Here is a 57,671-nt window from a genome sequence, read left to right as displayed (position 1 = left end):
AAAAGCGGCAGAAAACGGCGGCACCTCACCGGCGATCATTCTTCCGGCAATAAAAGTGCCACCCCACAATACCGCCGTCATGGTGAGTTTGATGTAGATCGTACCCATGGGTTGTTAGGATTCTAGCCCCATGAGCCCGCGCACGTATTCTCTGTCTTCTTCGGAGATGTTGTCAAAATGCACGCCCACCAGATACGATGCTCCATCCCCGTTCATGGCGCGCACACGAGACCACACAACCCGGCCCCTGAGGCGCCTTGGTTCTTCATGTTCCGGTTTCACGTTCACAGAAACCACTGCTTCAGGATTGACCGGCACATTGGAGTCAATGAGCGCCCCTTCCTCGCTCAGGTTCAGAGTCTTGGCCAAAAAGGAGGCATCCGCCAGTTCCACCGTCACAGAATGCTGCACGTTTCTTCTAACACAACGACGCTGATCCTTTTTGTGCACCACCCTCTGCAGGGTTTCCGCAAGCTTTCGAATGGTGAAAGGTTTCGTGATAACGGCCGCAAAGCCGAATTCCGCGTGGCGATTGACGATTTCATCTTGAACATACCCGCTGGAGACGATGGCCTTGACCTCCGGGTCCAGGGTTTGAAGCTTTTCCAGAGTCTCCCGGGCTCCCATGCCGCCACGAACGGTGAGGTCCAAAATGACCGCGTGATAGGGCCTTTCCTGTTTCAAGGCCGCTTCATATTTCTTGATGGCTTCAAGACCTTCCTGAGCCACGTCCGGCTCGTAACCCAGGTGCGTCAGCATTTCGCGCACGATGTTTCGCACCGATTCCTCATCGTCCATGACCAAGATGCGGCCCTGAGCTGTCTGAAGGGGCGTGGAGTCGTGTTTGGCCGATGGCGGCACGGCATCCGATGCGGGAAGGTACAGGTGAAACACCGTTCCCTTGCCTTCCTGCGATTCTACCGTCACACATCCGCCGTGGCGCTTCATGACCGAATAGACAATGGCCAAGCCAAGCCCTGTGCCTTTCTCACTGTTGCGGTCTTTGGTGGTAAAGTACGGGTCGAAAATTCGGTCCAGGTATTCGGCCTTGATGCCTGTCCCTTCGTCGCGAAATGCCACGTGCACATAGGTTCCCTTGGACAAAGGCAAGCCCGTATCCTCGGTGACTTCCACGTTTTCTGCCGAAATCCACACCGTCCCTCCCTCGGGCATGGCCTGCATGGCGTTGATCAGCAGGTTGCTGATCACCTGATGCATCTGAGCCACATCCACCTCGACGGGGCACAAGTCCTCGGGAAGGCTGAAATGCACCTTGACGTTGGATCCTGAGAGCACAAAATTGGCCCCCTCTCGAAGAAGAGAGGCCATAGCCGCCGTTTTCTTGGTAGGAACACCCCCTTTGGCCAGGCTTAGCAACTGCTGTGTCAACTCCTTGGCGCGGTGCACTCCTTTTTCGGCTTCGGTCAGTCGAGATTCCAGCTTCTCAGGCTCGTTGACAAACATGCGCGCGAGATTCAGATTGCCCAAAATGCCCATCAAGATGTTGTTGAAGTCATGGGCGATGCCTCCGGCAAGAATCCGAAGGGAGTCCAATTTTCGAGCGCGCAGGACCTCCGTTTCCATCTTCTTTTGATACGTCAGGTCGCGAACGGCGAAGATGACCCCCACACTTCGGCCTTCTTCATCGATGATGGGTGCGCCGCACAGAGCAACAGGTCGCCGGGAGCCATCTCGAGTGATCACAGCCAGTTCGTTCGCATATTCCACCGGGCCGCCTTTTTCCAGAACCGCCGCCACCGGGTTCGAGAAAGGTTCTTCGGCCGCCGTGCGGAGCTGCAACAACTCTTCGGCCGGCTTTCCCACAGCGTTCTGGGCATCCCATCCGGTGAGTTTGGAAGCCGCCTCGTTGAAAAGAACCACCCGGCCTTCCGTATCCGTGGCGATCACGGCTTCGGCGATGCTTTGAAGCGTGACGGCAAGGCGTTCTTTTTCGTCACGGTAGCGCGCCTGCGCTTCTCGAAGTTCTTTCATGGTGCGGCCTGCTTGCGCCAGAGCGGCGGAAAGCTTATCATTCAGGTCCCGGGATTGTTCCACCAGTCGTATCTGGCGCACGGCGGATGAGAGCACACGGCCCACTTTTTCATAAACGGCAAGGGGACGCGCCGCGTGCACTTCCTCGTCATGCAGGCCTTGATCATGCAAAATGGCTTCCCCCACGACCCGATCGTCCACAACCATGGGCAGGGCGATATAGGGCGGATGATATTGCACGCGACGGTCCATGACCGCTCCACCCGCCGTAAAGCTGTAGCGTTTGCGAAACCCGCTGAGAAGCTGGCGCATTGCCAGGGGCATGCTGTTGAGCACTTCCCGGCCGTTGCCTCCCTCCTTGGACAAGGCAAAGGGGCGCGGAACCTGGTCGGTTTTCCACCAGGATCCGTAAAGTGTGGGGCCTGCATCGTCCCACACATAGACGACGCCGTGATCCACGCCCAAGATTTTCGCCACACGCTGTGCCGCTTCTTCCAACATGGTGGGCATGTCCGCTAAAGCAGGCAGCACCGCCTCCAAAGCATCCAAGGCTTCCCTCTCCCGCTCTGAACGGCGCGCGCTTTCCAGTTGCACCCCCCGGGATGCCATTCGACTCAGATGCTGATTGGCCCGCTGAAGGGCGCTGAAATAGAAAGACAACTCATCCTGCTCAAAGTCCAACAGTGCGGTTCTGGCGCTATAACGTTTGGCGATGCGGCTTTTGATCTGATCACAGTCGGAGAGGGAGAGCCCGAAATGATCTAGGAGAGCCGGGTCGGGACTGCGGAACTGTTCCACGGCCACCGCGTCCGCCATGAGTTCATGGACCACATGGTCGGAAAGGTTCACCAGAAGGCTCAAGTCTCGAATCTCTGAGTCCGCAACGTCCATCAAGCTTAGGACATCCGGACTGTGGTGATGCCACCACAATGGAAAAGTGAGGATGGGCGGGAGGCCCCACTTTTCCGCAAGCCAGCGGGCTACCGTGGCATGATCCACACCCAAAAGGTCCTGTTCCGCCTCGGCCATGGCCACACCCCGGTCCCGGGCAGCCTGTTCCACCTCCCGATAAGTCTCCGCAGCACATTCCATAAAAAGCAGTTTTCCCACATCGTGCAGAAGCCCCAAAACAAAAGCTTCCGAGGACCGCTTGGGCAGCACCTTTTCCGCAAACAATTCACAACACACTGCGCACGCCAGGGAATGCTCCCACAGAGCCTGCTGATCCTTTCGTGCCCTGCGCCGCAATTCCTTGATGAGGGATTCGGAAACGGTGACGCTGAGCAGCATGCATCGAAGCTGCTCCACACCGAGCAACGCCACCGCCCTGTGGAGGGTGGTCACTTTCTTGGAAAGTCCGTAATAGCTGGAATTGACCAGGCGCAAAAGCTTCAGGGCCAGGCCCTGGTCCGTCTCCAGCAGCTTGACCACTCGCTCCATGTCCGGCCGTGCTTGGGTCAAAGCGTTGAGAATGTTAGAAGCGACAGCGGGCGCCGAGGGTAAGGTTTCCAGCGTCCGAATCACTCGGCGCACTTCGTCACGAAAAGAGCCGTTGGCGGGCCCGGAGCTCTTTCCCATCTCGCTCATTTGAGGCTACCTTGTGCGAGAGTGCTGAACCTATTGATCGTTCATTCCATGCTTCACCCCTTTATTCGGCATTCACCGCCATCGACACAAGAAAAAAATCGCGATCAGCTCGCCGGGGGGTGACCCGCACAGGTTTTTGATCCTTGGATGGGTAACATTAACCCACCGCGCTACCCCCTGGATCAAAAGGACCCACCTCAAAGAGAGCCTGATGAGCCATGACGCACGAGAGTTCAAGGCACTGGGGGGTGAGCCCAAGACGAAGCTTTGAATATTTGAATAATGGGTGAGTGATGCAGGAGACCCGAGCCTCTCGCAAGACGGCACGGGCTTTTTCTTGGCCTAATTTTTGATATGATACTCAAACCCATGGACAAGACGTGAAATCCCCGTCAACGGAAAAGCTTGTGCTCATGGATGCACAATGACTCACCAGGGAAGGGTTCTTGATGAAACCGGCGAAGCGTTCTGTGGTGACCATGGATTCCCCGTGGCTTTCCCCGTGGCTGATCTTGGGCGCCGCGGGGGTCTTGGCTGTCATTTTGGCGGTGGTGGCTTTGCGAAACGCCGATCGCGAACGGCGGTTCATGGAAACCATACTGTCCGCTCAGGCGCACACATTTCAGGTATCTCTGGAAGCTGGAACCCGAACGGGTATGATGGGCCGCATGGGATGGGGACGCAACCAATTGCAGATGCTTATGGAACAAACGGCGCAAGAGCCTTCCGTGCTCTACCTACGGCTCGTGGATCGCTCGGGTCGTGTCATCGCCTCCAGCAATTCCCAAGAGATGGGCCAAACGCTTCCCCCGAGCCTTGAAGCGGATCGTGCAGGACATGCCTATACCGACTTTCAAGGGAAAAAGGCTTTTGAAGTGGTGCGGCCCTATGAGCCATGGGCGCGGTGTGGTACCAAGCCGCGAACCCCGTGTGTGGAAAATGGGCAAGACCGCGGTCAAGGCTTAGCGCCACCTCGAAGAACGCGATGGCCGAATCCTTTTTTTGATGCCGGGCCGTTGCGGTTTGTGGTGGGGTTGAACGCGACGCCCGTTCAGGACGCCATGCGCCAGGACATGGTCCAGAACGCCCTTCTCTTGGCCATCCTGTTCGTTCTCGGTGCCACGGGGTTCGTTGCCCTTTTTTGGGCCCAGGGATATCGACTGGCTCGAAAATCGCTGCGAACCATGGAAGTCATGACGGAAGCCATTTTTTCCCGCATGCCCGTCGGCCTCGTGGCCACAGACCGCCAAGGTGTCATTCGCCGAACCAATCCGGCAGCCGCGTCGCTTTTAGGTCCTCACGTGGAAGCCGGGCGCTCCCTCAGGGATATTCCCGCCTTGGAAAGCCTACGACAACGTCTGGAAAAAGGGGAAGATCCCATTGAAGACAATCTTCGATATGAAATGGGCCAGAATACACCGAAGCCTTTACTCATTAACGCCACGGTGATTCAGGACGCCGAAAACAACCCTGCGGGTTTTGCCTTTCTCCTTTCGGACATGACCGCCGTGCGCACTCTTGAAGAAAAACTTCGCCGCCACGAACGCCTGGCCGCCTTGGGAAAACTGGCCTCGGGAGTTGCCCACGAGATTCGAAATCCTTTAAGCTCCATCAAGGGTTTTGCGGCGATACTCGCCCGCAAGGCCGCAGGCGATCCTTCAGCCCAAGAAGTAGCGCAAACCATGACCCACGAAGTGGACCGCCTTAACCGTGTCATCTCGGAGTTGCTCGAATTTGCCCGTCCCGCCGAACTAGAGATAAGGCCCGTTCAGCTTCGAGATATCATCGAACACAGCATGAAACTGGTGGAAAGAGATGCCCTTCAAGCGGGCGTGGAGCTGTCCGTAGAACTGTCTCCGCCCGATCTTCGAGCCGAAGTGGATGCGGACCGTTTTTCTCAGGTTTTACTCAACCTCTACCTCAATGCTATTCAAGCTATGCACCGCGGGGGACGACTCAGCGTGCGGGCCTCCATGGACCAAAACACACTGCGCGTGGATGTGGAAGACACAGGGCCGGGCATTGCACCTGAAGCGCTGGGACACGTCTTCGATCCCTACTTCACCACCAAACCCAACGGTGTGGGTTTGGGGCTGGCCATTGTCCACAAAATCGTGGAAGCGCACGGTGGAGATATTGTGGTGGACAAATCCGATGCGAAGGGAACCCGCTTCGTCATTCGCATACCTCAAAACGCCTCGAGCCTTTCGCATGCAAGGCAAAAAGAGATGAGTTTAAACAGGCCGGTGAACCACGAAGGCCAAGGGGGGGCGGCCTTCATTTCAGAAAGAGGGGATGATCATTCCTAAGGACGGTTACCGAAAGGGACACGTTCAAGGACGTTTTGGCCTTCACAACCCAGAAAATGTGGGACACAGAAACACAGCTATCGCCTCAAGGGAGATGAGACTTGGCCATGAAAAAAGACTTACCTCCGCATATTCTCATCGTGGATGACGATCCCGCCCATCGCCTCATGCTCACTACCCTTCTTGGCGATTGGGGGTATCGTGTGGACGAGGCTGACGGGGGCCTTGCGGCCGTGCACAGGGTTCAGGAGCAGCCTTTGGATGCGGTGATCATGGACGTGCGCATGCCTGACCTTGACGGCATTGAAGCCACGCGCCGCATCCACCAATACAATCCGGCGCTGCCGGTGATTGTGCTCACGGCTTTTTCCTCCGTTCCTTCGGCCGTGGAAGCCCTCAAGGCCGGAGCCTACGATTATCTGACCAAACCCCTGGATTTTGATGCCCTACGCCTGACCTTGAATCGGGCGCTAGAGTACACTCAGCTGCGCGCCGAAAATCAGGAATTGAGGGAACAACTGGCCCGCCTGCGCCTGCCGGAAATCATCGGAAAGAGTCCCGCCATGGAGCGGCTTGTGGAACTGCTGGCGCTGGTGGCGCCCAGCGAAGCCACGGTGCTGATCACGGGGGAAAGCGGCACGGGCAAGAGTCTGGTGGCTCGAGCCATCCATGCCAATAGCCGGCGCAGCCAAGGGCCGCTGGTGGAAGTCAACTGCGCTGCCATTCCCGAGAACCTCATGGAAACCGAACTGTTCGGCCACGACAAAGGGGCCTTTACGGGCGCGGACAAGGCTCGCCGTGGCCGTTTCGCTCAAGCCGACGGGGGCACCATTTTCCTCGATGAGGTGGGGGAGCTGTCCCTGCCCATGCAAGCCAAACTTCTGCGTGTGCTTCAAGACGGTCAGATTCAAAGGGTGGGAAGCGATCAGCCCCATGTCGTGGATGTCAGGATTCTGGCGGCCACCAACAGGGACTTGCAAGGCATGATCCAATACGGCGCTTTTCGAGAAGACCTGTATTACCGGCTCAATGTGGTCACCGTGGAAGTGCCGCCTTTGCGGCAACGCAAGGACGACATTCCTCTTCTTGTGGACCATTTCCTCAAGACCTTTGCAGCAAAGAACAAAAGGACGGTTCGGGGTATCACGCCCCGCGCCATGGACCTTCTGGTCAAATACGATTGGCCTGGAAACGTTCGGGAATTGGAAAACGTCATGGAACGAGCCGTCATTCTGTTGCGGAGCGATTACCTCACCGAGGCCGAACTTCCCCTGCACCTGCAGCGAGCCACCCCTTCCGATCCTTCATCGCTCGAAAGCAAAGCCACCCCGGAAGAACTTGAGCCTGTCTCGTCCATGACGCTGGCGGAAATGGAAAAGCATCTCATTGAAAGGGTTTTGGAAGAAACCGGGGGCAACAAGAGCGAAGCGGCGCGGCGGCTGGGAATCACCCGGCGAACCTTGAGGCTCAAACTGAAAAAATACGCCGATGATGCCCCATCCTGATTCCGCCTTTTGAAACAGCTCTCGGTATGCGTGACTCTTATAAAGGATAGTCCGCGGTGGCTTCCGTTGTATTCAAGGTGGCGGTCTTCGGGAAATCCCGAAAAGAAAGGAGAACGCTCATGGTCAGCCTATCGACTCGCAGCCGTTATGGGACCCGCCTTATGATGTCTCTCGCGAGGCACTCCACAGAAACTCCCGTGCAAATCGCCGATGTGGCCCTGGACCAAGGAATTTCCGTGAAGTACCTGGAACAAATCGCGCTTGTTTTGAGAAAGGCGGGGCTCATCAAGACCGTGCGAGGACGAAAAGGCGGCCACATGTTGGCGAAGGACCCCGAGAATATCACGTTGGAGGACATCGTTGCGGCCCTCGAAGGGGGCCGACACCTTGCGGCTTGTGTGTCCAACCCTCATCTATGTCCTCGAGCTTCACGCTGCGGCCCTCGACGGGTCTGGCAGGAATTGTCGGAAACACTCTTTGAAAAACTCCGCTTGTGGACCTTGAGGGATGTTGTTCGTCTGGAGGAAACCCTTATGAACCGAGAAGATTCTTCAAGCCATCGGGACGCGGCGATTTTCTGTCTTGATTCTTCTCGTGGTCTTCTTTCTGACCGAACCCGCACCGCATGCGGCCGAAAGGACCGCGACGCTTTAAGGCAATAATTCCTGGTGAAAACTCGGCGGCCGTCGGCGGAAACTTGGGCTTCCGCCGGCGGTCTCTTTCCGGAACACGTTGGTCGGCGAAGAGTGACGAACCCGTCCCATTTCCCACACGCGCCGTGAACGCCTTAGTACGCGCTCAGGAATTCTTCCAAGATGTCCACGGACTTCTTTTCCACCACCTTGTCAAAGATCTGGTCCTTGACTTGCCGTGGCAAGAGCTCGATGCTCTTGGTGGTTGCCGAATCGAACTTGGCGGTGGGAAACACTTTGAGGATTTTGTCCCGTTGTGCCGCGTTGGCATAAACACGGATGACCTTCATGCCGGCGAGCATTTCCTCGCACATGTGGGCCAATCCCGCGTCTTTGAGCTTTTCATAGCGCTCTTCATTGACCCAGATGTTGATGGGGTATTTTTCCTCGGTCATGACCTCACCTCCTATAAGCCCGCCAAGGGTGGAATGGTGAAAACGGGCGTCCTTTTTGCCAGGTACTCGTCGGTGACAAACGGAGAGCCGAATCCGTACTTTTCGGCGCATTCCATGACCAGATCAAACACTTCGGGGCGGAATATAAGTCGAGGCGGTTTGACGCCATCTTGCACGATGCTGCGAATGACGGTTCCGCTGAACTTTTGCCACTCGCTCTTGTGATTGCACAGCCCTTCGCTGGTAATTTCTCCGCAATGCGGGCAATAAAGCCAGTTCATGGAATAGACAGGAGTGATGTTCAGCTCGTCTTTCACGCTCGCCAACAGGTGGTGCGCATCGTAGGGGCCGTAATAGGTTCCGACGCCCGCATGGTCACGACCGTACATGTGATGGGTCAGCCCGAGGTTGGTCCGCAAGGCCGCATGAAAAACAGCTTCTTTTGGCCCGGCATAGCGCATGTCCCAAAAAGTTAAAGACGTCATGTGGTTGTGGTCTCCAAAATAGCCGGACTTGCGCAGTTCGTCTTGCGTCAAAATGATGGCCTCGTCAATGTAGTCGCCCTTGCGTTTTTCGCCGATGATGGCGTTGACCAACACGCCCACCAGAGGTTTTTCGATGGGCAGTTCACCATACGCTTGCAACCAGGCTCCTTTCATGAGCCACTCATGCCCCGTGTGCGGCACGTTGCGGGTCTGATGCGCCACGATACGCTGCCAGCCCTTCTCGCGAAAACGCTTGCGCATCTCCAAGGGCGGAATGAAATAAGGATCAAAGGGCGGATTGATCTTGGGAGTGGTGACCAGGGTGATGTTGCCGCCCAAGAATTTGTCTTTGTACGCATAGGTGCGAGCGCACCCCGGATGTTTGCTATCGGCCGTGCCGAAAATGGACTGGCAGATGGCTTGTTTGTCATAAGAATAAATTTCGAAAATTTCAAAAATGGCCATGGGGTTGCCGTGATACGTGAGGCAGATCGTATCCCCTGCCTTGATGCCATAATCCGACAGTTCCTGGTCGGACATGTCAAACAGAATGGGAATGCTCCAGATAGTGCCATCTTTAAGACGCATTTTCTTCACGACAGAATCCAGGTCTTCCAGCCCCATGAAACCCGTAAGAGGGCAGAAAAACCCGTAGGCAATGCCGATCACTTCATTGGCGATCTGACTCCGGACCGGCACCTGTTTCAAGCCCCGCACCTTCGCGGGCGCCTCTTTGGGGTCCAGAATCCGTTCCACTATTTCTTTACCGCCATGCCCGATTTCTGCCATACTGCACCTCTCCAATCTCGACGTCCATCCTTTGTGCCTTCCGTAGAACAGGCAGGCCCTTTAGCCCAAACCAAAACCCTGTCCACCACCCCCTTTCCTCGTAACAGTGCGCGTCGTCGATGAAGCGACTTCGGTGCCATAAGCCTATGCCTAGGCTTCTTTCGATCAACCCTTCCGCGCCTCCCTGGCCCTTATCTCGGCCTTGAAAGGCTTCATAGCCTCTCAAAAAGGTCTTCCGTAGGAGCGGCGATGGCCGCAAGACCTCATGGGACCCTCAGGCGTTGCCACAAAAGGAGGTTCTAACGGCACTCCTTTCTCTTACAGCCCTTCAGGGGTGACGCGTCAGGTGGTCACGCTGTATGATGAATGAGGGCACCATGGCCACAGCACAAAAGTCACTCGACAAAGAGCGTGAACATGGGCATAGGTAACATGAGGGAGAGCGTTCGGGAGGTGCCCTCACACCTCCTCTTTCCCACTTATTTTCATTCTAGTTCTTTTTTTCTCAAATCGTCAACGGCCAATAATGGATTTTCAAGCACGCGGCGCGTAGGAAATGGGACCTCATTGTGAAAAAACTAAAGGAGGAAGATGATGTTTCTGAGGAAGGCGGAAATCTTCGTGGGGGTCAGCGCTGAGGTTTTGGACCGGATTCAGGCCATGGCGGAGGAAGAGCAGGTTCCGGAGGGGCACGTTTTCTTTCGAGCTGGGGAACCCGCGGCGTTTCTTTATGTGTTGAAGGATGGGCAAGTGGCCTTGACCACAGTGGGTGCCGCGCCCATCACGTTTCCCATTGGTGAAGCCGGGGCCGTTTTCGGCTGGTCGGCTCTTGTGGAACCGCGCACCTATACGGCGACCTGTGAAACTACCATGCCCACGACGGTCATTCGGCTAGACGGCACCCAGCTTCTTCAAATGTTCGAGGATAATCCTCAAGACGGCTTGTTGGTCCTTCGTCGCCTCGCCGGCGTCATGGCGTCTCGCTTGAGGGCCAGTTACGAAAGGTTTGCCCGCTGATTTAGTCGCAGGCGTTCACCGTGCAACTTCCACCGGATTCCAGCGGAAGGAAGAGTTCCTGGGTATCGAGACCTGTCAAAGGATTTTCGAGGACGCTCAGCAGATACCCGGGAACCTCGGCGCCGGTCACGATGCGACCCTGATGAACGACGAAGGGAGCGGACAGAACTCCGCGTTCCCAACAAAAGGCGTTGTTGGCTCGCACCACCGCCAGTGTGGACACAAGGCACTTGAGGCGCTGCGGCCATTGCGTGCACGTCTCGCAATGGTCTTGTACCAATTGCCACACCGACGTCAGGCTCCACGCCTCAGGGCACAACCGCACACGGTCTTTTACGGCCATTTTCTCGAGCATCTCCAAGACATCGTGGCAGTGCGTGCACGTGGGTTCAAAAAAAAGATACACCACCTGCTCGTCCGCGTTCACGGTGGCAAAGGGTGACTCAAAACAGGCGCACATGGTGCGAGTCAGGGGAGCGACGAGCACAACGACGCCCAGGGTCACGGCCGCCCCACCCCACACGGCTTTTCTGGCCAAAGGAAAGATATCGCGACCGGCGAGGAAAACCCAGAGCACGAACAGGGCCGTGTAGCCCAAGCAGGCGGGACAATAAAGGTTCAAGAGCACCTGGGTGAGGACCAAGGCGCATTCCACCACCATGCCCACGACCACAAGGCCGCTCAGAACCTTTCTGGCAAGGCGATGAGCCCAAAGGAGCCCTCCGGCATAAAAGGCTCCGGCCCACCACAAAGCCGGCTTTTGCATCACCCGGCAGCTGAAAGAATCGCACAGCATCTTTCCGCCGCCAATGGCGTTGGCAAAGGCATAGGCTATAAGCAGAACGCCAAGAACGGTTAGGGCGCCTTGTCTTTTTCCCATCATTGCCTTCACTCCGGCTAACGCCACGAACCGATTCATTACGCAAGGATCTTGTCATCCCTGTGAGTTTGTGTCAATCATGGCCCGAAAGACCTTGAGGATTCAGGAAATATATCGGATGAGACACCTGATAGCATGAATCGTTTGAAGAGCGTACATAAAGGAGGGTCCCATGAGTGTCACTGTGACGTGGTACAGCCATGCCTGTATCTTGATCGAATCGGAAGGAACCCATCTTCTGGTGGACCCGTTCTTTACGGGAAATCCTTTGGCCCCGGTGGATGCGGACAAGGTTTCGGCGGACGTGATCTTCGTGTCCCATGGGCACGGAGACCATTTGGGAGATACGGTCGCCATTGCCAAGCGCACGGGAGCCACGGTGATTTCCAATTTTGAAATCTGCAACTGGCTTGCGGCTCAGGGTCTGACAAAGTTGCATCCGCACCACATCGGTGGCGGATCGAACCATCCGTGGGGACGGGTCAAGTTGACCATTGCCCACCATGGATCGGCTTTACCCGACGGATCCTACGGCGGCAATCCCTGCGGATTTCTTTTTAGCATAGGTGGTTCCAAAATCTATCACGCCTGCGATACGGGGCTTTTTTACGACATGGTGCTCATCGGCGAAGAAGGCATCGACCTGGCCATTTTGCCCATTGGAGATAATTTTACCATGGGACCCGACGATGCGCTGCGCGCCGTAAAGCTCCTTAAGCCGTCCAAGGTCCTGCCCATTCACTACGACACCTTTGACATCATTCAGCAGGACCCGGCGGCATGGAAGGAACGGGTGGAAAAGGAAACCTCAACCCATGTGGTGCTGCTGAAACCCGGCGAGACGCTGATCCTCTAGGAGCAAGCCCTAGAAGGAGCTTTCCGTTTGATTCCTTAGGCGCCGCACGGCGTGATCAGGTTTCGCGTGGGGCTTCGATCAAGGAAAAAGGCATTCTCGAACAAGTGCCGAGAACCGTGGTCGAGAGCCGCTGATTTGGCCCTTGGAGCATAAAACAAGATGTGACCCCATACTCAGGTGAATGTGTTTGACAGTCCTGGGATTCTGTGCGAAGGTCGAGCACCATCCTGGCATGCCGAGGTCGCCAGGGAACCGTCATGAACATGTGCGCTCAGTTAATAAGTCCCGCACGGTTCTTTTTGTTCCACGGTTCGCCGCCAGTTTTTCCGGGATGCCCCGAAGCGTCACCGAAAGTTCGGTGACGGGTCGGTTGTTCGTTCTCGTGGTTGAAAACGACCGACCCCCATGCCATGAAACCACGCGCAAAGGACAATTCATGAATCTTTACGTCGGAAATCTCGCCTACAGTGTCACGGAAGACGATCTGCGCGCCGCTTTTGCCAAGTACGGCGAAGTGAGCAGTGTCAACATCATCATTGATCGTCAAACCGGACAATCCAAAGGGTTTGGCTTCGTGGAAATGCCACTGAACGCCGACGCGGACAAGGCCATCAAGGCGCTCAACGGCGCAGACTTGCAAGGCCGCACCCTCAAGGTCAACCAGGCCAAACCGCGACCCAGTCGTCTTTCCCGCGGCCCTCGTTACGACTAAGCCGCCATATGCCCGCCCGCTTTGCAACGCCTTGGTGCTTCGGTGCCGAGGCGTTTTCGCGTTCTCATGCCGTATTCTTTTCAAACCAACGCGCGAGCCTTTCCATGGCTTCGTCCAGTTCGGCTTCCGTGCTGCCAAAAGAAAGCCGTACATGGCCTTCGCCGCCCGGTCCAAAGGCGCTGCCGGGAATGGTGATGACGCGGGCTTCGTGAAGCAGCCGAAGAGCCACGGTCATGGAATCGCCGGCCTGGGGCGGAAATTTTACCATGACATAATAGGCCCCTTGAGGCTTGACGTAAGATAGGTGGGGTGCCATGCGGTCCAGAAAGGAACAGACCCTGTCGCGCCTGGCCTGAAAGGTTTTTCGAAAGTGCGCCACGCATTCCTGAGGCCCTTCCAGAGCGGCCAGGGCGGCCACTTGGGACGGCGTCGGGGCACAGATGGCGGCGGCATCGTGCACCTTCATCACATGATCCAAAATATCCGCCGGGGCCACCACGGCGCCGACTCTCCAGCCGGTCATGGCGTATTTTTTGGAAAAACTGAAAACCCCGATCACTTGACGCCGCAGCTCCGGCATCGACAGCAGGCTCCAATAAGGTTTGCCGTCATAGGTAAGGAAATCGTAGGTTTCATCACAAATGATGTAAAAACCGTGTTCCAATGCCCACTGGGCCACGACCAGCAGATCCTCTTTGGAAAAAACGGCCCCGGTCGGGTTGTGGGGATGGCAGATAATGATCGCCTTGGTCCTGGGAGATATGGCATGGCCAAGGGCGTCGAGGTCCAACTGCCATGTAGCGGGTTTGAGCGGAAAGAAGACCGGGATACCTTCGGCCAAAAGCACTTGTTCGATATGGGAAGCGTAATTGGGAGACGGCAGAAGCACTTCGTCGCCGGGCTCGATCAAGGTGAGTACGGTGGCACACAGCCCTTCCATGGCGCCTACCGTAATGCAGATTTCTGTATCCGGATCCACCCACAGGCCCCGCTCCCGAACAAGCATGTCCGCAAACGCTCTGCGAAGTGCCGGAAGCCCAGGACCCAGGGTATATTTTCCCGTCCAAACGCTCTCCCTCAGATGCCGGCATACCGCATCCACGATGTGCTCGGGCGTGGGAAAGGAAGAAATTCCCTGTCCCAAGGAAACGCAGCCGGGAACCTTCTGGGCCAGCAATGGTATTTCCTTGATGGCGGACACAGCAATGCCTCGAACCCTTCGGCTGATCCCCTCGTCCCGATACCGCTTTCCTGCCGCTTCCAAAGCCGAACGCTCCAAAGCCACCCCTAGACCCTCCGCAGCTCATGGTGCCAAGGAAAAATCTTTCCCGGATTCAAAACGAGGTTTGGATCAAAGACCTTTTTGATCGCCATCTGCAACCCGATCATTTCGGGGTCTTGTTCCAACGCAAGATAAGGTTGCTTGGCCACACCAATCCCATGCTCCCCGGAAATGGTCCCCCCACGCTTGAGCACTTCCAGAAGCAAGGTCTGAACGCCCTCTTCCACCCGCTTTTGGCGGCATTCCCGACACGCCGTGATGTTCAAGTGAATGTTTCCATCCCCTGCATGGCCGAAACAATAAATCTTCAGGTCAAAGCGCTGTTCTATTTCCGGAATGCACCGCGTGAAGCCCGCGATTTCTTCCAGAGGCACCACGACGTCTTCCGGAATGTAGACGGCGGCGTTGTGTTCAATGCGCAGCGACACTTCGCGGCGTACCGCCCACATTCTTTCCCTCTTGGCGGCGTCAGGAGCCATCAGCACCTCGCGGGCTCTGTGTTCCAGGCACACTTCGCCCATGCGCTGGATTTCCTGAGCAATCGTTTGCGGATGTCCGTCGGCTTCCACCAAAAGAAAAGATCCGGCTCCGTGAACCTGTTCAAACGGCAGGAGGTCTCCCACCAGTTCCAGACAGCGTCGATCTAAAAATTCCACGGCCGAGGGGACCAGGCCGGAGGTGAGAAGTCCCGAAACGGCGTTCATGGCCTGGCTTATGTCGTCAAAGAGCGCCACCAAAGTGGTCACGGCGGGCGGATGAGGAATGAGGCGCAAGATCAGTCGGGTGATGATGCCCAGCGTGCCTTCGCTACCCACGATGAGTCGCGTGAGATCGTAGCCGACAACGCCCTTTCGCGTCCTAACCCCCGTGGGAACGAGGGTTCCGGTAGGAAGCACCACGTTCAGTCCAAGCACGTAATCCCGAGTGACCCGTATTTGACACAAGAAGGCCCACCCGCATTGGTGGCGGCGTTGCCGCCGATGCTGCAGGTGTCGATGCTGGCGGGATCCGGAGGATAATAAAGACCTTGGGCTTTGACCGCACGCTTGAGGTCGGCCGTCACCACATCCGGTTCCACCTCGGCCACCAAATTCCTGGGATCGACGGTCAAAATGCGATTCATGGCGGAAAGGTTCAAGACCACACCGCCACAAATGGGACTGGCGCCGCCGGCCAAGCCCGTGCCCATGCCTCGGGGTGTGACGGGAAAACGATACCGGTTGGCCAGTTCCATGAGCTGCACCACGTCCTGCTCGGTGCGGGCTGTCACCACCGCCTCGGGATACCCCCGTGTGTGGGAGGCATCCTCGGCGTATTCTGCAAGTTTTTCTGCATGCACGGAAATGGCTTGGTCTCCCAAGGCATGGCGAAGCGCCGAAAGAATCTCAGGGGTCAAGCGCTGATAAGGGCTGAGTTGTGGGGAATTCACGGAGTCTTTCTTTGACCTGATTGTGGGTGGCATTTATCCGACGGGGTTCAGATCATGGCCTTCGCGGTGTGGGCCACGGCCGCGAGAAAGCCTTTCATGCATGCCGCAACCGTCCTTTTTGAGAAACGGCCGTTCCTTGAGCCTTTCACGGCCCGCGTCGATGGAATCCCCGTCGAAGCTTGAGTTGGTGCGGCGCCAGCCATGACGCCAGGATCGCGCGTTGCGGCGCTCCTTCAAAATGACCCCATGGACTTTTCATCGGAGCGGCGTGAGCCGCGACACTGCATCGCGCCTCGCGTCGCTCCTCAAGGAACCGTTGAAGTCTCATGAGACACCGTGAGACATCGTATTAGAGTTGGTATTTTTCTTTCAGTTCTTGGAACTTTGGAGATTTCATGAATTTTTCGAGTCCCTCGTTGAGCACCTTGAGCAACTCCGTATCTTCCTTGCGCACCCCGTACGCAAAGGTTTCTTCGGGCATGCCAAAGGTTCCCAGAATCTTCAAGGGTTTTTCGCGCACCACTTCATGGGCGGGCGCATCATCCATGGCCGCCGCAATGATTCTTCCGTTCAGCACGTCTTCAGCGGCCAGAGGGCCGGAATCGTAATAGACCAACTCAAATTTCTTACCTTTATCGATAAGGTTTTCCTTCATCCACTTGGCTTCGGAAGTGCCGCGCTGCAGGCCGACCTTTTGGTCGCTGTTTAAGACCTGGTCCACCGTGAGGTTGGCATCCTTCTTGACGACGAGCACCTGTTTGATTTCCCAGTAAGGGTTCGTAAAGGCGATCTGCTTCTTGCGTTCTTCCGTCACGCTCAATCCTGAGGCGATGACGTCGATTTTGCGAGCTGTCAGGCTAGGAATGATGGCGTCCCAGTCGATGGCTTTATGCTCAACCTTGAATCCCATTTCTTTGGCGATCCACTCCAGGGCTTCCACATCGAACCCGGCGGGCTTGCCGTCTTTGTCGATGTAGGAAAACGGCGGAAAGTTGGCGTCGATACCGTTCACATAAACCTTGTCGGCTGCCTGAACATCCTGGCCCACAATCCCGGCCATCAGAATCATGGCTACCAAAAGACCACAGTAGAGCCCTCGTCGCATGTTCCCTTCTCCTTTTGTTATGGTTGATCACGAAAGCTTGAAGAACCGCGGAGGCTATACCTCGAAAACCGGCTTTTTCGCAAGGCCGGCGAATCATTCATCATCCTGAGCGCTTTTGCTCTTCTGCTCACCATCTTCTAATGCCCTCACCTCATCCATGAGCGTTGGCAAAAACTGCCTCACTCGCTTATTCCGCACCATTGCCGCTGTCCTGTTTCAGCGTCAGAAGGCTCCTGGCCGTGGACAGCGCATCTTCTACAGCATCCACAATGTCCGGATCGTCGCTGTTGCGCAGATCTCCCAGAACCTCAGGGGCTCTTTCCGGCATAACGGTGGCCACGGCGTCGATGGTGGCGAAAAGAAGATCCTCGTCGATTTCCTCCGATTGAAGAATCTCTTCCAACACCGAGGCCGCCTCCGAAATGCCCCAGGCACCCGCAGCACACACGGCTTGATAAAGGATGTCGGGGTCTTTGGCATTTAAAGATTCCATGATTTCCCTTTCATAGCCGTCCACCCAGCGCATGGCAAACACGGCCGTCAGTTTCCAGTCATCGTCTTTGGAGGCATAGGCCCCGGCGATGGCTTCCCTGTGCCATTCCAGCGGGGCCCTAACCGACCCTTCAAACACATGGCGACGCACATCTTCAGGAGTGCGCGGATCGTGAAAGAGCTTGTAAAAGGTCTGCTGAATGTGCTTAAAAGCCTCTTGCGAAAGCGGATTTTCTTCTGGATCGTCAAAGCCTTCCACGTCGACGTATTCCAGGGCCGCGCCCAGCGCGACGGCCGCTGTGCCTCGAAGAGAGGGATTTTCATTGGGGTTGGCTGCGATGTTCAACAGAATGTGCGCCACATGGTCATCCATGACGGAAATATCCGATAGAAGTTCGGCAGCTATTTCCCGATCTTCTGTTGGCGCTTTGGTGCTGTGCACCAACGTCACGAGTTTTTCCTTGGTCCCCTGCGGCCATTCCCACGACGGCCGATCGTATAAAGCTTCCATATCCATGATCTTTTCTCCTTTGATGATGATCCCTAGCAGGCTTCGCTTTTCTGCGTTCCTTTCCGCGGCGTTCGTCATACTCGGAATTCTTGCCGACCACAAGCGCCATGCACGGTGTCCATTGATGCCCCCGCGGCGCGTCTTTTTTTTGTCAAGTTTTCCTAAAAGTCTGCCGAATTGCCAGATGGTCTTTTGTGCCAAGGTCATGGGAAAGGGCTTTGCCTGTCCTTTCAGGAAGCCCGACTCACCGTTTTTGTGGACGAACCGATTAACGAAGGAGGCGTCACCGTGGTGCATCTCAACTTGAAAACGAAGCTGATCGTTTTTGCCGTAATTCTTGTGGCCGTGCCTCTTGTGACCAATACGGTTGTCAACACGGCCCTGTCCCTAAAGCAGGCCAAGGAATTATCCCACTACATAACGACGGTGTTGGAGAAAGACGGAGCTCAATATCTCACGGCGCTCCTCGAAGGGGATCGTGTGGTGGTTCGTGGAATCGTTTCCAAGGTCGAAGATGATGCTCGTCGATTGGCTGCCTCTCCTAAACTGCTTGATTTCTTAGCCATCAGCAAAGGCACCCAGGCGGAAGCGCGCTCGGCCGTGGAAGCTCAGGTCATGGGACAAATCGGGCAGATTCGAGCGCTCTTTGATGCAGAACGTGAAATGGTATCACGGCAGCTCAAAAACGACATCAAACTGGCCGAAGCGCTGGTGCAGCGCTACGGCATGCCGGATCTCTCCGACGTCCCCCACCGATGGGAAGCCTTAAACCAGTTTACACAAGAGACCCAGAGCGTGGAACTTCCGCTGTTGCGCTTGGGGTCCCAAATTCTCTACCCCATGGCAGACTTCGACACTCGAGCTCCGGTGGTGGATGAACTGACGGAACTGACGGGAAGCACCTGCACGATTTTCCAGAAAATGAACGACGAGGGTGACATGCTTCGCGTGGCCACTTCCGTCAAGAATAAACAGGGAAAACGCGCCGTCGGAACCTTTATTCCCGCCGTCAACCCCGACGGGACGCCCAATGTCGTCGTGAATACGGTGTCATCAGGCACACCGTATACGGGCCGGGCCTTTGTGGTGAATGACTGGTACCAGACCATTTACAAACCGCTTAAGAACCCCTTGGAGGAAGTCATCGGCATGCTTTATGTGGGCGTGCCGGAAAAGAGCCTTGGCGCCATTCGGGATCGAGTGGCGAAAGCCCGGCTGGGAAAAACCGGCTTTGTTTTTATTACCGACGAAGAAGGGCGTGTGGTGATCCACGCCGATGGCAGCCTGGCCGGCCAGGATGCCGGCCGAGCCTTTGGCATTGCATCTTGGCAGGATCGGATCAAAGAAGCTCTTCAGCAAAAGGAGGTTTTTGCCAGCGTGCGATTCCAAGACGGTCGGGATGGCTTTGTGGCGCTTTTAAGCTATCCCGAGTGGAATTGGGTGCTGGTGGGCATCGGTTTTTGGACCGAATTTACGGGCGAGATGGCAGAGAGAGCCTTTAACGAATTCGCCAAAGAACTCCAAGCGCTCTGGCACGTGGGGAAGATTCAAACCGCCGATGGAACTCAAGCGCTTTATCCGCAGATCCGGTACCTGGATGCCACGGGCATGGAACGTATCAAGGTCATCGACGGATCCTTTCGGCAGGATTTCGGAACGAGAAGAGACACCGACTGGTTCCAACAGGCCCTAAAATCCGAAAACCTTTACAACACCGGTGTCGACATCGCCGAGAACACGGGAAAGCCCGAGCTTCGCGTAGCCGTGCCCATTCAATTTGAAGGACGCCTTGAAGGCGTGGTGGTGGTGGATCTTGACTGGAGTGTCGTCTGGAACGTTCTCAAATCCCGAAAGCACGGCAAGACCGGTTACCCCGCTGTGGTCGATCCTCAGGGCCGAATCATCTCCCATCCCAAATACACTCTGGCCGACAATGTGCGTATCACCGACGACAAGTACGGCGATCTGGCCACCCTCATCAAAGCGGGGCTTGCAGGATCCGAAGGTGTGGGCACATACACCTTTGAAGGGGTTGCCAAGATGATGGCTTATCAACCTTTGCGCCTGGGCTCCAAGACCTATCTGGTGGCCACCACCATGGCCCAAGAAGAATTGATGGAGATGGCCGGTCAGGTGGCGGAAACACTCACCGCGGGTCGGGCTCAGGCCACCAAATGGGCGGTCGGTATTGCGGCTATCATGATTGCCGCGGGCATCGTCGTTTCCATTCTTTTCGGGCGCCGCATTGCCGATCCCATCGCCAAAGCGGTCCAGGGTCTCCATGAGGGTGCCAATCAGGTGGCCGACGCCTCCGCCCAAGTGGCCGGATCCAGCCAAGAATTGGCGGAAGGCGCTTCTGAACAGGCCGCATCCTTGGAAGAAACTTCGTCGGCTCTTGAAGAGATGGCGTCCATGACCCGTCAAAATGCGGATAACGCGTCGCAAGCCGACGCGCTCGTCAAGACTTCAGGTTCGGAATTGAACGAGGCGCAAGCGGCCATGGGCCAGCTTGAAAAAGCCATGGCGGAAATTCAAGATGCCAGTGTGGAAACGCAAAAAATCATCAAAACCATTGACGAAATCGCTTTTCAGACGAACCTTTTAGCGCTCAACGCCGCCGTGGAAGCGGCGCGAGCCGGCGAAGCGGGCGCGGGGTTTGCCGTGGTGGCCGATGAGGTGCGAAACCTGGCCATGAGGGCGGCGGAGGCGGCTCGGAACACTTCCGGGATTATTGAAGAGACCGTGCGTAAGGTGCAAACGGGAAACGAGGTGGCCCGACTGGTTTCTCAGTCTTTTTCCAAGGTCACGGAATCCGCAACCAAGATCGGGGAGCTGGTGGCGGAGATTGCGGCGGCCAGCGGCGAACAGGCGGAGGGGATCGACCAGGTCAATCGTGCGGTGGCGGAGATGGATAAGGTGGTGCAACGCAACGCGGCCAATGCAGAAGAGTCGGCGTCGGCCAGCGAGGAACTCAGCGCCCAGGCGGCAGTGGTTCGCGAGTACGTGCAGCAGCTGGCTCGAGTGGTGGGCCTAGTCGGCGACACGATGCGCACCAAAGTCAGTGAAACCAGGACGGTAAAACCAATAGAGTCCCACGAGGAGACTCCACGGAAGAATGGAAGCTTTTCGACAAAAAAACGGCATGCCGGCCTCCTTCCACGCCCGGCCCAAGCCGCCGGAACCATGCGCACCCCTAGCAAAGCGAAACCGCACCGAGGCCCAGGCCTCGTGCCTATGAAAACGCGTCGTGTGAAACCTCTCATGGAGTGGTCGTCGCAATATTCCGTCGGTGATTTTGACTTGGACCAGCAGCATCAGAAACTCTTTAAGCTGGTCAATCGCTTGAACGAAGCCATGCAACTGGGACAAGGCCATTCCATGCTGGATCATGTCCTCACCGAACTGGTGGACTACACGGTGAAACATTTCAGTGCGGAAGAAAAAGCCATGGAACAGGCAGGCTATCCAGACCTGGAACAACACAAAGAAATTCACCGAAAGCTTACGCAAAAAGTTTCGGACCTGGTCCAAAGATTCCAAAGCGGGGACACGAGGCTCACCGTGGAAATCTTGAAGTTCCTGGAGCAATGGCTGAAACAACACATTCTGGGTGTGGATAAACAATACGGTCCCTATTTGCATCCCGAAAAGGAAGCGATGTTCTAAAATGTTCATGGCAGGGCGCAGGGCTCATGGAGATTCGTGGAGCGAAGGCCGAAGCTGGCGACACGACGGACGATGGCTTCTCCATTGGCGGGCTTAGAGGTGAAGGCATCATGCTGGGCCGAGCACACGGAGCCGTTGTGGTTTTTCCACACACGGCAAGGACACTCAGGAACGCTCTCGAAAAGGTATCGGGAAATGAGGTCCCCTGGGAATCCGTCGAGTTGGGCTCAAAGTCGCGTCCAGCGCGACGACTGCCTTCCCGGGGAAAAGACATCGGCAAACAACCCTTAAGGGGTGCGTCGTGAGAAAACGATACCTATGCGTTGGGCTGTTGGGCCTTATGTTTTGGATCGCAGGATGTGATCGTGCGCCGCTTCTGGTGGGTTTCTCTGGAACCCTTACGGGACTCTATTCTGATCTCGGGATTCATGGGCGCAATGGCGCTCGCATGGCCGTAGAAGACATCAATGCCGCGGGCGGTCTTTATGGAAGAAAGCTGGAACTGGTCGTGGTCGACGATACAGGACGGCCGCAGGGCGCCGCCGAAGCGGCCCGTCGTTTGGCCGCCCAAGGGGTTCTCGCCGTGATCGGCCACATGACGTCGTCCATGACCATGGCCGCCCTGCCGGTTATGGAAGAATTGGGGGTTCCCCTCATTTCGCCGACCACCTCCACGCCGCTCTTGAGCGGCCGAAAAGATTTGTTTTTTCGAGTGCAACCCGCCTCAAATGTCGCCGGACGATTTCTGGCCCATTGGATTACGGGAAAGCCGGGCCTTCGAAGTGTGTGCACCGTGCGGGACATGAGCAATGACGCTTTCAGTGAGCCCTGGGAAAGTGCCTTCGTCGAGGAATATGAAAGGCTTGGAGGACGCGTTTCTTGTCGGTTCACCTACACCACCCTGGAACCATCTTTTCTCACCACGATGATCAACCATCTTAATGCCACAGGACCCGATGTGGTGCTTTTTGTTAGCTCCGCCCGCGATACGGCCCGTATGGTGCAAAGCCTCCATGAAGCCGAGGTTCCAAGCCTGCTTATCAGTTCCAACTGGGCACAAACCGACGCGCTTCTTGCCGATTTAGGCGCCCTTTCCATGCGAATCCTCTTTGCCGCCGATAATCCGACCATGGACAGCAGCGCCGCGCTTCGAGAATTTTCTTGGCGATATCGCAAACGTTTTGGTATGGAGCCGTCGTTTGCGGCGGCCCGCGCTTATGAGGCCGTAAGGTTTCTCGCTACAGCCTGGAAAGAAGCCGAAGAACGTGGGGAACGCCTCGTTGAGGCTCTTTCACGGCCTCGAACTCTGGAAGGTTTGTTTGGCTCGATGCAGATCGATGCCTTTGGCGACGCTTCAGGAGCCTATTTCATGGTTGGCGTGAAAAACGGCCGATTCACCGTCTTGGAATGGCTGGCCGGAGACGTGACGTGAAATCGAAACCTCCACTTCGCCAACTGGTGCAGAAGGACTTTTTCAAACGGCTCATGCTGCCGCTGGGGGTGCTCTCCATTGTGGCCGTCACAGCCGCCGGGGTGGCTGAACTTCGCAACCTTTACATTGCACACAAAGTCTTTGTGAAGACCGTGGATCGCTCCATTTCCATGGGCATGTCCGCGGCTCATCGAACCCTACGGCATATGGCTTTGAGTGCGGAAGAGTCCCAAGAGCCCACTCAGGAAGTGAGCCTAGGGGGCGCTTTGGAGTTTCATCGCATCGTTGTGTTCAAAGCCTTGGGCGCTCCAGGGCTGGGCCGGTCCGCCTTGGCCCCGCCCGCCTCGGTGGACGTTCCCCTTTCGCTGTTTCCCGACCTTGCGGACTGGCCCGCCGTCTCGGTTCCCTATTACAGCCGGCCATTGGATGCGCCGACCCTAGCCGTTTTGGTTCGGGCTGAGCAGTTCTTCGCCATGGGAGAGCTGAATCTGAAGAGCGTAGAACGTCTTGTTCAGAATATCTCCACAGCGTCCCCGGAAAACCTGGTGTTGGTGCTGGACCGCTTCGGGAACGTGATCTATCATCCCGATTCTCAGATGATCCGTACCCAAGAAAACATGGGCCATGAGCCTCTGGTCAAAAGGGGTTTGGCCTCATGGCAGCCGCGGGTCCTGCTGGACATGCTGGATCATCGGTTTGTGTTTGCCACCACGTGGAGAGTGATGCCCTGGAACTGGGTGATCATTGTCGGAAAGCCTCTTACCCAGGCCGTGCTGACGCCCTTATTGTGGGTCATGATGGGTATCATGGCCACGGTGTTTCTGGCCGCTTTTGCGCTTTCGATTGCTTTTAAACGACGTATCGACCAGATGATCGTCCAGCCGATCAACCACCTCAAGACACAATGGGACGCTATCACTCAGCAGCACAATACAGAGCTTCTGCGTGAGGCCGCAGACGCTTCTCCCTTCCTGGAGCTTCAGATTTTCGCCCACGAGCTTCGCCGCAGCACGCAGGACCTCCTGGAACAGGAAACGGCCTTGAGGACCCAGGGGCGTGAACTCTACCGCATCTTAGAATCCATCGGGGATGCGGTCATCGTCACCGATACGGGCGGCCGCATCGTGCGCATGAATGCTCACGCAGGGCGCCTTACGGGCTGGAATCCCTCGCAGGCTCTAGGCCGACCTGCGCAGCGAATTCTTTCCATGGTGGATCCCAGATCGGGAAAGCCCTTGCAGAGCCTGGACGCCCTTGTTCTCAGCACCGGAGTTGCACAAAACCTTCACGGCCACGCTCTGCTGAAAGCTGCCGATGGATCCCAGAAGGTTGTCACGCACAATGCGGCGCCGATCCGTGATGATACGGGAGCGCTTTACGGTGTGGTCCTGGTGGTGCGGGATGCCACGGCGGAATACGAGGCGCTACGGCTGTTGGAGGAAAGCGAAAAAAAATACCGGCAAATCATGGAAACCATGGAAGAAGCCTACATGGAGCTAGAACCCAACGGCCGCTTAAGCTTCTGTAATCCGGCGACCTTAAAAATCTTGGGAGGCTCATGGGATGAGCTTCAACATAAAACGTACCGGGATTTTGCCGATGAAGTCACGGCTCAAAGAATGCGGACTTTTTTTTCGGAAATCTATGCTTCCGGAAGTTCTCTGGGCCTTCAAGATTTCACGATTCACGATCTTCAGGGCCGGCTTAAAACGGTAGAAATCTCGGCCGGCGTTCGTTACGGCGAAGACGGACGCCCCATCGGATTTCGTGTGCTGGCCCGAGACATCACGGAAAAGGTCGAGGCTCTTGAGCAAAGCCGCCGCCTCGAAAAAATACTCATGCAAACCCAGAAAATGGAATCCCTTGGAACCTTGGCCGGCGGTGTCGCCCACGAATTCAACAATCTTCTTCAAGCCATGTCCGGTTATCTGGAAATGGCTTTGAACCACACGGATGCTCAAGATCCTCGAAGTCGCTGGCTGTCTCGAGTGCAAGAGGCCGCGTTCAAGGCTCGGGATTTGATTCGACGACTCCTTTCTTTTGCCCGCCAGACGGAACCCATTCCCGAGCCCATGTCTTTGAACGATGTGGTGGAAGAGACGCTGGAGCTTCTACAAAAGAGCATTCCTCGCATGATCGAGATTCAAAAAGACCTTGGGCCGAATTTGCCTGTGCTTGTGGCGGATCGTCTGCAGGTGGAGCAAGTCATTATCAATCTTGTGGCCAATGCCCGGGATGCCATTGAATCCGATAACCCCGGAACCATTCGCCTGAAAACCCGTGCCCATACCGACGATAACGGTCAGGCGTGGATTCGACTAGAGATTGCCGACACAGGCGGCGGCATTCCCGAGGAGATTCAGGATCGCATTTTCGATCCCTTTTTCACCACCAAGGGACCCGGCAAAGGCACAGGATTGGGGCTTTCCACCGTCTACGGCATTGTGGCCAATCATGGCGGACGCATTCACTTTGAGAGCCGCCCGGGTTTTGGCACCACTTTTTTCGTGGATTTTCCCGTAAAACCTGGGTCTGTGGAGGCGCCAGCCCGGAAGGCTGAGGTGTTGTCCGAGGAGACGACGGCGCCGACACCATCGGACATCACGCTTCTTGTGGTCGACGACGAGCCCATGCTTGTGGAACTGATCCAAGGGCTTCTGGAATCAGCAGGGTACAACGTGGTGACGGCGGGTTCCGGGGAAGATGCCCTCACGTGTTTGACGCAAAACAACGGACGCATTGACGCCGTGCTTTTGGATCTCAGCATGCCCGGCATGGGCGGGCGACGCTGCTTGGAAATTCTTAGAACGCAATACCCCCATCTTCCCGTCATCGTGGCCAGCGGAGACACGGCGCATGAAATCTTTCGAGATCCCAAGAGGTTCGGTGCTCACGGGTGCATCGCTAAACCCTACCGCCTGCAGACCCTCATGGAAACCCTGCACAATGTGCTGAGAAAGAGCGGGTCCTGAAGCCGGTTTTTGGCAAAAACCGTGTGCTGCCACCCTCTCTCTTTCTTGGCAAGGACCTACCCTGCGGCACTGCTCAACATAACCTTCGTGTTTGACGGGGCGGCGCGATGCGGTGTCGTGACGTGAGCCGTTTGGACAGAATGAAGCCGCAAAGGCCGCCCCTACGAAGGCCTAGGGCCTTGCCTCATCTCGCCATGAGCGATAGTGCCCATTGGCGGGCACGGGACTAGGCATGGGAGTGCAGCCGGTACGGATAGGGATGAAGCATGAAATCCGCCAGGGTCAAGAGCACCATGGCTTCGCAGACCGGCACGATGCGAGGAATGGCGGAAACATCGTGGCGCCCTTCGATGCGCACGGTGGTCTCGGTGCCATAGCGCGTCACGGTTTTTTGAGGCACCGCCACGGACGGAATGGGCTTGACGGCCACCTTGACCACAAGGTCCATTCCCGTGGACAGGCCGCCGAGCACCCCGCCCGCGTTGTTGGAGGCGTAGCCGTGGGCCGTGGGTGGATCATTGTGAAGGCTTCCCCGCATGGAAGCAGCCTGAAAGCCGGTGCCGATTTCCACGCCCTTGACGGCCCCGATAGACATAAGGGCTGAGGCCAATCGAGCATCCAACTTATCGAAAACGGGTTCTCCCAGGCCGGCGGGACATCCCGAGGCCACCACCAGAACGATGCCACCGATGGAATCCCCGGAAGCTTTCGCGGCCTTGAGCTGCTCTTCCATGGCTTGGGCGGCCTCCGGGTTTGGACAATACACCGGGTTATTCATAGCCTCCTGCCAGTCGGTGGGTTCGCAGCGCACGGATCCCAAAGCAACCGTGCCGGCGCGCACGTGAATTCCTTCCTGGGCCAAAAATTTTCTGGCCACGGCTCCCGCGGCCACTCGAGCCACCGTCTCTCGGCCTGAACTTCGCCCTCCTCCCCGCCAGTCCCGAACACCGTACTTTTGCTCATAGGTGCGGTCGGCATGGCCCGGGCGGTACACATCTTTGAGGGCCTCATAGTCTCGGCTGCGCACGTCGGTGTTTTCGATCAAAAGGCTAATGGGGGTTCCCGTGGTCAATCCCTGAAACACACCGGATAGAATGCGCACCCTGTCGGGTTCTTTGCGCGCGGTGGTGAGCTTTTTCCCGGGCCGGCGCCGTTCCAGATCTTTTTGGATGTCGGCCTCGCTCAGAGCAATACCCGGAGGGCATCCGTCAATTACGGCACCCAGCGCCGGGCCATGGGATTCTCCCCACGTCATCACTCGAAAGAGCCGACCAAAGCTGTTGCCTGCCATGCCTTGATCTCCTTTGGAGTTCATGGGTTGAAAAGGATGAGGCCTCATGTGAGCGATCCCAAAGCGCTCACGTCCCCCACTGTCATGAGGCCCCATTGCGAACGGGCTTTTGGGACGAAGGCCCCTGCCCATCACCCCCGTGCTTGACTCCACAGCTCAGGGCGTTATTTTTCAAAAAGGCGTCAATCAGCATAAAGGAAACATGCGCCCTGAAGAAGGAGAAACTGGAGAAAGGGTTCAGACGTATGAGCGAGCACGAGCCGGGGTATCGGGAAAGCCTGGAAAGCCAATTGGAAGAGGAGTTACTGGAACCCCCCATGTTCAAGGTTCTCCTCCACAATGACGATTATACGACCATGGAGTTCGTGGTCGAGATTTTGGAGAAGGTCTTTCACAAATCCACGGTCGAGGCCACAGAGATTATGCTCCATGTCCATCGCAACGGTGTGGGAGTCTGTGGCGTATATCCTGAAGAGATTGCCGAAACCAAAGTGGAGATGGTCCATCATTTGGCCCGCAAGAACGGTTTTCCGTTGAAGTGCACCATGGAACAGGCCTGAGGCAAAAAAAGGGGTTCCCGCCATGATAAGCCGGGAGTTGGAAATGGCTTTTTCGGCGGCGGTAAGAGAAGCCAAGACACGCCGTCACGAATTCTTCACCCTGGAACACATCCTTTACGCTATTATGCACGATGCGAGCGGTGCCGAAATCCTCTACCATTGCGGAGCCGATCTAGACCGCCTCAAACGGCAGCTGGAGGAGTTTTTTGAGCAACGGCTGGAGCGGCTGCCTGAGGCGGTGGAACGCGACCCGATTCAGACCATGGCGGTGCAGAGAGTGTTGCAGAGGGCCGTGATGCACGCTCAAGGAGCGGAAAAGCGCCACGTGGATGTGGGTGACATTTTGGCGGCCATGTTTTATGAGGAAAACTCCCATGCGGTGTATTTCCTGAAAACCCACGGGGTCACCCGACTGGATGTGTTGGAATACATTTCCCACAAAGTGTCCAAGGTGGCCGAAGAGCCCGAGGAGAGGTCGGGGGCGGGCCTGGCGCCTCGACCGCAGAAAAGACCTGAGAGACCGTCGGCTTTGGAGCGGTTCACAACGAACTTGACCGAGAAGGCGGCCCAGGGCCTCATTGACCCGCTTATCGGGCGCGAAACCGAAATCCTTCGAGCCATTCAGATTCTTGGGCGCCGCACCAAGAACAATCCCATCCTGGTGGGCGATCCCGGCGTTGGCAAGACGGCCATTGCGGAAGGATTGGCCCTGAAGATTCATCGCCGGGAAGTCCCCGAAAGCTTCCAACAGGTGGCCATCTATGCTTTGGATATGGGCGCGCTTTTGGCAGGAACCAAGTTTCGAGGCGACTTTGAGGCGCGCCTTAAAGCCGTGATCCATGAACTCAAGAGCAAGCCGGGTGCTATTCTTTTCATTGACGAAATTCACACCGTGGTGGGAGCCGGCGCCACCAGCGGTGGGTCCATGGACGCCTCCAATATTCTGAAACCCGTTCTGGCCTCGGGAGCGATTCGATGCATTGGCTCCACCACATACGAGGAATACAAAAACCATTTTGAAAAAGATCGAGCCCTCAGTCGGCGGTTCCAGAAGATCGAAATTCACGAACCCAGTGTGAAGGAAACCTATCAGATCCTTCAGGGGCTTCGAGAAGCCTACGAAAAACACCATGGCGTGCGGTATACGGCTGCGGCGCTCAAGGCCGCCGCGGAACTTTCCGCACGCCATATCAATGACAGGAATCTGCCGGACAAGGCCATCGACGTCATGGACGAAGCGGGAGCTAGCCTTCGCCTCAAGGCCAACAAAAGGGCGCGGCGGGTCGTACACGTTAAGGATATCGAAGACGTGGTGGCCAAGATGGCCAAGATTCCTCCACGCTCCGTGTCCACTTCGGACCAGACTCGGCTCAAGCACCTGGAAGGGGAACTCAAACAAAGGGTCTTTGGTCAAGACGAGGCCATTCGAGCCCTCGCCACGGCCATCAAGCGTTCGCGGGCGGGATTGCGCGTGCCCGATCGTCCCATCGGCTCTTTTCTCCTCATCGGCCCCACCGGCGTGGGCAAAACTGAAGTGGCCAAGCAGTTGGCCGCCATTTTGGGTATTCATTTCTTGCGCTTTGACATGAGCGAGTATATGGAAAAACACGCCGTCGCCCGCCTCATTGGAGCCCCTCCGGGCTACATCGGCTTTGATCAGGGAGGGCTCCTCACCGATGCCATTCGCAAACACCCTCACTGCGTCCTGCTCATGGACGAAATCGAAAAAGCGCATCCGGATCTTTTCAACATTTTGCTTCAGGTCATGGACTACGCCACCTTGACGGACAACAACGGCAAAAGGGCCGATTTTCGCAATGTGATCCTGCTCATGACCTCCAACGCCGGAGCCCGCGAGATGAGCGGTAGTTCAATTGGCTTTGGCACGGCGAGAGAAAAGGATGACCGGGCTTCCAAAGGCATGAAAGCTGTGGAACAGCTTTTCAGTCCTGAGTTTCGAAACCGCCTGGATGGTATCATTCCCTTTGCGGGTCTGGACCTGTCCATCATGGAAAGGATTGTGGACAAGTTCATGGACGAATTGAGCCGCCAAGTGGCGGAAAAGAACATTGTCATTCAGTTGTCTTCAAGAGCGCGTCGATGGTTGGCCGAAAAAGGCTACGATCCGACCTTTGGAGCCCGCCCGCTGGCTCGAGTGATCCAGACGGAAATCAAGGATCCCTTGGCGGATGAAATCCTCTTCGGGCGTTTGCAAAAAGGCGGCCGCGTTACGGTGGTGTGCCCGAATGAGGTCACCAATGCGAAGGATGCGCTGGTCACCGCATCCATGGCCTTCATCTTTGAGGCATCGTGAGACGGTTAGATACTGCCGAGGGTTGTGTCGCAGTGTCATGGCGATTTTCAGCCTGAGCAAGGACTTGGTCTTTCCGCCGCCTGAGCTGGCCGAACCCGATGGTCTGTTGGCCATTGGAGGAGATTTGAGTCCTCGGCGTTTGCTCGTGGCCTACCGTCATGGCATCTTTCCTTGGTATGCTCCGGGAACCCCCATCCTCTGGTGGTCACCAGATCCAAGGCTTGTGCTTTTTCCTCGAGAATTAAAAATCTCCCACAGCCTTCGCCGCGTGCTCAAAAAAGGCCGTTTTCAGGTCACCTACGATACGGCGTTTCGGGACGTCATCGAGGCGTGCGCATTGGTTCGCTTGCGTAAGGGCGAAGAAACGTGGCTTGTGCCGGAAATGATCGAAGCCTACCATCGGCTACATCGGCTTGGGGCAGCTCACAGCGTGGAAACCTGGTTGGACGGGCGCCTCGTTGGAGGCCTCTACGGCGTGGCCTTGGGGCGTGTCTTTTTTGGAGAGTCCATGTTCAGCCTCGTCTCGGATGCTTCCAAGGTGGCGTTGGTCCACCTTGTGGAGCGCCTCAGGGCACTGGACGAGGCCATCATCGACTGCCAGGTTAGCACCGAGCATCTGAAACGCATGGGAGCCCGCGAAATTCCCCGGTCGGAATTCCTGCAGAGGCTACAGGTGGCCATATTTCTACCCACACCCTATTTGTGGCCGACCCATGCCGCTTGATAGGCCTTCCGAGCTCAAGGCGTTCCCACATTTCCCTTGAAACACGCAAAGGTTGTGCTAAAAGCCATAGGCCTTGAGAGCCTGTTTCGCGCAAAGGAGGATTCTCTGCCATGGCCTTGGTGGTGCAGAAATACGGCGGAACATCCGTGGCCAATGTGGAGCGCATCCGATCGGTAGCTCGTCGGGTGGTGGATCGCAAGAAGTCCGGAGACGACTTGGTGGTGGTCCTGTCGGCCAGAGCCGGCGATACGGATCGATTGATTGCCCTCGCCCACGAAATGAGCCCCAACCCGGATCTCCGCGAATTGGACGTGCTCTTGGCAACCGGAGAGCAAGTAACCATCGCACTTTTCAGCATGGCCGTCAAAGACATGGGCTATGAAGCCGTTTCTATGACGGGTTACCAGGCGGGCATCATCACCGACCATCAATATGGCCATGCCCGCATCAGTTGGATCGAGACCTTGCCGGTGATGGAGAAACTTCGGGAGGGCAAGATCGTCGTGGTGGCCGGTTTTCAAGGCTATGATGACGAAGGCAACATCACCACGCTGGGGCGCGGCGGATCGGACACCACGGCCGTGGCCCTGGCCGCCGCCCTCAAGGCCGATGCGTGCGAAATCTACACCGACGTGGAAGGCGTGTACACCACGGACCCTAATGTGTACGCCAAGGCAAGAAAACTCCGACGCATCAGTTATGAAGAAATGCTGGAAATGGCCAGCATGGGAGCTAAGGTCTTGCACATCCGTTCCGTGGAGTTTGGCATGAAATACAACGTGCCCATCTGGGTACGATCGTCCTTCACCGATGATCCGGGAACGCTTGTGACCCAGGAGGATGCGGACATGGAAAAGGTCGTGGTGTCGGGGATCACGTACAGCAAGAAAGAGGCGCGGGTGACCGTCACCGATGTGCCCGACGTGCCGGGCATGGCATTCAAACTGTTTCATCCCATTGCGCAAGCCGGAATCAATGTGGATATGATCATTCAAGGGAGCAGCGCCGTTCCGGGTCGAGCCAACATCTCCTTTACTGTACCCAAAGCCGATTATGAAAAAACCTTGGCCTTGGCCGAGCAGGTTTCCAAGGAAATTGGAGCGGGTTATGTGCACGGCAATCCCAATATTGCCAAGGTGTCCATCATCGGCGTGGGCATGCGCAGCCACACGGGCGTGGCCAGCGTCATGTTCGGCGCCTTGGCTAAAGAAAATATCAATATTCACATGATCAGTACTTCGGAAATCAAAATCTCGTGCGTGATCGACGAAAAGTACACAGAACTGGCCGTTCGTGTCCTGCACGACGCCTTTGAACTCCACAAGGATCCCGGCAACGGTATTCGAGTGAGCGAAGAACGGTAGGATTAAAGAGCCCATGGCGGGCCGCGGCCTGTTGATGGTTTTTACAGGAGATGGCAAGGGAAAAACCACGGCGGCTTTGGGCATGGCCCTGCGCGCTGCGGGCCATCACATGCGCGTCCTGGTTCTTCAGTTCATCAAGGGGGCGTGGCGGCCGGGAGAAAGAATCGCAGGGGAAGCTCTGCCCACCGTGGAATGGCTCACCTTGGGCAAAGGCTTCACGTGGCATTCCGCCTCCGCCGACGAAGACCGAACCTTGGCGTGCCAAGGTTGGGAAAAGGCCCTTGAGGCCCTCACCTCAGACCGCTACGACCTCATTATCCTTGACGAACTCAACGTGGTGCTTTCCCACGGACTGCTTGACGTCCGCGACGTCCTTCACGGTCTGCGTCAAAGGTCGCCTCGGTGCCATGTGGTCATCACGGGTCGGGGAGCCCCCGAGGAACTTTGCACCATAGCCGATTGTGTGACAGAAATGGTGCCCGTGAAACACCATTATGGAGAGCAAGGCATTAAGGCGCAAAAGGGTATCGAATTCTAACGTGCAGAAAATATCGCCTTAACGGCGTGTCCGCGTTGGCCGCGAAAAGCTCAACCCACCGGCGCCTCGGCACGGGCCCATGGGTCGTCGAAATCTATGTCCCGATGGATCCCATGGGCACCACACGGTAGGGAACGGAACGCAGGGGCGGGAACTTGTTCGAAAACGGCCCTGTGGGTTCATTTATCGAAGCGTCGTAAGGCTTGTGCCGTACCCAAAGAATCAACCGCAATCCAGACTTTCGGTAAACATTTTAGGTCTTTCCTTTTCGATGAGCCTTCACAGCGACACGATGTCACCCGATGCCGGGACCATGGCCTTCAGATCGTGGCACTGACCGACCGTTTCCACAATGTCCCGCCACTGCGCGCGGCGGACATCCCGCTGAATATGCACAAGAGCCAAACGGTGCACTCCGGCCGCTCGAGCCCAGTCCAGACACCCTTGAATGGTGCCGTGGCCGGGCATCAAATGGTCCCCGTTGAGCGCAAAGGCTTCGTGAACCGCCAGCGTACACCCTTGGGCCAAGGTTTGCGTCTCTGCCGTCGGACGACCGTCCCCGCTGTAAAAAAGGCTCCAGTCTCCCCCGTCAATGCGCACACTCAAATTCTTTTGTCCGTGCTCGGTCTGAGCAGCTCGCCACGTGATATCGTGCACATGAGCCGTGCCGCCCGCATCCAGGGCCACCTCGTGCAAAGCAAAGGTAAGCTTTTTGGCAAAGCCCGGGTAGGCGAGATCCATGGCGTCAAGAAGGCGTTGTAGGCCGCCGGGTTGACAAACCACGGTCAGAGGTTTGAGCCGCTTCATTTCCCAGAAACGAAGCAAAAGCAAGGGCATGCCGAAAAAATGGTCTCCGTGAAAGTGTGAGATCCACACGGCATCCAAAGTCTCGGGATCGGAGCACGCATGAAAATACCGGTGGGGCACGGAAAAGCCGCAGTCCAAAAGGATCTGAACGGATGTGGTAGGGTTATGAGCCGGCCGAGCCCTTAGCAGAAGGCTCGTGTTGGGCTGAGTCTCATCGCACGCTTCGCCCACCCCAAGAAACTCCACGGAAACTTTCACTTCTGTCGAGCTATTTTTCATGAAGCTGTACCTCCCTTCTTGACCAACCTTGCCCACGCTCTGTATGATGCACGGCCAACATAAGGTCAACAGAAAAGCTTTTGGAGAGAGGATAAACATCATGGGCGCCACATTGTCGGCAAGTGACCTGAGAAAGGGTGTGAAACTGGAAATTGACGGGGAACCTTATCTCATTGTGGACTTTGAATTTTCCAAACCAGGCAAGGGACAGGCCTTGTATCGGTGCCGGCTGCGCAACATGATTACGGGGGTCCAGTTTGACCGAACCTATCGGTCGGGGGACAAGTTTCTGGAGGCGGATTTGGAAGAACAAGAGATGGAATACCTGTACAGGGAAGGCAACCGATACCATTTTATGAACACTTCCAGTTATGAACAGGTGGAACTCACCGAAGAAGCCGTCGGCGACGCCAAGAATTTTTTGACGGAAAATCTTCACGTGGACATGCTCTTCTTTAAAGGATCGCCCATCGGCATTTCCCTGCCCAATTTCGTGGAACTGAGGGTGATCAAGTCGGACCCCGGAATCAAGGGGGATACGGCGTCAGGAGCCACCAAGCCGGCCACTCTGGAAACGGGCTACGAGATCCAGGTGCCTCTGTTCATTGAGGAAGGCGATGTGCTCAAGCTGGATACTCGAACGGGAACCTACGTGGAAAGGGTCAAGACATCCAACTGATGACCTCGCGAAACGCTCTTGCCGCCAAGCGCAGCCGATTGGCCCTGAGAAGCCGCATTCTTCACGGAATGCGGCACTTCTTTGTGGAACGCGGTTTTCTGGAAGTGCAGACCCCTGTTCGCACACCGGCTCCCGCTCCGGAAGATCACATCGACGCCATGCATTCCGAAGAATGGTACCTTCAGACCAGCCCGGAACTCTACATGAAACGACTCCTGGCGGCGGGCTACGACAAGATTTTCCAGATCTGCCCTGTGTTCCGAAAAGGGGAACGAGGACGACGGCACCACCCCGAATTCACGCTTTTAGAATGGTATCGGCGTGGGGAAGGAACTGAGGCGCTCATGCAGGATTGCCAGGAGCTTCTGCAGCATGTGTGTCGATTTGTGGACCGCTTTCCTCAGTTCTCTTATGCGGGCCAAGTCCTTTCCGTGTTTCCTCCTTGGGATCGCTGGACGGTGCGCACGGCCTTTCAAAAGTGGGCGGGTTGGGATCCCTTGACGGCCTATGAATCCAGCCGATTCAGCGAAGATTTGGTGACGCGCGTGGAACCCCATCTGGGTTTTCCTCGACCGGCTTTTCTCTGCGACTATCCGCCTCAGGAAGCCGCGTTGGCGCGCCTGTCCCCGCGTGGCGGCCTTCAGGTGGCCGACCGTTTTGAACTTTACTGGGCAGGTGTGGAACTGGCCAACGGTTTTTCCGAGCTAACGGATCGTGAAGAACAGGAGAGACGCTTTCGCGAAACCCTGGCTCGACGCCGCCAGGACGGTCGCAACGTGTACCCCTGGCCCCATCGTTTTTTGGAGAGCTTGGATTTTCTGGATGCCGCCGCAGGGATTGCCCTGGGCGTGGATCGGCTCGTCATGCTCTTGAGCGATGCACCGACATTGGACGATGTGGTGGCCTTTTCGCCGGACCACGAGCCTTAAAAAAGCCTTGTCATGGCGCTTTCGGCGAAGAAGCGATGAAAGCCATGGCAGCAAAGGTCACAAATGATCCCTGGGGATCCACGACGGCATGATCGTGGTGTAATACCCTGCCCTGTGCGCTGCCTTGAAGCACGCGACTGAGCACATAAAGCGGAGGCACACCGCAGACCTTGCGCCCATTGCCGTCGCGTAGAATCTGATCCATAAAGGCGTCGGGATTAGGCTCCCGCAAGGCTTCGAGAAGTTTTCGATCCTCCTCCATGTGTTCCTGTATGGTAAATCGATGGGGCACAAAATCATCGCCGTATCGTGGGCCGATGTGGGCTAGGTCCACACTGGCCAAAAACCCCACGGTTGTTTCCGCCTCCTCGGCTGCTTCGCGCAAGGCGTCACAGAACCGGTCGATGACCGGCTTTTTAAAGACCCAGTCCGCCACATCAAAAGAGCATAAAATCGGAACGATTCGAGCCTTGGGCTGAACGTGGGCAAGAAACACCGCCTGGAATTCGATGGTGTGCTCCCGGTTGTGAGCATATTCCCCGGCCAGAATGTCTTGAGGGGATCGGCGAACAATCTCAAGGGCCAGCCGCCGATCGCACGCCACGAGGCCCAATGGCGTCTCAAAATCCTTGAGCGTCATGGCGAAAGCGTTTTCGATGGGTTCATGGCCGGTCCCCAAAATGACCCAGACGTCCGGCGGTTTTATGTGGCCCACAACCCCATAGGCGCAACCGAAGGTCGTGGCGCCTGCACGCATGTCGATGTGTGGCGCCACCAAACCCACCAGGGCGGCGTGAGGTGAAACGGGAGCCGGGCAGTGGACGTCGTCAGGGTGGGCGGCGCTGAAAGGACCCTTGCGGTGTGAGGCGTCGATCGCCTCTTTGTCGATGTCCTGCACCAGGGGATGAGCCGCACGCAGCATGGAATCCAGGAAAGAACGAAGTTCTTGAGGTTCAGCGGGATAGCTCTTTGCCGCATGCCGCACGCGCCTTATGGGATCTTCTCGAAATCTCTTCCATTCTCTTTGCACATGCTCGGCAAAGCGCGCGTTGTCCAGCAGAAGGTTTTCATCGAGAATGCGAATCAGTTCTCGAATCTGGTCGCTGTGCACCAGTTGACCTGTGCGTCGCACTATAAAGGCTTGAATGTCTCGAACGGAATGCCGTCCGTCCATGAGCGCCAACACTGATGCGAATTCTGGTTGCAGCAGCACGGGCTTGTCATTGTAGCCAAGGCGATCCCTCAAAAGAATCAAGGATTGCCCGCCATGATGAACGGGAACGGCTTCCAAGCCTAACCGCAGTTTTGGGTATTCCATTAGACTGGCCTCAACGTTGACGGTCTCAATCAAATGTGATACGTCACAACGTCCATGACTCCCGAATCGTTGGATCTTTCACGCTTAAAGGACAAGATCCGCATGCGGCACGCACACCTCACATGCCTGGCGCTTATGGTTGCCGTCATTTTCAGTTCCTGCAGCATCACCGGTCTGCGAACGGGGCCTTCTGTTCCGGGCACCGTGCCAAAATTGCCCAAGTCCCCAGCCTATGCCGCTTATTTGTTAGCCCAATACTATCTTCGGGTCAATGAGCCGGAAGAAGCCATCAAGGCTTACCGGCAGGCTCTGGAATTCGACCCCGACAACCCCACCATTTTGACGGATTTGGCCGTTGTGTACGTGCGTCAAGGCAAGGTGCAAGAAGCGCTCAAGCTTGCGGAAAAAGCCGCTGAGGTGGATCCCTTTTACGAAAAGGCTTTTGTTCTCTTGGGGCGACTCTACGCCGGCACGGGCCACAACCTTAAGGCCATTAACGCTTATCGGCGCGTCATCGCCATCAATCCCCAAAACCCCGATGCCTACCTTCTCCTGGGAACTTTGTACGCGCAGGAAAACCGATTTCGGGAAGCCTTGGAAGCCTTGGAACACCTAAAGACGCTGCTTCCGGATAATCCTCTGGCCTATTACTACAAAGCGCGGGTTTTTCTGGACATGAAATTCTACGACCAGGCGGAAGCGGCCTATCAAGAAGCGCTGCAAATCAATCCTTTTTTCGATCGCGCCTTGTTGGATCTGGCCTACATTTACGAGGTGACCGAAAGGTTTTCAGAAGCCGAAGCAACTTACCTACGCCTTCTGAGCATCAATCCAGGACACAACCAAGCGCGCACCAAACTGAGCAACCTCTACATTCGTGAAAAGCTCTATGACAAGGCTCTTGAGCAGCTGCGTGTGCTGTCGCAGCAAAATAGCGAAGATCTGGAAAGCCGTCTCAAGATCGGCATTATTCATCTGCAACAACGCAAGTTTAAGGAAGCCATTTCCGACTTTCAGGCTCTTCTGAAAGATCGGCCACAATACGACCAGGCCCTTTACTACCTGGCTACGTCTTACGAGGAAAGGGGAGAACGGGCCGATTTGGAACAGGCGGTGGTAAACCTTCGGCTCATACCGCAAACCAGTCCCCTGTGGGAGCCGACCCAGATGCGTTTGGCCATCCTGTTCTCCAAGCTTAACGATCACAAATCGGGCATTGAGTGCTTGGAAAAGGCCCTGCGCGTCAAACCTCAGGTGGTCGATTTTTACCTCTACCTCGCCTATCTTTACGAGGAAACCAAAGACTTTGCTAAGGCTCTCGAAAGCCTAAACGCTGGGATCGGCGTTGGTGGAGAGACCGAGGTGCTGTTGTTTCGCAAGGGTATCGTCTTGGACCGCTTGAATCGAAAAGACGAAGCCCTGGAAGTTATGAAAAAAATTCTCACCTTGGACAAAGACCACGCCGGGGCTCTGAACTACATTGGCTACACCTACGCGGATCGAGGGGTTCGGCTGGACGAAGCCAAGGAGCTTATTGAACGTGCCCTGGCAAAAGAGCCTCAAGACGGCTACATCATGGACAGCTTGGCCTGGGTCCATTACCGCTTGGGTAACTATACAAAGGCCCTTGAGGTGATTCGCAAGGCCTTGGAACTGGTTCCGGACGATCCGATCATTTTGGAGCACTACGGGGATATTCTTAAGGCTCTGGAGCGACTGCAGGAAGCACGGCAGGCTTATGAAAAAGCCTTGGAAAAGGGGCATGAAAATCCGGACCTCATTCAGCAAAAAATACAGCAAATTCGATGAAACCATTGGCTCTCGTTTCTATCGCGGTGCGCTTGTGTGCCGTGGCTGTCATTTTGTTCGCCTGCGCCGCGCCGCGCCCTTCGGTCACGGAGAGTAGGCGTCCGCCTGCCGCCTGGCACCCGAACACATGGAAACAGTCATTGATGGCGCGCCACGAAGCGTGGCAACAGTTTGAAGCCGGCTATAAGGCCCGATGGACGGATTCGTTGGAAAGGGTCTGGCGCGCAAGAGTTTTGGTCATCGCCTCCTTGCCCGACCGTCTTCGCCTCGAAATTCTGACTGGCTTGGGTCAGGTTCAAGGGCTCTTTGTCTTTGATGGCACCCGGGCCACCTTGTGGATCGTCCCTGAAAGGGTTGTGTACACGTCAGTTCGCCAGGGCGTTCTTTTGGAACAGCTTCTAGGTCTTCGCCTTCCTGGAACGGAACTGGCCCCTACCCTTTTGGGCCTACCTTCCCTAGATAAGCTTGACGGGGTCGTGGTACGAAGACTTCAGGATGGTACGGTGGTCTTGGATTCAGGACATGGGAAACCGGAGCCCTTAAGACACATTCATCTTTGTGAGGACCAGGAACGCCTCTGTTGCATGGATTTTTCGGACGCCGGGGCGCCTCTTTCTGTGCTTTTTCAGTACGGGGCGAAAGGGCCTGATCGGGACATTCCCACGTCCTTGACCTTTCACAGTGCAACGGGCATGGTGGAGCTCACACGAACATTTTTTCGGCAGCCTGCCCGTGTGGCACCGGAAACTTTTGAAGTTCCTTTGCCTGAAGGCGACGTGCAGGTCGTGGAAGTTCCCTGATCAAGACATGCAGGACCCCAGGGTGCGGCACACGCCTTAGCTTCTCATGGCCCTTGGGGTGTTTCCACAAAAACAGAGCCAGGCGCTTCATGGAGGAATGCGCCTTTTAAATCCGTGATTGCTCAAATGATCGGCTAGTCCAGGTTACCAAAGGTAGGGTCTTATGGAAACTCGGGCACGGTTTTTTGTTGATCGCATGCTGGGAAAGGTGGCAAAGTATTTACGAATCCTTGGCTACGACGCGTGCTACGGGTCCATTGAAACGACCTCACAGGTTCAGGCCTTGCGGAAGGAAGGCTACATCGTCATCACAGGTAACACGCGATGGCGTCATGTGCCGGGCGTTTTTTATTGTGAAGCCACACGGTGGCATGAACAGTGCCAAAAACTGGTGAACGCCGGCCTTGTTCGCCTGGAAGAGATAGACCCTTTTAGTCGATGCCTTCGATGCAATCGAGCTTTGGAGGACGTGGCCAGAGAAGAAGTCGCGGGGCGTGTTCCTGAGTTCGTCTACGCCACGGCGCCCTCTTTTAGCCGTTGCCCCGTGTGTGGGCGCGTGTACTGGCCGGGTTCGCATTTGGACAAAATGACCGAGAACTTTCAACAGATAATGGGTTGGAACCTGGAGGATGCGGGAAAAAGGAGGAAAGCATGAGTGGAGTGATCCAAAGTGTCATCGCCATCCTGACGAAAATGGGCTATTGGGTCTTGGAATACGCAACCGTCGTGTATCTATGGGTGATGAAAGTTTTGAAAACCCAAATGAAGCGACGTGCCGTGAACAAGACGCAGAAAAACCTCAACAAAGCTTACAGCGGGTTGGGTTCCGTGGTCTACGCCATGCTCAAGGAAGGCCAGCAATCCATGAGCTCCGATCCGGCCGTCATGACACAAATGCGCAATGTGGAAGAAGCGGAGGCTCGAGTGAAAAAAATCGATGAAGAGCTGCGCGAAATCTGCGACGAATTTGAAGCCAAGAAGAAGACCGTTCGAGAAACCTATGCGGCCAAGAGAAGCCAAGTGGGGGCGGCCGAAGGACAGGTCGAAGAATAGCTCGCTCTGGAAAAGCTTGTGAGAGTTTCCGAAAAAGGACGTGCTTGTGCGCGTCCTTTTCTTTTTTTACCCCCCGCAGTCAGCGGTATCTCCCTGAATTTTGGCCAGGGCATGAGGCAAGGCTGGCAGAATGGCTTCGAGGTTTTCAAGACATCCTTTGACGCTTCCCGGAAGATTGACAATGAGGCTTTGGCCTCGAATGCCCACTACGGCTCGGGAGAGCATGGCATGGGGTGTTTTTTTGAGGCTTTCCAGGCGCATGGCTTCCGCCATGCCTGGAATAAGCCGATCACAGAAAGCGGCCGTCACGTCCGGCGTGACGTCTCTTGGGGACACGCCTGTTCCCCCCGTGGTAATCACCAGGGCCACCCCGCGGCGATCTACGGCTTCCCGCAGCGCCTCCTCAATGGCCCTTGGCTCATCCGGCACCACGGCTCGCCACATTCCGGTAAAGCCTTCCCGATGCAGCCTTTCCCAAAGCGAAGCCCCGGCAAGATCCTCGCGTTCACCTCGACTTCCCTTGTCACTGACCGTAATGACAGCCAGTGTCCGACGGCAGGAAGACACAGTTCCCCCTTTCCTTTTCACTTTTGACCTCGTTCCAACTGACGCCGGGCAGCGTGCACAATAACACTGGATACCGATTTGCTCTTGGCAAGGATTTTCAAATCCTGAGGAATCAACGTGGAAACCAGCTTGAGGGCAATGCCGACGGGGGTTTTAGGATTTTTCACCAAAGCCAGGCGCACCGGGTACAGTTTGGACCATTCGCGGGTTTCAGCTATCTTGCGCAAGGCCTCGTCACTGATATTTCTCGAATTGGCAATCCCCACAATCTCCGAAGGCGTGATCTTGGGATTGTCTAAAACCGCCATCTGCACGGTGCGGTTGGGATCCTGCATGAGCAGGGTGCGCGCTTCCTTGTTGCCGATAAGGGCCAGTTTGATGCGCTCGGAAACGGTCAATTTCTGGATTTTCATGGCCAGAGGAACCCGAGAATCCTCCTGGGGTTCACCGGTCAATGTCTTGCGCTCCTCGCTCATGCCCGCTCCCCATCTCAATCACAGTGCCCAGGGCGCCGCCAACTCATAAGGCGTCAAAGGGTCTCGGTATTCCCGAGCTCCTTCAGCCCCCTTAGTCTTTATACACGGGCCGCACGGGTCAGGAAAGGCCGGTTTGGACGCCCGAGAAAAAGAAAAGCGGAACCCCCCGTGGAGGTTCCGCTGTCATGGAACAGGAAAGAAAGGGTCGCCTATCCCTTTTCGGCTTTCTCAGCCTTGGCCGCATCAATAATTTTTTCCTGAAGCTGTGCCGGCACTTCTTCGTAATGGGAAAACTTCATGGTGAACATGCCACGGCCAGCCGTCATGGATCGTAGATCCGGCGCGTATTTCAGCATTTCCGCCAGAGGCACCTGGGCTCGAACGATCTGTTTGCTCCCCTGGCTGTCCATTCCCAACACCTTACCACGCCGAGAGTTAAGGTCTCCGATGACGTCACCCAGGCAATCGTCCGGAATGACCACTTCCAACTGCATAATGGGCTCCAACAAGGTGGGCTTGGCGTCGGCAACCGCTTTCTTGAAGGCCATGGATCCGGCGATCTTGAAGGCCATTTCGGAAGAATCCACGGCGTGGTAAGAGCCGTCCACCAGATCCACTTTGAAGTCCACGACGGGATAGCCCGCCAGCACGCCTTCCTGAGCGGCTTCCACTATACCCTTCTCCACGGCGGGAATGTATTGCCGGGGAATGACGCCACCCACGATCTTGTCCACAAACTGAAAACCTTCGCCACGAGGCAGAGGTTCCATCTCGATCCAGCAATCGCCGTACTGACCGCGTCCTCCGGTTTGTTTCTTGTACTTGCCTTGTACTCGGGCCTTACCTTTAATGGTTTCCTTGTAAGGAACTTTAGGAAGCCTGAGGTTGACTTCGACGCCAAACTTGCGTTTGAGCTTATCGATGGTGGCTTCGATGTGGATTTCTCCCATGCCGGAAAGGATCATTTCCTTGGTCTCATCGTTGCGTTCCATTTTGAGGGCCAAGTCCTCTTCCATGAGTCGGGCCAAAGAGCTGAAAATCTTATCTTCGTCGCCTTTGCTTTTGGGTTCTATGGCCAAGGAATAGACTGCGGCGGGCAGTTCGGGGAACGAAAAGACCACGGGATTTTTCTCGTCGCAGAGGGTATCTCCCGTTGTGGTTTCCTTGAGCTTGGCAACGGCCACGATGTCGCCGGGGCCCGCTTCAGGAATGCCTTCCTGAGCCTTTCCTTTGATGCGCAGTAGTTGCCCGTAACGTTCTTTGGACTTTTTCGTGCTGTTGAAGACGGTGGCATCCGGCTTCATGGTGCCGGAAAAGATGCGCACCACCGATAGGCGCCCCGCATAGGGGTCGCTGATGGTCTTGATGACCACGCCGGAGAAGGGCGCGGCAGGGTCCGGTTCTCGCACCTCTTCGCTTGTACCGTCCAAGGCCATGCCTTTTCTGGAACCGCGATCCAAGGGGGAAGGAAAACAGTCCACAATGATGTCCAGAACCTGGGCCGTGCCCACATTGGCGGTGCCGGAACCACACGCGATGGGAATCAAGCGCCCGGCCAGGACGGCCCCGCGCAAGCCTCCCACAATTTCTTCCTGGGTCAATTCTTGGCCTTCCAGGTATTTTTCAAGCAGGTCATCGTTGGCTTCGCACACGTTTTCCACAAGCAATTCTTTATACTGAGCCGCTAACTTCAGGGCGTCCGCAGGCGCTTCTTTCACCTCGAACTTGCCGGACTCTCCGTGAAGGTAAAGAAAGGCTTTGCCGGTGAGCACATCCACGACACCTTGAAAGTTTTCGGCACTGCCCACGGGCACCGTCAACGGCACACACTGAGAACCCAATTGCTGGCGAATGTTCTCCACCGTCTTGACAAAATCGGCCCGATCTCGATCCATCTTGCTGATAAAAACCATGCGAGGTAGGTTCAGCTCTTCGGCAAATTCCCAGACCTTTTCCGTCTGCACCTTCACGCCGTCGATGGCATCGACGACCACCAAGGCCGCATCCGCACCCTGTAGAGAACTCTTAGTTTCCGCAATGAAATTGAAATCACCGGGCGTGTCGATGACGGTACAAGAATGCTTTTTCCAGGCAAAAGTGTAAAAGGCTGTGCTGATGGTGATCTTGCGGCTCACTTCTTCGGGCTCGAAATCCATGACCGAGGTGTTGTCATCCACCTTGCCCAGACGTGTGGTCGCGCCTGTCGTAAAGAGCATGGCCTCAGCCAAGGAGGTCTTTCCCGCGCCGCCGTGGGAAACGATGGCAAACGTTCGAACCTTGTCTACAGATTCGCTCATGGGTCATTCCTTTCTGCGCCTGTGCCCCGTGTCGTGATCGGGACGATTCCTTCGAATGCCTTCCCAAAAACCGAAAAAACGGCGATGCACCGGCCGAATCCGAACCGTTACGGGGGGTGTGGCGAGAACGGTCAGTGTCGCCGCGGACTTTACGAGGAAAAGCACAAGTGTCGTTCTTAGATGATGCGAACGAGAAAAGTCAAGAACAATCCCGGGTTGGCTTGGAGGTGCCATGGCGTAAGGATTTTCCGTAACGACCCAAGAAAAGTCTTTCTCTTCCGTCGGTTTTCTGATTTTTTATAGCCTTTCAGCAACATGTTCTATGTGGGCGGACGGTGGGAGTTGGACCATGAGTCACGGGACGTTGTCCTTGCTGCACCAGGTCTTTCAAAGCCTTGAAGGCCCGGCTGTCACGGCACTCAGGAATTTTTTGGACTTTCTGCGCTTTCATAGGACCCTAAGCCCGGCGACAGTGCAAAGCTACGGGGCCGATTTGGCTCAGTGGTATCTTTTTCTTCAAAGCGTCTTGGGCCGATCGTACTTGGGCCTGGAAGACTTGTCGGAGGCGAACCTGCGCCGATTCGTCCTTCATAGGCATCCACGGCTGGCCAAAAGCAGCCAAGCGCGAGCCCTGGCCACCTACCGGTCCTTTTTTCGATTCCTTCAGGAAAGACACGAACTGGCGCACAACCCCGGCCGATTTTTGCGTTCACCCAAGATCAGGGTGACATTGCCGGCCTTCCTGGATGTGGACGACACTTTGGCCTTTCTCAATGATTTGCAAAAGAAAGCGCAAGCTCCCTCGGCCCCTTGGACCACCGCGCGGGACTGGGCGCTTTTTGAAACCCTGTATGCTACCGGGCTGCGCGTCGGTGAACTGGTGCGCCTCAACCACGACCATCTGGACAGACAAGAAGGCATCGTGCGCGCCGTGGGCAAAGGATCTAAGGAGCGCGTCGTTCCCATAGGATCCAAGGCCTTGGAAGCCATTGGTCGATACCTTGAAGCTTTTCGCGGCCAGTGGCGAGGGCCGTATGATCCCAAAGCCGTGTTCCTCAATGCTCGAGGGGGCCGACTGTCGGATCGTTCGGTGCGGCGCCTGATGAGGCAAAGGCTGCGCGATGCCGGTCAATGGCGGCCTTTGAGCCCTCACGGGCTTCGCCACAGTTTTGCCACGCATTTGTTGAGTTCCGGGGCAGATCTTCGAAGTATTCAGGAGATGCTGGGGCATGCCAGGCTTTCCACCACCCAGCGCTACACGAAGGTTGATGTGGATCAGATCATGCGTGTTTATGAGGACGCCCATCCACGAAGTCGCAAGAGCCCGTCCTAGAGCTGGACGCAGGAAAGGAGAATCATGCTCGCCATGCCATTGGCCCACAGTCCAAGGACCCACCTCCACGGAACCACCGTTTTGGCTATTCATCGAGAGGGGCACGTGGTCATGGCCGGAGACGGCCAGGTGACCTTTGGGGATACCGTTATGAAGCAGCAGGCGCGTAAGGTGCGCAAAATGTATCACGATCAGATTCTCGCCGGGTTTGCCGGTGCCACGGCCGATGCTTTTACCCTTTTTGAGCGGCTGGAAACCAAGCTTGAGCAGTATAACGGCAATTTGAAAAGGGCCGCCGTGGAACTGGCCAAGGATTGGCGCATGGATCGTGCGCTGCGGCGCTTGGAAGCCCTCCTTATCGCCGCCGATCGCCAACAGTGCCTGATCCTAAGCGGCACGGGCGATGTCATTGAACCCGACGACGGGCTTGCCGCTGTGGGTTCCGGTGGGCCATACGCATTGGCGGCGGCGCGAGCCCTTTTGGCCCACACAAGCCTTCCCCTGCGCGTGGTGGCCGAAGAGGCCATGAAGGTGGCCGCCCAGTTGTGTATCTATACCAACCAGTCCTTCACCATAGAGGAGTTGTGACCCCATGCAGCAGCCCCTGACACCTGCCGAGATTGTGCGAGAATTGGATAAATTCGTTATCGGCCAAAAAGAGGCCAAGCGCATGGTGGCCATTGCCTTGAGAAACCGATGGCGCCGCCAGCAGGTGCCCGAACACCTACGGGATGAAATTGCTCCCAAAAACATCATCATGATTGGGCCGACGGGCGTGGGAAAGACGGAAATTGCGCGGCGTCTGGCCCGTCTGGCCCAGTCCCCTTTTCTCAAGGTGGAAGCCAGTAAATTCACCGAAGTGGGCTATGTGGGCCGTGATGTGGAATCGATGATTCGCGATTTGGCAGATCTTGCGGTCAACATGGTGCGATCGGAAGAGATGGAAGCCGTTCGCCTCAAGGCGGAGGAGCTGGCGGAAGAAAGGCTTCTGGATATTCTTCTTCCACGTTCGCGGCGCAGTGCGGCTGGGTCCGGTCGAGCCCACGAGTCGAGTGACGCCAAGACGGCTCTGGAAGAAACACAACAGGCTGATGCGACCCGGGAAAAGCTTCGAAGACTCCTGCGTCAAGGGGCTCTGGATGATCGCTACGTGGAATTGGAAGTGGAAGATCGGTCCGTGCCGGTTTTTGACTTTTTCGCCAGCGCCGGCATGGAAGAGATGGACTACAACCTTCGAGAGATGCTCAGTTCCATGCTTCCCAGGCGCACCAAGCGCCGCAAGGTAAAGATTCCCGAAGCTCGACAGATTCTGATGGAGCAGGAATCGCAGCGACTCATTGACATGGACAAGGTCATACGCCAAGCCATCGAACGGGTGGAGCATTCCGGCATTATCTTTATCGACGAGATTGATAAGATCGCCGGGCGCGAAGGCACCCACGGGCCCGATGTGTCCCGAGAAGGCGTGCAACGGGACCTTTTGCCCATAGTGGAGGGATCCACCGTCACCACCAAGTATGGCATGGTGCGCACGGATCATATTCTCTTCATTGCCAGCGGCGCCTTTCACATGGCCAAACCTTCGGAACTCATTCCCGAACTCCAAGGGCGCTTTCCCATTCGCGTGGAACTGCAATCCCTGACCAAAGAAGACTTTGTCCGGATTCTTAAAGAACCAGAAAATGCCCTGATCACCCAGTACATTGCCCTTCTGGCCACAGAAGGCGTCACCCTGGTCTTTGAGGAGGCGGCCATAGAAGAAATTGCCGAAATCGCCTACCAGGTGAACACGCGCACGGAAAATATCGGTGCACGAAGGCTGCACACCATCATGGAAAAGTTGTTGTCCGACATTTCCTTTCATGCGCCCGACCTCAAAGGCCAAACCCTAACCATCACGCGAGACTACGTGAGGCAAACCTTGGAAGACATCGTTAAAGACGAAGACTTAAGCCGCTACATTCTTTAAGTCCCTTGTCGGGATGAGGAGGAAGACTGCCGTGATGCGAGATGCCGCCGCGTTACTCATCGAGGCTTTGCCCTATATTCGCCAGTATTCTGGAAAGACGGTGGTCATTAAGTACGGAGGCCACGCCATGAAGGACGAAGCCCTAAAAGACAGCTTCGCCCAAGACGTGGTGCTCATGAAGTACATCGGCATTCACCCCGTGGTGGTGCATGGCGGAGGACCTCAGATCGGCCGGATGCTAGACCGCGTCGGCAAGAAGTCGGATTTTCGGGAAGGCATGCGCGTCACCGACGAAGAAACCATGGATGTGGTGGAGATGGTCCTGGCCGGAAAGGTGAACAAGGAAATTGTGGCCCTCATCAATCGTCACGGTGGCCGCGCCATTGGGTTGAGCGGCAAGGACGGGATGCTCATTGAAGCCCGCAAGATGCATCTTTTCAAATATCTCGGAGACGATCAGCCTCCGGAAATTATTGACATCGGCTTGGTGGGGGAAGTGGAACGAGTCAATGTGGAAATTCTTGAAGTGCTGGAAAAGAGTCATGTCGTTCCGGTGATTGCGCCCGTGGGGGTGGGAAAGTCCGGAGAAACTTACAACATCAACGCAGACCTGGTGGCCGGAAAAGTGGCGGCCGCTCTAGATGCCGAAAAACTGGTGCTGATGACCGATGTCCCTGGAGTGCTCAACGCCGCCGGCGACCTCATTTCCAGCCTCACCGTGGCCGAGGCGGCGGAACTCATTCAGGACGAAGTCCTCAAAGGGGGCATGATTCCCAAAGTGCAGTGCGCCATGGATGCCGTTCAAGGGGGAGTGAAAAAGGTGGCCATTCTTGACGGACGCATTCCCCATGCCGTGCTTTTGGAACTGTTCACCGACTCGGGCATCGGCACCGAAATCGTTCCTTCGCGACCCTCCAGAAGATTCAAAGAAAGGAAGCGCTCATGACACAACCCGTGATGGATTTGTGCGATCAAGTGATCTGTTCCACATATGCCCGCTACCCTGTGGTGCTGGAAAGGGGCCAAGGCAGCCGACTGTGGGATGCGTACGGGAAAGAATACGTTGACTTTGTGGCCGGCATTGCCGTGTGCAACCTGGGCCATTGTCATCCCGAGGTGACGGAGGTCATCTGCCGCCAAGCTCAGACCTTGGTGCACGTGTCCAATTTATACTACACACGCCCTCAAGTGGCTCTGGCCGACGCCCTGCGGCGCCATTCCTTTGCGGATCGCGTCTTCTTTGCCAACAGTGGTGCAGAAGCCAACGAAGCTGCTATCAAGCTGGCTCGAAAATACAGCCGGGACAAATACGGCCCGGGACGTTTTCATGTGATTACCATGGAAAATTCCTTTCATGGCCGTACCCTGGCCACCTTGTCGGCCACAGGTCAGGAAAAGGTCCAAAAGGGTTTTGAACCCCTAGTGGAAGGGTTTCTTTTTGTGCCCTATAACGACATCGAGGCCGTCCGCCGCGCCATGTCGTCTGAGGTGTGTGCCGTTTTGGTGGAACCCATTCAGGGGGAAGGCGGCGTACGAGTGGGGGATGCTGGGTATTTTCAGGAGCTTCGAGCACTGTGCACAGAGCGGGATGTTCTGTTAATTTTTGACGAGGTCCAGGTGGGCATGGGACGCACGGGAACCCTTTTTGCCTATGAACAGCTTGATGTCACCCCGGATGTCATGACCTTGGCAAAAGCCTTGGGAAACGGACTGCCCATTGGGGCCATGCTGGCCACGGAACAGGCCGCTCAAGCCTTTACCCTGGGAAGCCATGCCAGCACCTTTGGCGGCACGCCGCTGGTGACCGCTGCGGCCGGGAAGGTTTTGGAGCTTCTTTCGCAACCGTCCTTTCTCGCTTCCGTGCGAGAAAAGGGGCAATATTTTCTGGAAAGGCTTCGCGATCTTCAATCACGGCATGCGGAAAAGGTTCGAGACGTTCGTGGAAGAGGCCTCATCGTGGGTATGGAACTGGCCGGTCCTGGAAAGGCCATCGTGGATCAATGCCTCAGCAAAGGATTTCTCATCAACTGCACGCATGAAACGGTGCTGCGTTTTGTGCCGCCTCTCGTCATTGGCAAGGACGACATTGACCGGCTCATCGACGTCCTGGACGGCGTGCTCAAGGAGTGGACGCCATGAAAAGAGACTTTCTTAGCCTGTGGGATGTAACGCGAGAGGAAATTTTCTTCCTCATCGATCAAGCCCTTCAACTGAAACGGGACTGGTTACAAGGGACCGTCAAGCCTTTGTTGCGCCAGAAAACCTTGGGGCTTCTTTTTACCAAGCCGTCCACGAGAACGCGTGTGTCCTTTGAAGGGGCCATGCATCGCCTGGGAGGGTCCTGTACCTTTCTGAGCGTTCAGGATACCCAACTTGCACGGTCTGAACCCCTCACCGACACGGCGAGGGTTTTGTCCCGCTACATCGATGCCTTGGTGGTGCGCACCTACGACCACCAGGATGTGGTCACCTTGGCGCAGTACGCCTCCATTCCCGTCATCAACGGATTGACGGATCTGTGTCATCCTTGCCAGGTCCTGAGCGATCTCATGACGGTGATGGAAAAGAAAAAGCGGCTGGACAATGTGGTGGTGGCTTGGATTGGGGACGGCAACAATATGGCCCATTCCTGGATCAACGCGTCGGCTCGCTTAGGTTTTCGACTGAACATTTCATGCCCGGATGGCTACTGGCCGTCAGCTTGGGTGCTGGAGCGGGCCCGTCAGGAAGGCATTGCCGACATTGGCCTTTACGAAGATCCTGTGGAGGCTGTTAAGGACGCTGTGGTGATCAATACGGACGTGTGGGCCAGCATGGGGCAGGAACACGAGGCGGAAAAGCGCAGGAAAGCCTTTTGGCCGTTTCAGTTGAACGCGCGGCTTTTGGCCAAGGCGCCCAAGGAGGCCATTGTTCTTCATTGTCTTCCCGCCCATCGTGGCGAAGAAATCACGGAAGATGTTCTGGAAGGGCCTCAGTCCGTCGTCTTTGATCAGGCCGAAAACCGCTTGCATGCGCAGGCGGCGCTGCTTCAATGGCTTCTGTCGTCGTAGTATCTCTTGTCAAAATGCGCGATTTTTCGGTATGTAGGACGTCGCTTGGCGGTTTTTGCAAGGAACGACGAGGAAAAAGCGACAGCGAACCCCCTCGCCAATGATAGGAGAGTCGAACGATCATGGGTATAAGCAAAGTGGTTCTGGCCTATTCTGGAGGTTTGGACACTTCCATCATTTTGAAATGGCTGGTCGAAACCTATGACTGTGACGTCGTGGCCTTTGCGGCAGACCTTGGCCAAGGGGACGATTTGCAGGCCATTGAAAAAAAGGCTTTGGACACCGGCGCCGTCAAGGCGAGGGTGGAAGATCTTCGCGAAGAATTTGTGCGCGACTTTGTCTTTCCTGCCTTTCGAGCCAATGTCATTTACGAAGGCCAGTATCTGCTTGGCACAGCCATTGCCAGGCCGCTCATCGCCAAAAGGCAAGTGGAAATTGCCCTGGAAGAAGGAGCGGAGGCGGTCAGCCATGGAGCGACCGGCAAGGGCAACGACCAGGTGCGCTTTGAACTCACCTACACGGCTCTGGCACCGCATCTCAAGGTCATTGCCCCCTGGCGCGAATGGCACTTCAAGTCTCGGCAAGCCCTTTTGGAATTTGCCCGAAAGCACGGCATTCCCGTGCCCGTTACCCCGGAAAAACCTTATAGCTGTGACGCGAACCTGCTGCACATCAGCTACGAGGGCGGTATTTTGGAGGATCCATGGCGGGAACCCGACCCGTCCATGTTCACCATGACCGTAGACCCGCGTGAGGCGCCTGACGAGCCGGAGATTCTGGAAGTGGACTTTCTTCGAGGGGACCCTGTGGCGGTCAACGGCCAATCCATGACACCGGCTACTCTGCTGCAGACCCTCAATCGCCTCGGCGGCCGACACGGAGTAGGCCGAGCCGACGTGGTGGAAAGCCGTTTTGTTGGCATGAAGTCCCGAGGCGTCTATGAGACCCCCGGGGGCACCATTCTGAGAACGGCGCATCGGGCCATGGAATCCATCACCATGGACCGGGAAGTCATGTTTCTTCGAGATTCCCTGATTCCCCAATATGCCAAGCTCATTTACAACGGTTTTTGGTATGCGCCGGAGCGGGTGGCGCTGCAGCGCCTCATCGATGCCTCGCAGGAATTCGTCACGGGCACCGTTCGCCTCAAACTGTACAAAGGCCAATGCACAGTCATCGGCAGAAAGTCGGACCAATCCCTGTATGATCCTCAATTAGCCACCTTTGAAGAAGAAGATGTCTATAGACAAAGCGACGCGACCGGTTTCATTCGATTGCAGGGGTTGCGTTTGCGGGTTCAGCATCTGGTCAGGAGCCGAGCACGAGGGTGAACATATGTCCGAAAAGATGTGGCAGGGGCGCTTTGAACAGCCCACCGATTCCTTGGTGGAAGAATTCACGTCATCCATTCACTTTGACCGACGCCTGTACCGCTACGATATTCAAGGCAGCATCGCCCATTGTCGCATGCTCGCCGAATGCGGCATTCTTACCCATGAAGAAGCTTCGCAGATTGTTCAAGGCTTGGGGGAAATTCTTCGAGAAATTGATCGGGGAGAATTGGCCCTGGATGCGACACAAGAAGACATTCACATGGCCGTGGAACAGCGCCTCATGCAAAAGATCGGCGAGGTGGGTGGAAAGCTGCACACGGCCCGCAGCCGTAACGATCAGATCGCATTGGACACCAGGCTGTTCATGCGGGATGTGGTTTTGGAATGCCGCCGGCTGCTTTTGGAAACGGTGCGTCTTTTGACCGAACTGGCAGAAAAAAACCTTCACGTCATCATGCCGGGGTTTACCCATCTGCAGCATGCACAGCCCGTGCTTCTGGCTCACCACCTCATGGCCTATGTGGAAATGTTTCTTCGAGATGAAGAGCGCCTGGCCCAGTGCTATGATCGCATCAACGTGCTTCCGTTAGGCAGTGCCGCCCTTGCCGGCACCACTTTTCCCATCGACATGGAAATGACCGCCCGGGCTCTCGGGTTTCCTCGAATCACGCGCAACAGCATGGACGCTGTGAGCGATCGCGATTATCTAATCGAATTTTGCGCAGCTTCTGCCATGCTCATGATGCATATCAGCCGGTTCGCCGAGGAGCTGGTCTTGTGGTCCACCGAGGAATTTGCCTTTGTGGACATCAGCGATGCCTTTTGCACCGGCTCCAGCATTATGCCTCAGAAAAAGAACCCGGACGTGCCCGAACTCATGCGCGGCAAGACGGCCCGTGTTTACGGCAACCTCATGGCCCTGCTCACCCTGGTCAAAAGCCTGCCACTCACCTACAATCGAGACCTTCAGGAGGATAAAGAACCTGCTTTTGACACGGCCGACACGGTACGGCTGACCTTGGCCGTGCTCAATAAGATGCTTCCTGAATTGCGATTTCAGGGGGACCGCATGGAAGCCGCCGCGGCCAAGGGCTATGCCCTGGCTACCGAGGTCGCGGATTACCTGGTGCGCAAAGGGGTGCCTTTTCGAAAGGCCCATCACGTGGTGGGGCAACTGGTCCACCATTGCGAAAAGCTCGGTAAGGATTTCACGGACTGTACCGTGGAGGAACTCAAGAAATTCCACAAGGCTCTAGATGCGGATCTCTTTGGGGTGCTCACCTTGCAAAGCGCCGTCCAACGGCGCATGTCCCATGGAGGCACCAGCCCTCAAAGAGTCCGCGAAGCTATCGGTGCGGTGAGGATTGAGACCACCCAACGGCTCGAGCGCGTGAACGCCGATACGCCCCGCCTTTCATGAGCGCGAGGTATTCGGCCCACTCCGTTTGCCTGAGGCGATTAGCTCAAAGGATTTCACCATGGGTCCATGTTCATGGAAGCTTGGCAAGTCGGGAAAGATGTGGTTGTTTCGCACCCCCTTGATGCTCGCCTTGGTGTTTGCGGCGGGGACCTGCGGCAAAAAAACGCCGCCCCGCCCCTTAGGCCCTGACAAACCGCCTCAGGTGGTGGACATTCGGGCGGAAATTGTTGAAGGCCACGTGCAGCTCACATGGCCCATTCCGGAGATCTTTCATGAAAAGAAGCGCCCGGGGGATTTCGTGTTTGTGGTGCAGCGCGAACACACGGACCTGCAGCGAGCCCAGTGCCCGGAGTGTCCTTCAGAAGCCGTGAGGACCCTTGCGCGCATCGATCCCTCAAGCCAGGGTCCATGGCGCGTTGAACAAGACAGGGTTCAGTGGACGGACACATCAACCCAGGAGAATGCCGTATACCGGTACTGGATCGGTATCATGGACAACAGAGAACGCATGCTATCGCTATCGGTTCCCGTGCGCGTTCAGGTCAGTGCGCCTCCCAAGCCCTTGAAAAAGCTGGAGACTCGTGCCGATGCACACGGGGTTCTCGTGCGCTGGAATGCGCCCACAGCGGAAATCAAGGGACCAAATTCCCAGGTGTCCTTTCTGATTGAGCGGCGTCAAAAAGGTCTGGACTGGGAAGCGCTGAACCCGGAGTTTTTCCAAGGCAATAGTTACTTGGACACCTCGGTGCAACCGCAGGAATATTACCAGTACCGGGTGCGACCGATGCGTCGGGCTTTGGATGCCGATGTTCTGGGACCCTGGACGGAAAGTGCGTTCATTCAAACGCCCGAAAAGGTCCCACCTCCTCCCCCCACCACCGTCTGGGCCGTGCCCTCAGGAGAAAATATGGAAGTGTACTGGGCGGAATGTTCTGTACCTGTCTCCGGCTACCATGTGTACCGTCGAGACGGCAAAACCATTGTGCGCTTGACGGCGGACCCACTGCATAAGCCTCCGTTTGTCGATACCAAGGTGAAACCCGACAAAGTCTATAGCTATGCCGTCTCTTCGGTGAGTTCCGATGTTCCCTACAAGGAAGGCCTCCTGTCCAAATGGGTGGAGGTGCGCCATGTTCGGTTCAAGTAAAGACCCTTGCCATCACGGATAGATTGAGGAAAAGAAATGCACCATTTTCAGTACCGCCAAGGACGGTTGTATGGGGAAGAGGTCCCCGTGGAAGCCATCGTGAAAGATGTCGGAACGCCGGTCTATATCTACAGCCGAGCCACCTTGACGCATCATTTTCAGGTTTTTGACGGAGCTTTTTCTTCGATTCCGCACCTGACCTGCTATTCGGTCAAGGCCAACTCCAACCTGGCCATTCTGGCCCTTTTTGGGTCTTTGGGTGGGGGTGTGGACATTGTGTCCGGGGGTGAACTGTTTCGAGCGCGCCGCGCCGGTATTGCTCCGGCAAAGATCGTCTATTCGGGTGTGGGAAAAACTCGGGAAGAAATTGACGATGCCCTTTCTGAAGACATTCTCATGTTTAACATCGAATCGCGGCAGGAACTGGAAGCCATCAGCCAGAGAGCTCAAGCCCTGGGGCGCACAGCTCGCATTGCCCTGCGGGTCAATCCCGATGTGGATCCGAAGACGCATCCCTACATCGCCACAGGCATGGAAAAGAACAAATTCGGCATTCGAGTGGACGAAGCCATTGAAAGTTACCGGTACGCCATGAGGTTGCCTCACATCAAGGTGGTCGGGATCGACTGTCACATTGGCAGCCAATTGACCGACACACAACCTTTTGTGGATGCCCTCAAGAGGCTTCGCATTCTTATGGAGCGGCTGTACGCCTTGGGTATTTCCGTCCAGTATCTGGATCTCGGGGGTGGTTTGGGCATTCCCTATGCCGACGAGGAGCCGCCGCACCCTGTGGAATACGCCAAGGCAATTCTTAAGGAAATGAACGGCCTTTCCTGCACACTCATCTTTGAACCCGGTCGCGTCCTTGTGGGCAATGCCGGCATTTTGGTCACCCGCGTCCTGTACACCAAGACCACGCCAACGAAGCATTTCATCATTGTGGACGCCGGCATGAACGACCTCATTCGCCCAAGTCTGTACGGAGCCTATCATCACATTCAGCCTGTGGTGCCCTACGAAAGAGACGAGGAAACGGTGGACGTGGTTGGTCCCATCTGCGAAAGTGGAGATTTTCTCGCCCGCCAAAGAACCCTGCCTCGGGTGGAACCGGGTGAACTGCTGGCGGTGATGAGTGCCGGAGCGTACGGGTTCAGCATGTCGTCTAACTATAATTCCCGACCGCGTCCCGCCGAAGTCCTGGTGGACGGAAGCACCTACCATGTGATTCGACATCGAGAAACACGTGAGGATCTGGTTCGGCTGGAAAAGATTCCCCCGATGTGAGGCGGCCTCATGGAGCGTATTCCTTTCTTGAAAATGACGGGTTCAGGCAACGACTTTATTCTCATTGACAACCGCACGGGACTTGTACCTCTTGAAGGTTGCAAAGACTTTGTCAAAGCCGTGTGTCGTCGAAAGCTTTCGGCGGGCGCCGACGGCGTCATCCTCATCGAAAACGATGCCGAATGCGACTTTGCCTGGCGCTTTTACAACGCCGATGGCAGTGAAGCGGAAATGTGCGGCAACGGCGCTCGCTGCGCCGCTCGATTCGCCCATCTTCGAGGCATTGTTTCCCGCCCGAGCATGATTTTTCGAACCTTGGCGGGAAAGATTCAAGCCCATGTGGATGGCCTTCGCGTGCGCGTTCAGATGACGCCCCCTCACGGCTACCGCCCCAATCTGAACGTGGTTATCGAGGATCAAACCCTGCGCGTTCATGCCATCAACACCGGTGTGCCTCACGTGGTGCTTTTTGCGGACTCCCCCAAGACCCTCTCCCAATGGGACGTTTTCGCCGTGGGTCGATCTCTTCGGTATCATTCCCTCTTTGCGCCGGCGGGAACCAACGTCAATTTCGTTGCGGTCCTCGGCCCATCTCAGCTCAAGATTCGAACCTACGAGCGCGGCGTTGAAGACGAAACGCTGGCCTGTGGTACCGGATCCATCGCGGCTGCCCTTATCGCGGCCGCTCAAGGCCTTGTTCAACCACCTGTCCATGTGGAAACACAAAGCGGTGAAACGCTGGTAATCCACTTTCACCAGACGGAGGAGGCGTTCGACGAGGTTTTTTTAGAGGGGGATGCCAGAGTGGTCTACGAGGGCCTATTGTGGTCGGAGACACTCGGCTCGGTACGCGAAAAACAGGACCGTTGACGCATTGGATCTCGAGGAAGCAAGGAGGGAATCATGTTTGAGGGAGCCTATGTGGCCATCGTTACCCCCTTTCAGAACGGACGCATTGACGAACCGGCACTGAGAGATCTTATCGAATTTCAGATCGAAAACGGCACGCACGGCATCGTGCCCTGCGGTACCACCGGAGAGTCGGCCACGCTCAGCCACGAAGAGCACGAACGGGTTGTGGAAATTACCGTGGACCAGGTGAAAAAGCGTGTTCCGGTCATCGCCGGCACCGGTTCTAACAACACCACCGAAGCCATTCGCTTGACCAAACACGCCAAGGAATGCGGCGCCGATGCAGCCCTCATGATCGCTCCCTACTACAACAAACCGACCCAGGAAGGCCTGTATCAGCATTTCAAACAGGTGGCCGAAACGGTGGATCTTCCTATCATCGTTTACAACATTCCGGGACGCACGGCCGTGAACATGGAACCCGAAACCATCGCGCGCTTGGCTCACATCCCCAATATCGTGGGAGTCAAGGAAGCCACGGGGTCCATGAAACAGATCACTGAGATCGTTCGGCTGTGCGGTGATGATTTTACCGTCCTTTCCGGCGAGGACTACATCACGTTTCCTCTCATGTGCGTCGGCGGCAAGGGCGTCATTTCGGTGGTGTCCAACATCGCACCTCGTGACATGGCCGACATGTGTACCCATTTCCTGAACGGTCGTTTTCAGCAGGCCTACGCTCTTTATTACAAGCTGCTCCCCTTGTGCCATGCAATGTTCGTGGAAACCAACCCGGCTCCGGTTAAGGCTGCCCTGAAGATGATGGGCAAGATTCAAAGCGACGAGGTCCGCCTGCCCTTGGTGGGCTTGACGGAAGCAAACAGGGCCAAGGTGGCGCACGCCTTAAGGGATTATGGGCTGATTTAGAACGAAAGGAGCCGGCATGGTGAGAGCAGCGGTGGCCGGAATTGGAGGTCGAATGGGATCGCGCATTGCGCAGATCCTGGGTCAGACGGAGGGTATCACTCTCGTCGGTGGTTTAGAGCGGCCGGGGCATGCGGCCGTGGGGTGCGACGTGGGCGCTTTGAGCGGCACTCGACCCAGCGGCGTGGTCGTGGAAGATACCGTGGAACGTGTTCTGGAACGCTGTGACGTTCTCATTGATTTCACCGTTCCCGAAGCCTCCTTGAATCATATGAAGGCAGCGGCTGCGGCGGGCAGGGCCATGGTCATCGGCACCACGGGATTTAGCCCAGATCAGCAGGAATCCATCCGAACGCTCGCACAAAAGATAGCCTGCGTTCTGGCGCCCAACATGAGCGTTGGGGTCAATGTGCTTTTCAAGGTCCTCAGGGACATAGCCCGC

49 protein-coding genes (2 of these 49 running past the window's edge) are annotated in these 57,671 nt (G+C 56.2%); 33 read left to right on the top strand and 16 right to left on the bottom strand.

Annotated features, from left to right (window positions below):
- Both EDC27_RS10000 and EDC27_RS09995 read right to left on the bottom strand, forming a co-directional pair.
- A protein-coding gene (locus tag EDC27_RS10000) for a DMT family transporter (RefSeq protein WP_123290465.1) crosses the window boundary here: on the bottom strand, positions 1 to 108 show its 5' portion. It extends 762 nt beyond the left edge of the window; only the first 108 of its 870 coding nucleotides appear in the window; it begins with the start codon at positions 106 to 108; its stop codon lies beyond the left edge, outside the window.
- 6 nt (positions 109 to 114) lie between these two features.
- On the bottom strand, positions 115 to 3,579 hold the full coding sequence (locus EDC27_RS09995; RefSeq protein WP_123290464.1) for an HDOD domain-containing protein: 3,465 nt from the start codon (positions 3,577 to 3,579) through the stop codon (positions 115 to 117).
- A 449-nt stretch (positions 3,580 to 4,028) separates the two neighbouring features.
- Between EDC27_RS09995 and EDC27_RS09990 the strand changes: the two genes are divergently transcribed.
- From EDC27_RS09990 to EDC27_RS09980, 3 genes are all read left to right on the top strand, one after another.
- On the top strand, positions 4,029 to 5,888 hold the full coding sequence (locus EDC27_RS09990; protein ID WP_123290463.1) for a PAS domain-containing sensor histidine kinase: 1,860 nt from the start codon (positions 4,029 to 4,031) through the stop codon (positions 5,886 to 5,888).
- 107 nt (positions 5,889 to 5,995) lie between these two features.
- Entirely contained in the window at positions 5,996 to 7,393 is a 1,398-nt protein-coding gene (locus EDC27_RS09985) for a sigma-54-dependent transcriptional regulator (protein ID WP_123290462.1), read from the top strand.
- 119 nt (positions 7,394 to 7,512) lie between these two features.
- Complete coding sequence (locus tag EDC27_RS09980) at positions 7,513 to 8,055, top strand: RrF2 family transcriptional regulator (protein ID WP_148045733.1); 543 nt, start codon at positions 7,513 to 7,515, stop codon at positions 8,053 to 8,055.
- 125 nt (positions 8,056 to 8,180) lie between these two features.
- On the opposite strand, the gene EDC27_RS09975 is transcribed toward EDC27_RS09980, so the two are convergent.
- Entirely contained in the window at positions 8,181 to 8,480 is a 300-nt protein-coding gene (locus EDC27_RS09975; protein ID WP_123290460.1) for a DUF6955 family protein, read from the bottom strand.
- An 11-nt stretch (positions 8,481 to 8,491) separates the two neighbouring features.
- On the bottom strand, positions 8,492 to 9,754 hold the full coding sequence (sat, locus tag EDC27_RS09970) for a sulfate adenylyltransferase (RefSeq protein WP_123290459.1): 1,263 nt from the start codon (positions 9,752 to 9,754) through the stop codon (positions 8,492 to 8,494).
- 591 nt (positions 9,755 to 10,345) lie between these two features.
- Here sat and EDC27_RS09965 point away from each other — a divergent pair.
- Positions 10,346 to 10,771, top strand: a complete 426-nt coding sequence (locus EDC27_RS09965; RefSeq protein WP_123290458.1) for a Crp/Fnr family transcriptional regulator — start codon at positions 10,346 to 10,348, stop codon at positions 10,769 to 10,771.
- A 1-nt stretch (position 10,772) separates the two neighbouring features.
- Here EDC27_RS09965 and EDC27_RS09960 read toward each other — a convergent pair whose 3' ends face one another.
- The gene (locus tag EDC27_RS09960) at positions 10,773 to 11,654 is read right to left on the bottom strand and encodes a hypothetical protein (protein WP_148045732.1); all 882 of its coding nucleotides are present in this window, start codon (positions 11,652 to 11,654) and stop codon (positions 10,773 to 10,775) included.
- 169 nt (positions 11,655 to 11,823) lie between these two features.
- Between EDC27_RS09960 and EDC27_RS09955 the strand changes: the two genes are divergently transcribed.
- Entirely contained in the window at positions 11,824 to 12,507 is a 684-nt protein-coding gene (locus tag EDC27_RS09955) for a metal-dependent hydrolase (protein ID WP_123290456.1), read from the top strand.
- 436 nt (positions 12,508 to 12,943) lie between these two features.
- The gene (locus EDC27_RS09950) at positions 12,944 to 13,219 is read left to right on the top strand and encodes an RNA recognition motif domain-containing protein (protein WP_123290556.1); all 276 of its coding nucleotides are present in this window, start codon (positions 12,944 to 12,946) and stop codon (positions 13,217 to 13,219) included.
- Between the two features lie 64 nt (positions 13,220 to 13,283).
- Here the strand turns inward: EDC27_RS09950 and EDC27_RS09945 are convergent, their stop codons facing one another.
- The 5 genes from EDC27_RS09945 to EDC27_RS09925 form a co-directional block, all read right to left on the bottom strand.
- The gene (locus EDC27_RS09945; RefSeq protein WP_211334858.1) at positions 13,284 to 14,504 is read right to left on the bottom strand and encodes a pyridoxal phosphate-dependent aminotransferase; all 1,221 of its coding nucleotides are present in this window, start codon (positions 14,502 to 14,504) and stop codon (positions 13,284 to 13,286) included.
- A gap of 2 nt (positions 14,505 to 14,506) precedes the next feature.
- Positions 14,507 to 15,415 carry an FAD-binding oxidoreductase gene (locus EDC27_RS16295; protein WP_211334857.1) on the bottom strand — a complete coding sequence of 303 codons (909 nt, stop codon included), beginning with the start codon at positions 15,413 to 15,415 and terminating at the stop codon, positions 14,507 to 14,509.
- Positions 15,403 to 15,930: an FAD-binding oxidoreductase gene (locus EDC27_RS16290; RefSeq protein ID WP_211334856.1), complete on the bottom strand. Its 528-nt coding sequence runs from the start codon at positions 15,928 to 15,930 to the stop codon at positions 15,403 to 15,405. The genes EDC27_RS16295 and EDC27_RS16290 overlap by 13 nt, the downstream gene beginning before the upstream one ends.
- A gap of 349 nt (positions 15,931 to 16,279) precedes the next feature.
- Complete coding sequence (locus EDC27_RS09930) at positions 16,280 to 17,035, bottom strand: ABC transporter substrate-binding protein (RefSeq protein WP_123290454.1); 756 nt, start codon at positions 17,033 to 17,035, stop codon at positions 16,280 to 16,282.
- 187 nt (positions 17,036 to 17,222) lie between these two features.
- Entirely contained in the window at positions 17,223 to 18,044 is an 822-nt protein-coding gene (locus EDC27_RS09925) for a HEAT repeat domain-containing protein (protein WP_148045731.1), read from the bottom strand.
- Between the two features lie 282 nt (positions 18,045 to 18,326).
- Here EDC27_RS09925 and EDC27_RS09920 point away from each other — a divergent pair, with 282 nt between their 5' ends.
- From EDC27_RS09920 to EDC27_RS09910, 3 genes are all read left to right on the top strand, one after another.
- Positions 18,327 to 21,704 (top strand): bacteriohemerythrin, encoded by a 3,378-nt coding sequence (locus EDC27_RS09920; protein ID WP_148045730.1) that lies wholly within the window; start codon positions 18,327 to 18,329, stop codon positions 21,702 to 21,704.
- Between the two features lie 301 nt (positions 21,705 to 22,005).
- On the top strand, positions 22,006 to 23,136 hold the full coding sequence (locus EDC27_RS09915) for an ABC transporter substrate-binding protein (protein ID WP_148045729.1): 1,131 nt from the start codon (positions 22,006 to 22,008) through the stop codon (positions 23,134 to 23,136).
- Positions 23,133 to 26,108, top strand: a complete 2,976-nt coding sequence (locus tag EDC27_RS09910) for a PAS domain-containing hybrid sensor histidine kinase/response regulator (protein ID WP_170161741.1) — start codon at positions 23,133 to 23,135, stop codon at positions 26,106 to 26,108. The genes EDC27_RS09915 and EDC27_RS09910 overlap by 4 nt, the downstream gene beginning before the upstream one ends.
- Before the next feature lie 226 nt (positions 26,109 to 26,334).
- Here the strand turns inward: EDC27_RS09910 and aroC are convergent, their stop codons facing one another.
- Positions 26,335 to 27,399, bottom strand: coding sequence for a chorismate synthase (gene aroC / locus EDC27_RS09905; RefSeq protein WP_123290449.1), 1,065 nt, complete (start codon positions 27,397 to 27,399; stop codon positions 26,335 to 26,337).
- Between the two features lie 245 nt (positions 27,400 to 27,644).
- Between aroC and clpS the strand changes: the two genes are divergently transcribed.
- From clpS to cobO, 5 genes are all read left to right on the top strand, one after another.
- Entirely contained in the window at positions 27,645 to 27,959 is a 315-nt protein-coding gene (gene clpS / locus EDC27_RS09900; RefSeq protein WP_123290448.1) for an ATP-dependent Clp protease adapter ClpS, read from the top strand.
- A 22-nt stretch (positions 27,960 to 27,981) separates the two neighbouring features.
- Positions 27,982 to 30,273 (top strand): ATP-dependent Clp protease ATP-binding subunit ClpA, encoded by a 2,292-nt coding sequence (gene clpA / locus EDC27_RS09895; protein WP_123290447.1) that lies wholly within the window; start codon positions 27,982 to 27,984, stop codon positions 30,271 to 30,273.
- Positions 30,274 to 30,310: 37 nt separating this feature from the next.
- Positions 30,311 to 30,997 (top strand): leucyl/phenylalanyl-tRNA--protein transferase, encoded by a 687-nt coding sequence (aat, locus tag EDC27_RS09890; RefSeq protein WP_123290446.1) that lies wholly within the window; start codon positions 30,311 to 30,313, stop codon positions 30,995 to 30,997.
- 110 nt (positions 30,998 to 31,107) lie between these two features.
- Complete coding sequence (locus EDC27_RS09885) at positions 31,108 to 32,361, top strand: aspartate kinase (protein ID WP_123290445.1); 1,254 nt, start codon at positions 31,108 to 31,110, stop codon at positions 32,359 to 32,361.
- Positions 32,362 to 32,374: 13 nt separating this feature from the next.
- Positions 32,375 to 32,899 carry a cob(I)yrinic acid a,c-diamide adenosyltransferase gene (gene cobO / locus EDC27_RS09880; protein ID WP_123290444.1) on the top strand — a complete coding sequence of 175 codons (525 nt, stop codon included), beginning with the start codon at positions 32,375 to 32,377 and terminating at the stop codon, positions 32,897 to 32,899.
- A gap of 279 nt (positions 32,900 to 33,178) precedes the next feature.
- Here the strand turns inward: cobO and EDC27_RS09875 are convergent, their stop codons facing one another.
- Positions 33,179 to 33,985: an MBL fold metallo-hydrolase gene (locus EDC27_RS09875; RefSeq protein WP_170161740.1), complete on the bottom strand. Its 807-nt coding sequence runs from the start codon at positions 33,983 to 33,985 to the stop codon at positions 33,179 to 33,181.
- A 100-nt stretch (positions 33,986 to 34,085) separates the two neighbouring features.
- Here EDC27_RS09875 and efp point away from each other — a divergent pair, with 100 nt between their 5' ends.
- Together efp and EDC27_RS09865 are read left to right on the top strand one after the other, a co-directional pair.
- Positions 34,086 to 34,664, top strand: a complete 579-nt coding sequence (gene efp / locus EDC27_RS09870) for an elongation factor P (protein ID WP_123290442.1) — start codon at positions 34,086 to 34,088, stop codon at positions 34,662 to 34,664.
- A complete protein-coding gene (locus tag EDC27_RS09865; protein WP_123290441.1) occupies positions 34,664 to 35,593 on the top strand; it encodes an amino acid--tRNA ligase-related protein in 930 nt (309 codons plus the stop codon). The genes efp and EDC27_RS09865 overlap by 1 nt, the downstream gene beginning before the upstream one ends.
- Before the next feature lie 10 nt (positions 35,594 to 35,603).
- Here the strand turns inward: EDC27_RS09865 and amrB are convergent, their stop codons facing one another.
- Complete coding sequence (gene amrB / locus EDC27_RS09860) at positions 35,604 to 36,911, bottom strand: AmmeMemoRadiSam system protein B (RefSeq protein WP_123290440.1); 1,308 nt, start codon at positions 36,909 to 36,911, stop codon at positions 35,604 to 35,606.
- A 102-nt stretch (positions 36,912 to 37,013) separates the two neighbouring features.
- Between amrB and EDC27_RS09855 the strand changes: the two genes are divergently transcribed.
- The 4 genes from EDC27_RS09855 (at position 37,014) to EDC27_RS09840 (ending at position 40,573) form a co-directional block, all read left to right on the top strand.
- On the top strand, positions 37,014 to 38,720 hold the full coding sequence (locus EDC27_RS09855) for a tetratricopeptide repeat protein (protein WP_170161739.1): 1,707 nt from the start codon (positions 37,014 to 37,016) through the stop codon (positions 38,718 to 38,720).
- A gap of 143 nt (positions 38,721 to 38,863) precedes the next feature.
- The gene (locus tag EDC27_RS09850) at positions 38,864 to 39,520 is read left to right on the top strand and encodes a hypothetical protein (RefSeq protein WP_148045728.1); all 657 of its coding nucleotides are present in this window, start codon (positions 38,864 to 38,866) and stop codon (positions 39,518 to 39,520) included.
- A gap of 163 nt (positions 39,521 to 39,683) precedes the next feature.
- Entirely contained in the window at positions 39,684 to 40,175 is a 492-nt protein-coding gene (locus EDC27_RS09845; protein ID WP_123290437.1) for a Mut7-C RNAse domain-containing protein, read from the top strand.
- A complete protein-coding gene (locus tag EDC27_RS09840) occupies positions 40,172 to 40,573 on the top strand; it encodes a hypothetical protein (RefSeq protein ID WP_123290436.1) in 402 nt (133 codons plus the stop codon). The genes EDC27_RS09845 and EDC27_RS09840 overlap by 4 nt, the downstream gene beginning before the upstream one ends.
- Before the next feature lie 66 nt (positions 40,574 to 40,639).
- Here EDC27_RS09840 and EDC27_RS09835 read toward each other — a convergent pair whose 3' ends face one another.
- The 3 genes from EDC27_RS09835 to fusA all read right to left on the bottom strand — a co-directional run bounded on the left by EDC27_RS09835 (position 40,640) and on the right by fusA (position 43,913).
- The gene (locus EDC27_RS09835; RefSeq protein ID WP_123290435.1) at positions 40,640 to 41,140 is read right to left on the bottom strand and encodes a MogA/MoaB family molybdenum cofactor biosynthesis protein; all 501 of its coding nucleotides are present in this window, start codon (positions 41,138 to 41,140) and stop codon (positions 40,640 to 40,642) included.
- A 17-nt stretch (positions 41,141 to 41,157) separates the two neighbouring features.
- Positions 41,158 to 41,616: a hypothetical protein gene (locus tag EDC27_RS09830; RefSeq protein ID WP_123290434.1), complete on the bottom strand. Its 459-nt coding sequence runs from the start codon at positions 41,614 to 41,616 to the stop codon at positions 41,158 to 41,160.
- A gap of 209 nt (positions 41,617 to 41,825) precedes the next feature.
- Positions 41,826 to 43,913 (bottom strand): elongation factor G, encoded by a 2,088-nt coding sequence (fusA, locus tag EDC27_RS09825; RefSeq protein ID WP_123290433.1) that lies wholly within the window; start codon positions 43,911 to 43,913, stop codon positions 41,826 to 41,828.
- Between the two features lie 349 nt (positions 43,914 to 44,262).
- Between fusA and EDC27_RS09820 the strand changes: the two genes are divergently transcribed.
- The 13 genes from EDC27_RS09820 to dapB form a co-directional block, all read left to right on the top strand.
- A complete protein-coding gene (locus EDC27_RS09820) occupies positions 44,263 to 45,246 on the top strand; it encodes a tyrosine-type recombinase/integrase (RefSeq protein WP_170161738.1) in 984 nt (327 codons plus the stop codon).
- Positions 45,247 to 45,270: 24 nt separating this feature from the next.
- Positions 45,271 to 45,834 carry an ATP-dependent protease subunit HslV gene (hslV, locus tag EDC27_RS09815; RefSeq protein WP_342778641.1) on the top strand — a complete coding sequence of 188 codons (564 nt, stop codon included), beginning with the start codon at positions 45,271 to 45,273 and terminating at the stop codon, positions 45,832 to 45,834.
- Positions 45,835 to 45,838: 4 nt separating this feature from the next.
- Positions 45,839 to 47,215, top strand: a complete 1,377-nt coding sequence (hslU, locus tag EDC27_RS09810) for an ATP-dependent protease ATPase subunit HslU (protein ID WP_123290431.1) — start codon at positions 45,839 to 45,841, stop codon at positions 47,213 to 47,215.
- A 34-nt stretch (positions 47,216 to 47,249) separates the two neighbouring features.
- Positions 47,250 to 48,161 (top strand): acetylglutamate kinase, encoded by a 912-nt coding sequence (gene argB / locus EDC27_RS09805; protein WP_123290430.1) that lies wholly within the window; start codon positions 47,250 to 47,252, stop codon positions 48,159 to 48,161.
- The gene (locus EDC27_RS09800; RefSeq protein ID WP_123290429.1) at positions 48,158 to 49,354 is read left to right on the top strand and encodes an aspartate aminotransferase family protein; all 1,197 of its coding nucleotides are present in this window, start codon (positions 48,158 to 48,160) and stop codon (positions 49,352 to 49,354) included. Before argB ends, EDC27_RS09800 begins: the two co-directional genes overlap by 4 nt.
- On the top strand, positions 49,351 to 50,265 hold the full coding sequence (gene argF / locus EDC27_RS09795; protein WP_123290428.1) for an ornithine carbamoyltransferase: 915 nt from the start codon (positions 49,351 to 49,353) through the stop codon (positions 50,263 to 50,265). Before EDC27_RS09800 ends, argF begins: the two co-directional genes overlap by 4 nt.
- 122 nt (positions 50,266 to 50,387) lie before the next feature.
- Positions 50,388 to 51,596 (top strand): argininosuccinate synthase, encoded by a 1,209-nt coding sequence (locus EDC27_RS09790; RefSeq protein ID WP_123290427.1) that lies wholly within the window; start codon positions 50,388 to 50,390, stop codon positions 51,594 to 51,596.
- 4 nt (positions 51,597 to 51,600) lie between these two features.
- A complete protein-coding gene (gene argH / locus EDC27_RS09785) occupies positions 51,601 to 53,019 on the top strand; it encodes an argininosuccinate lyase (RefSeq protein ID WP_123290426.1) in 1,419 nt (472 codons plus the stop codon).
- A gap of 58 nt (positions 53,020 to 53,077) precedes the next feature.
- Positions 53,078 to 54,166, top strand: coding sequence for a fibronectin type III domain-containing protein (locus EDC27_RS09780; RefSeq protein ID WP_123290425.1), 1,089 nt, complete (start codon positions 53,078 to 53,080; stop codon positions 54,164 to 54,166).
- A 36-nt stretch (positions 54,167 to 54,202) separates the two neighbouring features.
- A complete protein-coding gene (gene lysA / locus EDC27_RS09775) occupies positions 54,203 to 55,453 on the top strand; it encodes a diaminopimelate decarboxylase (protein ID WP_123290424.1) in 1,251 nt (416 codons plus the stop codon).
- Between the two features lie 9 nt (positions 55,454 to 55,462).
- Entirely contained in the window at positions 55,463 to 56,323 is an 861-nt protein-coding gene (gene dapF, locus EDC27_RS09770) for a diaminopimelate epimerase (protein WP_123290423.1), read from the top strand.
- A gap of 33 nt (positions 56,324 to 56,356) precedes the next feature.
- Complete coding sequence (gene dapA / locus EDC27_RS09765; protein ID WP_123290422.1) at positions 56,357 to 57,232, top strand: 4-hydroxy-tetrahydrodipicolinate synthase; 876 nt, start codon at positions 56,357 to 56,359, stop codon at positions 57,230 to 57,232.
- 16 nt (positions 57,233 to 57,248) lie between these two features.
- Positions 57,249 to 57,671: the 5' portion of a 4-hydroxy-tetrahydrodipicolinate reductase gene (gene dapB, locus EDC27_RS09760; RefSeq protein WP_123290421.1), read on the top strand. Its footprint extends 384 nt past the window's final position; the window shows 423 of its 807 coding nt (coding positions 1-423); its start codon is at positions 57,249 to 57,251; its stop codon lies beyond the right edge, outside the window.

The sequence above is a fragment of the Desulfosoma caldarium genome, from assembly GCF_003751385.1.
Classification (GTDB): Bacteria; Desulfobacterota; Syntrophobacteria; order Syntrophobacterales; family DSM-9756; genus Desulfosoma; species Desulfosoma caldarium.
Note: the sequence above shows the minus strand (reverse complement) of the source record. Positions and strands in the feature narration are given on the sequence as shown.

Bases quoted from the DNA above. Each gene is read 5' to 3' on its own strand.
- EDC27_RS09995 (WP_123290464.1), bottom strand. From the start codon at position 3,579: ATGAGCGAGATGGGAAAGAGCTCCGGGCCCGCCAACGGCTCTTTTCGT.
- EDC27_RS09990 (WP_123290463.1), top strand. From the start codon at position 4,029: ATGAAACCGGCGAAGCGTTCTGTGGTGACCATGGATTCCCCGTGGCTT.
- EDC27_RS09985 (WP_123290462.1), top strand. From the start codon at position 5,996: ATGAAAAAAGACTTACCTCCGCATATTCTCATCGTGGATGACGATCCC.
- EDC27_RS09980 (WP_148045733.1), top strand. From the start codon at position 7,513: ATGGTCAGCCTATCGACTCGCAGCCGTTATGGGACCCGCCTTATGATG.
- EDC27_RS09975 (WP_123290460.1), bottom strand. From the start codon at position 8,480: ATGACCGAGGAAAAATACCCCATCAACATCTGGGTCAATGAAGAGCGC.
- sat (WP_123290459.1), bottom strand. From the start codon at position 9,754: ATGGCAGAAATCGGGCATGGCGGTAAAGAAATAGTGGAACGGATTCTG.
- EDC27_RS09965 (WP_123290458.1), top strand. From the start codon at position 10,346: ATGATGTTTCTGAGGAAGGCGGAAATCTTCGTGGGGGTCAGCGCTGAG.
- EDC27_RS09960 (WP_148045732.1), bottom strand. From the start codon at position 11,654: ATGATGGGAAAAAGACAAGGCGCCCTAACCGTTCTTGGCGTTCTGCTT.
- EDC27_RS09955 (WP_123290456.1), top strand. From the start codon at position 11,824: ATGAGTGTCACTGTGACGTGGTACAGCCATGCCTGTATCTTGATCGAA.
- EDC27_RS09950 (WP_123290556.1), top strand. From the start codon at position 12,944: ATGAATCTTTACGTCGGAAATCTCGCCTACAGTGTCACGGAAGACGAT.
- EDC27_RS09930 (WP_123290454.1), bottom strand. From the start codon at position 17,035: ATGCGACGAGGGCTCTACTGTGGTCTTTTGGTAGCCATGATTCTGATG.
- EDC27_RS09925 (WP_148045731.1), bottom strand. From the start codon at position 18,044: ATGGATATGGAAGCTTTATACGATCGGCCGTCGTGGGAATGGCCGCAG.
- aroC (WP_123290449.1), bottom strand. From the start codon at position 27,399: ATGGCAGGCAACAGCTTTGGTCGGCTCTTTCGAGTGATGACGTGGGGA.
- clpS (WP_123290448.1), top strand. From the start codon at position 27,645: ATGAGCGAGCACGAGCCGGGGTATCGGGAAAGCCTGGAAAGCCAATTG.
- clpA (WP_123290447.1), top strand. From the start codon at position 27,982: ATGATAAGCCGGGAGTTGGAAATGGCTTTTTCGGCGGCGGTAAGAGAA.
- aat (WP_123290446.1), top strand. From the start codon at position 30,311: ATGGCGATTTTCAGCCTGAGCAAGGACTTGGTCTTTCCGCCGCCTGAG.
- EDC27_RS09885 (WP_123290445.1), top strand. From the start codon at position 31,108: ATGGCCTTGGTGGTGCAGAAATACGGCGGAACATCCGTGGCCAATGTG.
- cobO (WP_123290444.1), top strand. From the start codon at position 32,375: ATGGCGGGCCGCGGCCTGTTGATGGTTTTTACAGGAGATGGCAAGGGA.
- EDC27_RS09875 (WP_170161740.1), bottom strand. From the start codon at position 33,985: ATGAAAAATAGCTCGACAGAAGTGAAAGTTTCCGTGGAGTTTCTTGGG.
- efp (WP_123290442.1), top strand. From the start codon at position 34,086: ATGGGCGCCACATTGTCGGCAAGTGACCTGAGAAAGGGTGTGAAACTG.
- EDC27_RS09865 (WP_123290441.1), top strand. From the start codon at position 34,664: ATGACCTCGCGAAACGCTCTTGCCGCCAAGCGCAGCCGATTGGCCCTG.
- amrB (WP_123290440.1), bottom strand. From the start codon at position 36,911: ATGGAATACCCAAAACTGCGGTTAGGCTTGGAAGCCGTTCCCGTTCAT.
- EDC27_RS09855 (WP_170161739.1), top strand. From the start codon at position 37,014: ATGCGGCACGCACACCTCACATGCCTGGCGCTTATGGTTGCCGTCATT.
- EDC27_RS09850 (WP_148045728.1), top strand. From the start codon at position 38,864: ATGGCGCGCCACGAAGCGTGGCAACAGTTTGAAGCCGGCTATAAGGCC.
- EDC27_RS09845 (WP_123290437.1), top strand. From the start codon at position 39,684: ATGGAAACTCGGGCACGGTTTTTTGTTGATCGCATGCTGGGAAAGGTG.
- EDC27_RS09840 (WP_123290436.1), top strand. From the start codon at position 40,172: ATGAGTGGAGTGATCCAAAGTGTCATCGCCATCCTGACGAAAATGGGC.
- EDC27_RS09830 (WP_123290434.1), bottom strand. From the start codon at position 41,616: ATGAGCGAGGAGCGCAAGACATTGACCGGTGAACCCCAGGAGGATTCT.
- fusA (WP_123290433.1), bottom strand. From the start codon at position 43,913: ATGAGCGAATCTGTAGACAAGGTTCGAACGTTTGCCATCGTTTCCCAC.
- EDC27_RS09820 (WP_170161738.1), top strand. From the start codon at position 44,263: ATGAGTCACGGGACGTTGTCCTTGCTGCACCAGGTCTTTCAAAGCCTT.
- hslV (WP_342778641.1), top strand. From the start codon at position 45,271: ATGCTCGCCATGCCATTGGCCCACAGTCCAAGGACCCACCTCCACGGA.
- hslU (WP_123290431.1), top strand. From the start codon at position 45,839: ATGCAGCAGCCCCTGACACCTGCCGAGATTGTGCGAGAATTGGATAAA.
- argB (WP_123290430.1), top strand. From the start codon at position 47,250: ATGCGAGATGCCGCCGCGTTACTCATCGAGGCTTTGCCCTATATTCGC.
- EDC27_RS09800 (WP_123290429.1), top strand. From the start codon at position 48,158: ATGACACAACCCGTGATGGATTTGTGCGATCAAGTGATCTGTTCCACA.
- argF (WP_123290428.1), top strand. From the start codon at position 49,351: ATGAAAAGAGACTTTCTTAGCCTGTGGGATGTAACGCGAGAGGAAATT.
- EDC27_RS09790 (WP_123290427.1), top strand. From the start codon at position 50,388: ATGGGTATAAGCAAAGTGGTTCTGGCCTATTCTGGAGGTTTGGACACT.
- argH (WP_123290426.1), top strand. From the start codon at position 51,601: ATGTCCGAAAAGATGTGGCAGGGGCGCTTTGAACAGCCCACCGATTCC.
- EDC27_RS09780 (WP_123290425.1), top strand. From the start codon at position 53,078: ATGGGTCCATGTTCATGGAAGCTTGGCAAGTCGGGAAAGATGTGGTTG.
- lysA (WP_123290424.1), top strand. From the start codon at position 54,203: ATGCACCATTTTCAGTACCGCCAAGGACGGTTGTATGGGGAAGAGGTC.
- dapF (WP_123290423.1), top strand. From the start codon at position 55,463: ATGGAGCGTATTCCTTTCTTGAAAATGACGGGTTCAGGCAACGACTTT.
- dapA (WP_123290422.1), top strand. From the start codon at position 56,357: ATGTTTGAGGGAGCCTATGTGGCCATCGTTACCCCCTTTCAGAACGGA.